General features: G+C 31.8%; 60 protein-coding genes and 1 CRISPR repeat array (1 of these 61 only partly in view). Of the genes, 45 read left to right on the plus strand and 15 right to left on the minus strand.

Annotated elements, in window-relative coordinates; all coding sequences use genetic code 11:
* Positions 1 to 161: 161 nt before the first annotated feature.
* Positions 162 to 3,414: a CRISPR direct-repeat array (repeat unit 30 nt; unit sequence ATTAAAATCTATCCAGAGTGGAATGTAAAT).
* Between the two features lie 448 nt (positions 3,415 to 3,862).
* Positions 3,863 to 5,677, plus strand: coding sequence for a cell wall-binding repeat-containing protein (locus ACLUJM_RS01420; RefSeq protein ID WP_412411978.1), 1,815 nt, complete (start codon positions 3,863 to 3,865; stop codon positions 5,675 to 5,677).
* Between the two features lie 302 nt (positions 5,678 to 5,979).
* A complete protein-coding gene (locus ACLUJM_RS01425) occupies positions 5,980 to 6,084 on the plus strand; it encodes a hypothetical protein (protein ID WP_412412072.1) in 105 nt (34 codons plus the stop codon).
* Positions 6,085 to 6,302: 218 nt separating this feature from the next.
* On the opposite strand, the gene ACLUJM_RS01430 is transcribed toward ACLUJM_RS01425, so the two are convergent.
* Both ACLUJM_RS01430 and ACLUJM_RS01435 read right to left on the minus strand, forming a co-directional pair.
* Positions 6,303 to 6,488: a hypothetical protein gene (locus ACLUJM_RS01430; protein WP_294684492.1), complete on the minus strand. Its 186-nt coding sequence runs from the start codon at positions 6,486 to 6,488 to the stop codon at positions 6,303 to 6,305.
* Between the two features lie 18 nt (positions 6,489 to 6,506).
* The gene (locus tag ACLUJM_RS01435) at positions 6,507 to 6,719 is read right to left on the minus strand and encodes a hypothetical protein (RefSeq protein ID WP_294684493.1); all 213 of its coding nucleotides are present in this window, start codon (positions 6,717 to 6,719) and stop codon (positions 6,507 to 6,509) included.
* 321 nt (positions 6,720 to 7,040) lie between these two features.
* Between ACLUJM_RS01435 and ACLUJM_RS01440 the strand changes: the two genes are divergently transcribed.
* The 3 genes from ACLUJM_RS01440 to ACLUJM_RS01450 all read left to right on the plus strand — a co-directional run bounded on the left by ACLUJM_RS01440 (position 7,041) and on the right by ACLUJM_RS01450 (position 7,834).
* A complete protein-coding gene (locus tag ACLUJM_RS01440) occupies positions 7,041 to 7,232 on the plus strand; it encodes a hypothetical protein (RefSeq protein WP_094224053.1) in 192 nt (63 codons plus the stop codon).
* A gap of 124 nt (positions 7,233 to 7,356) precedes the next feature.
* Positions 7,357 to 7,632 carry a hypothetical protein gene (locus ACLUJM_RS01445; RefSeq protein ID WP_412411981.1) on the plus strand — a complete coding sequence of 92 codons (276 nt, stop codon included), beginning with the start codon at positions 7,357 to 7,359 and terminating at the stop codon, positions 7,630 to 7,632.
* A gap of 73 nt (positions 7,633 to 7,705) precedes the next feature.
* Complete coding sequence (locus ACLUJM_RS01450) at positions 7,706 to 7,834, plus strand: hypothetical protein (protein ID WP_412411983.1); 129 nt, start codon at positions 7,706 to 7,708, stop codon at positions 7,832 to 7,834.
* Between the two features lie 107 nt (positions 7,835 to 7,941).
* On the opposite strand, the gene ACLUJM_RS01455 is transcribed toward ACLUJM_RS01450, so the two are convergent.
* The 3 genes from ACLUJM_RS01455 to ACLUJM_RS01465 all read right to left on the minus strand — a co-directional run bounded on the left by ACLUJM_RS01455 (position 7,942) and on the right by ACLUJM_RS01465 (position 9,189).
* Positions 7,942 to 8,619 (minus strand): hypothetical protein, encoded by a 678-nt coding sequence (locus tag ACLUJM_RS01455; RefSeq protein WP_412411985.1) that lies wholly within the window; start codon positions 8,617 to 8,619, stop codon positions 7,942 to 7,944.
* Positions 8,620 to 8,642: 23 nt separating this feature from the next.
* The gene (locus tag ACLUJM_RS01460) at positions 8,643 to 8,843 is read right to left on the minus strand and encodes a hypothetical protein (protein ID WP_002838993.1); all 201 of its coding nucleotides are present in this window, start codon (positions 8,841 to 8,843) and stop codon (positions 8,643 to 8,645) included.
* Positions 8,844 to 9,051: 208 nt separating this feature from the next.
* On the minus strand, positions 9,052 to 9,189 hold the full coding sequence (locus tag ACLUJM_RS01465) for a hypothetical protein (RefSeq protein ID WP_294684500.1): 138 nt from the start codon (positions 9,187 to 9,189) through the stop codon (positions 9,052 to 9,054).
* A 507-nt stretch (positions 9,190 to 9,696) separates the two neighbouring features.
* Here ACLUJM_RS01465 and yqeC point away from each other — a divergent pair.
* From yqeC to ACLUJM_RS01525, 12 genes are all read left to right on the plus strand, one after another.
* Positions 9,697 to 10,395, plus strand: a complete 699-nt coding sequence (gene yqeC, locus ACLUJM_RS01470) for a selenium cofactor biosynthesis protein YqeC (protein ID WP_412411987.1) — start codon at positions 9,697 to 9,699, stop codon at positions 10,393 to 10,395.
* 9 nt (positions 10,396 to 10,404) lie between these two features.
* Complete coding sequence (locus ACLUJM_RS01475; protein WP_412411989.1) at positions 10,405 to 10,698, plus strand: cupin domain-containing protein; 294 nt, start codon at positions 10,405 to 10,407, stop codon at positions 10,696 to 10,698.
* A gap of 188 nt (positions 10,699 to 10,886) precedes the next feature.
* A complete protein-coding gene (gene rplM / locus ACLUJM_RS01480; protein WP_002838046.1) occupies positions 10,887 to 11,318 on the plus strand; it encodes a 50S ribosomal protein L13 in 432 nt (143 codons plus the stop codon).
* A gap of 11 nt (positions 11,319 to 11,329) precedes the next feature.
* A complete protein-coding gene (gene rpsI / locus ACLUJM_RS01485) occupies positions 11,330 to 11,722 on the plus strand; it encodes a 30S ribosomal protein S9 (protein ID WP_002838975.1) in 393 nt (130 codons plus the stop codon).
* Between the two features lie 126 nt (positions 11,723 to 11,848).
* Positions 11,849 to 12,034, plus strand: a complete 186-nt coding sequence (locus tag ACLUJM_RS01490) for a type II toxin-antitoxin system HicA family toxin (RefSeq protein ID WP_412411992.1) — start codon at positions 11,849 to 11,851, stop codon at positions 12,032 to 12,034.
* 32 nt (positions 12,035 to 12,066) lie between these two features.
* Entirely contained in the window at positions 12,067 to 12,504 is a 438-nt protein-coding gene (locus ACLUJM_RS01495) for a type II toxin-antitoxin system HicB family antitoxin (RefSeq protein WP_412411994.1), read from the plus strand.
* A 120-nt stretch (positions 12,505 to 12,624) separates the two neighbouring features.
* Positions 12,625 to 13,104: a 23S rRNA (pseudouridine(1915)-N(3))-methyltransferase RlmH gene (gene rlmH, locus ACLUJM_RS01500; RefSeq protein ID WP_002838033.1), complete on the plus strand. Its 480-nt coding sequence runs from the start codon at positions 12,625 to 12,627 to the stop codon at positions 13,102 to 13,104.
* Positions 13,105 to 13,111: 7 nt separating this feature from the next.
* Positions 13,112 to 14,335, plus strand: a complete 1,224-nt coding sequence (locus ACLUJM_RS01505) for a CapA family protein (protein ID WP_412411995.1) — start codon at positions 13,112 to 13,114, stop codon at positions 14,333 to 14,335.
* 2 nt (positions 14,336 to 14,337) lie between these two features.
* Positions 14,338 to 15,420 carry a tryptophan--tRNA ligase gene (gene trpS / locus ACLUJM_RS01510; RefSeq protein WP_094206338.1) on the plus strand — a complete coding sequence of 361 codons (1,083 nt, stop codon included), beginning with the start codon at positions 14,338 to 14,340 and terminating at the stop codon, positions 15,418 to 15,420.
* A 341-nt stretch (positions 15,421 to 15,761) separates the two neighbouring features.
* On the plus strand, positions 15,762 to 16,208 hold the full coding sequence (locus tag ACLUJM_RS01515; protein WP_094206337.1) for a hypothetical protein: 447 nt from the start codon (positions 15,762 to 15,764) through the stop codon (positions 16,206 to 16,208).
* A gap of 17 nt (positions 16,209 to 16,225) precedes the next feature.
* Complete coding sequence (gene mscL / locus ACLUJM_RS01520) at positions 16,226 to 16,627, plus strand: large conductance mechanosensitive channel protein MscL (protein ID WP_094206336.1); 402 nt, start codon at positions 16,226 to 16,228, stop codon at positions 16,625 to 16,627.
* An 89-nt stretch (positions 16,628 to 16,716) separates the two neighbouring features.
* A complete protein-coding gene (locus ACLUJM_RS01525; RefSeq protein WP_278736178.1) occupies positions 16,717 to 17,904 on the plus strand; it encodes a MalY/PatB family protein in 1,188 nt (395 codons plus the stop codon).
* Between the two features lie 47 nt (positions 17,905 to 17,951).
* On the opposite strand, the gene ACLUJM_RS01530 is transcribed toward ACLUJM_RS01525, so the two are convergent.
* Positions 17,952 to 18,923: a hypothetical protein gene (locus tag ACLUJM_RS01530; RefSeq protein WP_412411997.1), complete on the minus strand. Its 972-nt coding sequence runs from the start codon at positions 18,921 to 18,923 to the stop codon at positions 17,952 to 17,954.
* A 188-nt stretch (positions 18,924 to 19,111) separates the two neighbouring features.
* On the opposite strand from ACLUJM_RS01530, the gene ACLUJM_RS01535 reads away from it, so the two are divergent.
* Positions 19,112 to 19,801 (plus strand): hypothetical protein, encoded by a 690-nt coding sequence (locus ACLUJM_RS01535; protein WP_278736177.1) that lies wholly within the window; start codon positions 19,112 to 19,114, stop codon positions 19,799 to 19,801.
* A gap of 45 nt (positions 19,802 to 19,846) precedes the next feature.
* On the opposite strand, the gene ACLUJM_RS01540 is transcribed toward ACLUJM_RS01535, so the two are convergent.
* Together ACLUJM_RS01540 and ACLUJM_RS01545 are read right to left on the minus strand one after the other, a co-directional pair.
* Positions 19,847 to 21,286 (minus strand): aminoacyl-histidine dipeptidase, encoded by a 1,440-nt coding sequence (locus ACLUJM_RS01540; protein WP_412411999.1) that lies wholly within the window; start codon positions 21,284 to 21,286, stop codon positions 19,847 to 19,849.
* A gap of 58 nt (positions 21,287 to 21,344) precedes the next feature.
* Entirely contained in the window at positions 21,345 to 22,724 is a 1,380-nt protein-coding gene (locus ACLUJM_RS01545) for a PLP-dependent aminotransferase family protein (RefSeq protein ID WP_412412000.1), read from the minus strand.
* A gap of 109 nt (positions 22,725 to 22,833) precedes the next feature.
* Between ACLUJM_RS01545 and pdxS the strand changes: the two genes are divergently transcribed.
* Positions 22,834 to 23,676 carry a pyridoxal 5'-phosphate synthase lyase subunit PdxS gene (gene pdxS, locus ACLUJM_RS01550; RefSeq protein WP_412412001.1) on the plus strand — a complete coding sequence of 281 codons (843 nt, stop codon included), beginning with the start codon at positions 22,834 to 22,836 and terminating at the stop codon, positions 23,674 to 23,676.
* Positions 23,677 to 23,731: 55 nt separating this feature from the next.
* On the opposite strand, the gene relB is transcribed toward pdxS, so the two are convergent.
* On the minus strand, positions 23,732 to 23,953 hold the full coding sequence (gene relB, locus ACLUJM_RS01555) for a type II toxin-antitoxin system RelB family antitoxin (protein ID WP_353316591.1): 222 nt from the start codon (positions 23,951 to 23,953) through the stop codon (positions 23,732 to 23,734).
* A 119-nt stretch (positions 23,954 to 24,072) separates the two neighbouring features.
* Between relB and ACLUJM_RS01560 the strand changes: the two genes are divergently transcribed.
* Genes ACLUJM_RS01560 through ACLUJM_RS01570 form a run of 3 tightly spaced genes read left to right on the plus strand, consistent with a single transcriptional unit; the run spans position 24,073 to position 27,066 of the window.
* Positions 24,073 to 25,497 carry a TldD/PmbA family protein gene (locus ACLUJM_RS01560; RefSeq protein WP_412412002.1) on the plus strand — a complete coding sequence of 475 codons (1,425 nt, stop codon included), beginning with the start codon at positions 24,073 to 24,075 and terminating at the stop codon, positions 25,495 to 25,497.
* Positions 25,497 to 26,786 (plus strand): metallopeptidase TldD-related protein, encoded by a 1,290-nt coding sequence (locus tag ACLUJM_RS01565; protein WP_412412004.1) that lies wholly within the window; start codon positions 25,497 to 25,499, stop codon positions 26,784 to 26,786. The genes ACLUJM_RS01560 and ACLUJM_RS01565 overlap by 1 nt, the downstream gene beginning before the upstream one ends.
* Positions 26,787 to 26,796: 10 nt before the next feature.
* Positions 26,797 to 27,066 (plus strand): hypothetical protein, encoded by a 270-nt coding sequence (locus ACLUJM_RS01570; protein ID WP_227904635.1) that lies wholly within the window; start codon positions 26,797 to 26,799, stop codon positions 27,064 to 27,066.
* Positions 27,067 to 27,110: 44 nt separating this feature from the next.
* Here ACLUJM_RS01570 and ACLUJM_RS01575 read toward each other — a convergent pair whose 3' ends face one another.
* Positions 27,111 to 28,511, minus strand: coding sequence for an MATE family efflux transporter (locus ACLUJM_RS01575; RefSeq protein ID WP_412412073.1), 1,401 nt, complete (start codon positions 28,509 to 28,511; stop codon positions 27,111 to 27,113).
* A 148-nt stretch (positions 28,512 to 28,659) separates the two neighbouring features.
* Here ACLUJM_RS01575 and ACLUJM_RS01580 point away from each other — a divergent pair, with 148 nt between their 5' ends.
* Both ACLUJM_RS01580 and ACLUJM_RS01585 read left to right on the plus strand, forming a co-directional pair.
* On the plus strand, positions 28,660 to 29,886 hold the full coding sequence (locus tag ACLUJM_RS01580; protein ID WP_154271475.1) for a glycosyltransferase family 4 protein: 1,227 nt from the start codon (positions 28,660 to 28,662) through the stop codon (positions 29,884 to 29,886).
* Between the two features lie 249 nt (positions 29,887 to 30,135).
* Positions 30,136 to 33,558, plus strand: a complete 3,423-nt coding sequence (locus tag ACLUJM_RS01585) for a leucine-rich repeat protein (RefSeq protein ID WP_412412005.1) — start codon at positions 30,136 to 30,138, stop codon at positions 33,556 to 33,558.
* Positions 33,559 to 33,834: 276 nt separating this feature from the next.
* On the opposite strand, the gene ACLUJM_RS01590 is transcribed toward ACLUJM_RS01585, so the two are convergent.
* The 5 genes from ACLUJM_RS01590 to udk form a co-directional block, all read right to left on the minus strand.
* Positions 33,835 to 34,734 (minus strand): diacylglycerol/lipid kinase family protein, encoded by a 900-nt coding sequence (locus ACLUJM_RS01590; RefSeq protein WP_412412006.1) that lies wholly within the window; start codon positions 34,732 to 34,734, stop codon positions 33,835 to 33,837.
* Complete coding sequence (locus ACLUJM_RS01595) at positions 34,734 to 35,417, minus strand: heparan-alpha-glucosaminide N-acetyltransferase (RefSeq protein WP_412412007.1); 684 nt, start codon at positions 35,415 to 35,417, stop codon at positions 34,734 to 34,736. The genes ACLUJM_RS01590 and ACLUJM_RS01595 overlap by 1 nt, the downstream gene beginning before the upstream one ends.
* A complete protein-coding gene (cls, locus tag ACLUJM_RS01600; RefSeq protein ID WP_412412008.1) occupies positions 35,414 to 36,937 on the minus strand; it encodes a cardiolipin synthase in 1,524 nt (507 codons plus the stop codon). Before cls ends, ACLUJM_RS01595 begins: the two co-directional genes overlap by 4 nt.
* Before the next feature lie 102 nt (positions 36,938 to 37,039).
* Positions 37,040 to 38,287 carry a tyrosine--tRNA ligase gene (gene tyrS / locus ACLUJM_RS01605; protein ID WP_304114955.1) on the minus strand — a complete coding sequence of 416 codons (1,248 nt, stop codon included), beginning with the start codon at positions 38,285 to 38,287 and terminating at the stop codon, positions 37,040 to 37,042.
* A gap of 225 nt (positions 38,288 to 38,512) precedes the next feature.
* Positions 38,513 to 39,121, minus strand: coding sequence for a uridine kinase (udk, locus tag ACLUJM_RS01610; RefSeq protein WP_412412009.1), 609 nt, complete (start codon positions 39,119 to 39,121; stop codon positions 38,513 to 38,515).
* Positions 39,122 to 39,335: 214 nt separating this feature from the next.
* Between udk and ACLUJM_RS01615 the strand changes: the two genes are divergently transcribed.
* The 21 genes from ACLUJM_RS01615 to ACLUJM_RS01715 form a co-directional block, all read left to right on the plus strand.
* Positions 39,336 to 39,743, plus strand: coding sequence for a hypothetical protein (locus ACLUJM_RS01615; RefSeq protein ID WP_316082777.1), 408 nt, complete (start codon positions 39,336 to 39,338; stop codon positions 39,741 to 39,743).
* Positions 39,744 to 39,870: 127 nt separating this feature from the next.
* Positions 39,871 to 41,964: a Tex family protein gene (locus tag ACLUJM_RS01620; protein ID WP_412412010.1), complete on the plus strand. Its 2,094-nt coding sequence runs from the start codon at positions 39,871 to 39,873 to the stop codon at positions 41,962 to 41,964.
* A gap of 262 nt (positions 41,965 to 42,226) precedes the next feature.
* Positions 42,227 to 42,760: a cysteine hydrolase family protein gene (locus ACLUJM_RS01625; RefSeq protein ID WP_412412011.1), complete on the plus strand. Its 534-nt coding sequence runs from the start codon at positions 42,227 to 42,229 to the stop codon at positions 42,758 to 42,760.
* Positions 42,761 to 42,926: 166 nt separating this feature from the next.
* The gene (locus tag ACLUJM_RS01630) at positions 42,927 to 43,106 is read left to right on the plus strand and encodes a cell wall-binding repeat-containing protein (RefSeq protein ID WP_412412074.1); all 180 of its coding nucleotides are present in this window, start codon (positions 42,927 to 42,929) and stop codon (positions 43,104 to 43,106) included.
* An 86-nt stretch (positions 43,107 to 43,192) separates the two neighbouring features.
* The gene (locus tag ACLUJM_RS01635; RefSeq protein WP_278735760.1) at positions 43,193 to 43,603 is read left to right on the plus strand and encodes a GNAT family N-acetyltransferase; all 411 of its coding nucleotides are present in this window, start codon (positions 43,193 to 43,195) and stop codon (positions 43,601 to 43,603) included.
* A 134-nt stretch (positions 43,604 to 43,737) separates the two neighbouring features.
* Positions 43,738 to 44,361: an ECF transporter S component gene (locus ACLUJM_RS01640; RefSeq protein WP_412412012.1), complete on the plus strand. Its 624-nt coding sequence runs from the start codon at positions 43,738 to 43,740 to the stop codon at positions 44,359 to 44,361.
* Positions 44,358 to 45,089, plus strand: a complete 732-nt coding sequence (locus ACLUJM_RS01645; RefSeq protein ID WP_412412013.1) for an energy-coupling factor transporter transmembrane component T family protein — start codon at positions 44,358 to 44,360, stop codon at positions 45,087 to 45,089. The genes ACLUJM_RS01640 and ACLUJM_RS01645 overlap by 4 nt, the downstream gene beginning before the upstream one ends.
* Entirely contained in the window at positions 45,089 to 45,925 is an 837-nt protein-coding gene (locus tag ACLUJM_RS01650) for an energy-coupling factor ABC transporter ATP-binding protein (RefSeq protein WP_412412015.1), read from the plus strand. The genes ACLUJM_RS01645 and ACLUJM_RS01650 overlap by 1 nt, the downstream gene beginning before the upstream one ends.
* Complete coding sequence (locus tag ACLUJM_RS01655) at positions 45,925 to 46,743, plus strand: ABC transporter ATP-binding protein (protein WP_316511128.1); 819 nt, start codon at positions 45,925 to 45,927, stop codon at positions 46,741 to 46,743. The genes ACLUJM_RS01650 and ACLUJM_RS01655 overlap by 1 nt, the downstream gene beginning before the upstream one ends.
* Positions 46,736 to 47,638, plus strand: a complete 903-nt coding sequence (locus ACLUJM_RS01660; protein ID WP_412412017.1) for a nucleoside hydrolase — start codon at positions 46,736 to 46,738, stop codon at positions 47,636 to 47,638. Before ACLUJM_RS01655 ends, ACLUJM_RS01660 begins: the two co-directional genes overlap by 8 nt.
* 177 nt (positions 47,639 to 47,815) lie before the next feature.
* The gene (locus ACLUJM_RS01665; RefSeq protein WP_412412018.1) at positions 47,816 to 48,493 is read left to right on the plus strand and encodes a YveK family protein; all 678 of its coding nucleotides are present in this window, start codon (positions 47,816 to 47,818) and stop codon (positions 48,491 to 48,493) included.
* A 1-nt stretch (position 48,494) separates the two neighbouring features.
* Positions 48,495 to 49,187, plus strand: coding sequence for a CpsD/CapB family tyrosine-protein kinase (locus ACLUJM_RS01670; protein ID WP_412412019.1), 693 nt, complete (start codon positions 48,495 to 48,497; stop codon positions 49,185 to 49,187).
* Between the two features lie 30 nt (positions 49,188 to 49,217).
* Complete coding sequence (locus ACLUJM_RS01675; protein WP_306478998.1) at positions 49,218 to 50,018, plus strand: tyrosine-protein phosphatase; 801 nt, start codon at positions 49,218 to 49,220, stop codon at positions 50,016 to 50,018.
* Positions 50,008 to 50,421, plus strand: a complete 414-nt coding sequence (locus ACLUJM_RS01680) for an SH3 domain-containing protein (protein ID WP_306478997.1) — start codon at positions 50,008 to 50,010, stop codon at positions 50,419 to 50,421. Before ACLUJM_RS01675 ends, ACLUJM_RS01680 begins: the two co-directional genes overlap by 11 nt.
* A 1-nt stretch (position 50,422) precedes the next feature.
* Positions 50,423 to 51,844, plus strand: coding sequence for an LCP family protein (locus tag ACLUJM_RS01685; RefSeq protein ID WP_306478996.1), 1,422 nt, complete (start codon positions 50,423 to 50,425; stop codon positions 51,842 to 51,844).
* 62 nt (positions 51,845 to 51,906) lie between these two features.
* A complete protein-coding gene (gene galE / locus ACLUJM_RS01690) occupies positions 51,907 to 52,923 on the plus strand; it encodes a UDP-glucose 4-epimerase GalE (RefSeq protein ID WP_306478995.1) in 1,017 nt (338 codons plus the stop codon).
* Positions 52,924 to 53,042: 119 nt separating this feature from the next.
* The gene (locus tag ACLUJM_RS01695) at positions 53,043 to 54,233 is read left to right on the plus strand and encodes a DegT/DnrJ/EryC1/StrS family aminotransferase (RefSeq protein ID WP_412412020.1); all 1,191 of its coding nucleotides are present in this window, start codon (positions 53,043 to 53,045) and stop codon (positions 54,231 to 54,233) included.
* Positions 54,234 to 54,242: 9 nt separating this feature from the next.
* Positions 54,243 to 54,836 (plus strand): sugar transferase, encoded by a 594-nt coding sequence (locus ACLUJM_RS01700; protein WP_102164166.1) that lies wholly within the window; start codon positions 54,243 to 54,245, stop codon positions 54,834 to 54,836.
* A gap of 14 nt (positions 54,837 to 54,850) precedes the next feature.
* Positions 54,851 to 56,047: an ATP-grasp domain-containing protein gene (locus ACLUJM_RS01705; RefSeq protein WP_102164167.1), complete on the plus strand. Its 1,197-nt coding sequence runs from the start codon at positions 54,851 to 54,853 to the stop codon at positions 56,045 to 56,047.
* Positions 56,037 to 57,290 (plus strand): hypothetical protein, encoded by a 1,254-nt coding sequence (locus tag ACLUJM_RS01710; RefSeq protein ID WP_306478993.1) that lies wholly within the window; start codon positions 56,037 to 56,039, stop codon positions 57,288 to 57,290. The genes ACLUJM_RS01705 and ACLUJM_RS01710 overlap by 11 nt, the downstream gene beginning before the upstream one ends.
* On the plus strand, positions 57,290 to 57,671 hold the 5' end (the start) of the coding sequence (locus ACLUJM_RS01715) for an ornithine cyclodeaminase family protein (protein ID WP_102164169.1). It continues 614 nt past the right edge of the window; the window shows 382 of its 996 coding nt (coding positions 1–382); its start codon is at positions 57,290 to 57,292; its stop codon lies off the right edge, out of view. The genes ACLUJM_RS01710 and ACLUJM_RS01715 overlap by 1 nt, the downstream gene beginning before the upstream one ends.

Here is a 57,671-nt window from a genome sequence, read left to right on the forward strand (position 1 = left end):
TATAGACAAGATACACGTAGATTGACAATGCCTAAAATAACATATTGTTTTGTATTACATTGAATTATTTTCAAAAAAATCGTAAATTTGATATACTTAAAAAAGACATAGACAGAAACACCGTCTATAAGCATTGGAAATACTGTCATAGACAGTCACCTATTAAAATCTATCCAGAGTGGAATGTAAATAATACAAGAAAAGACGAAAAACAAGAACAAGATACAATTAAAATCTATCCAGAGTGGAATGTAAATAATGCAAAATCTGATGACAGTAAATATAAAGTTATTATTAAAATCTATCCAGAGTGGAATGTAAATTATATAAGCGTAAATTGAAACTAAATGGTACAAAATTAAAATCTATCCAGAGTGGAATGTAAATACAGAAATATTAAAACAAGTATTTACTAATTTTGAAGATTAAAATCTATCCAGAGTGGAATGTAAATAATAAAGCATAAAACAAGCTATTTACACTTATTATCATTAAAATCTATCCAGAGTGGAATGTAAATTACCAATAAGTTATTGCAACAAATGTTGAGACAGGAATTAAAATCTATCCAGAGTGGAATGTAAATAGGAGACTTTGCTGGATCATTTAAATGGGGTTATGCATTAAAATCTATCCAGAGTGGAATGTAAATGCGTCTGACGATACAACCAAGTGTTTACTTACTGATATTAAAATCTATCCAGAGTGGAATGTAAATGGACAAAACTCCAATATTTTTTGTTTTCCAGTTAGATTAAAATCTATCCAGAGTGGAATGTAAATAATTATACAAATAGTAAATATTATATAAGCGAATATATTAAAATCTATCCAGAGTGGAATGTAAATATTTAGGCTGAAATCCTCAACATCGAAGTAAACAGGAATTAAAATCTATCCAGAGTGGAATGTAAATATACATTGTTGTATACCCATATTTAGCATATTTGTGAATTAAAATCTATCCAGAGTGGAATGTAAATGCAACTTCTGCATATGCTAAACATAAGTTGTTAGAATTAAAATCTATCCAGAGTGGAATGTAAATAATGATCGCCCATATCTGTAGTATCCATTCTATTTGAATTAAAATCTATCCAGAGTGGAATGTAAATCAACTCAATATCTGTTTTGTTGCTAATACTAAGAAAATTAAAATCTATCCAGAGTGGAATGTAAATGTCCATACGATTTTTGCAAGCTTGCCAGTCCCTGGAATTAAAATCTATCCAGAGTGGAATGTAAATTTCTTTTGTTCTTGTGTTGTCTTTTTTATTATTAATATTAAAATCTATCCAGAGTGGAATGTAAATTTAGACATTTTTTGAAAAGCTTTTAATTCTCTAAACATTAAAATCTATCCAGAGTGGAATGTAAATATAATTGATGCAAAAACATATGAAGAGGCACAAGAAATTAAAATCTATCCAGAGTGGAATGTAAATTATTGAAGCTTGCTACTGATATTGCTTTAACTAATATTAAAATCTATCCAGAGTGGAATGTAAATATCTGAGCAATCCATTTAAGCACATCATAAGTTTTATTAAAATCTATCCAGAGTGGAATGTAAATAACATATATCCTATGAGCCACAAGCTCACAAATGCATTAAAATCTATCCAGAGTGGAATGTAAATACTTATGCAACCGATGTGTTTGCAACACCATCTATATTAAAATCTATCCAGAGTGGAATGTAAATGCATTTAGCTCTTTTAATTCTTTTAATAAATAAATTTATTAAAATCTATCCAGAGTGGAATGTAAATTATTTTTTTAAATAATTATATTCTTTTGTATTCTTGTATTAAAATCTATCCAGAGTGGAATGTAAATTTTGATGATTATTATGTAGCAGATAGTTTTAGCTATATTAAAATCTATCCAGAGTGGAATGTAAATAAAAAAGTAGAATCGAGGGAATTATTCAAACTCTTAAATTAAAATCTATCCAGAGTGGAATGTAAATATTTGTGGAACGCTAAAGACTTTATGCCAAAGTTCAATTAAAATCTATCCAGAGTGGAATGTAAATTTACTAAAAGCTTTAGAGTGGTGGAAAAGTGCCGAATTAAAATCTATCCAGAGTGGAATGTAAATCAAGAGTAGATTTTATATCACTCGCAACAGTTTGATTAAAATCTATCCAGAGTGGAATGTAAATGTTTTTGTTACAACGTCTGTTTTATTTGCTTTTTTATTAAAATCTATCCAGAGTGGAATGTAAATGTGTCAAATCCTTGATTAAGTGGTACAACATTGTTATATTAAAATCTATCCAGAGTGGAATGTAAATTTCAATTTCAAAAATACCTCGTGTGAAAATATGTACATTAAAATCTATCCAGAGTGGAATGTAAATTGTGATATCCAAACCCCAATACACCGTCAACCTTTAATTAAAATCTATCCAGAGTGGAATGTAAATTAGTCAACAACGTGAAGAACCATTGCAATACCACTGCATTAAAATCTATCCAGAGTGGAATGTAAATTAAAAAGAACGAAGTAACATTCGTTGGGCGTGCTAAATTAAAATCTATCCAGAGTGGAATGTAAATCGTCTCTTTGAAATCTTATCATAAGCTAACTGTAAATTAAAATCTATCCAGAGTGGAATGTAAATATCATATAGAAATAACCTCATATCAAGCCTTTCACGATTAAAATCTATCCAGAGTGGAATGTAAATGAAGTGCTACAAGCAGGCGAAATCTGGGCTAATAAAATTAAAATCTATCCAGGGTGGAATGTAAATAGTTTCCATGCAAGGAAAGCACCAGCAATTCCAAGATTAAAATCTATCCAGAGTGGAATGTAAATTTAAAAGGACTGTTAGGCGCTTTCGCTCTTATCCAGATTAAAATCTATCCAGAGTGGAATGTAAATATTTAAAAATCACACATCAGACATAACTGTTGAGATTAAAATTTATCCAGAGTGGAATGTAAATTTGGAAAAGAACACAGGTTGGATTTCAGAACTTGCATTAAAATCTATCCAGAGTGGAATGTAAATCTCGTCCCTTTCATTTTTTTCTACATATTTTCTGCATTAAAATCTATCCAGAGTGGAATGTAAATTTTAGGCAAGATTGACGGAAAGAGTTATGGCTTGATTAAAATCTATCCAGAGTGGAATGTAAATGTACTTTTAAACTTTAGTGGAGGTTGGGAGGGATTGCATTAAAATCTATCCAGAGTGGAATGTAAATTTCCCAAACTTTTACATATTTGACACTCTTTTTTAATTAAAATCTATCCAGAGTGGAATTTAAATAATGAGGTAAAAAGAATTAATATTACTGGAAAGAAATTAAAATCTATCCAGAGTGGAATGTAAATTTTCATAGCGTTTGTGAATTGGTGCATTGGGTAGACATTAAAATCTACCCAGAGTGAAATGTAAAGCAATTAACTCCCAAGAATATATAAACAAGTTGAAATTAAAATCTACCATAGTGGAATATAAATGATTTCATAACAAAAACTAACCAAGTGACATTGTTATTATTAAAATTTAACCATAGTGGAATGTAAATATATCTAACTCAATGAGAGAACTTTATACAATGCAATATTAAAATTTAACCATACTGAAATGTAAATTTCCACCTCTTCAATAGAAAAGTCCTGATCGATAGATTAAAATCTACCCAGAATAAAATGCAAATGATTTATTTATTAGTGATTCATCAACTATTGCTCATTAAAATCTATCAACAGTGGAATGAAAAGAGATGCCTTAACAATTGTAAATTAAAATAAATAAGCTCAATCTAAACTCCATTTAAAATGTGTAGGATATTAATAATAAAACATGATATACTAGAATTAAATGATATTTAATGGAGGGAATTATGAACTTAAAGAAAAACTTAGTTAAATGTACAGTTGCATTATCATTAGCAACAATGCTAACGATTCCAACAAATGGACTTGCATACAAAGAAGCAAGAATAGGTGGACATGATAGATTTGATGTAGCAATCAACATATCGAAAAAGTATGAAAACTCAGATACATGCTATTTGATTAATTACCTAGCATATCCTGATGCAATAGCATCTTCAAACTATATCAAAGATAGAAATGAAAAACATATACCTATATATTACACAAAGTCAGACAAAGTAGACACAAAAACATTAAACCATTTAAAAACAAAAAAATACAAAGAAATAGTCATATTTGGTGGAGAAAATTCTGTATCAAATAAAGTAATCCAACAATTAAAAAATAATGGTTTAAATGTTAGTAGAAGTTCAGCAGGAAAAAATAGATACGATACAGTTAATGATTTACTAATAGGATCTACATACTACGAAGACGAAAATATAATATTAGTAAGTGGAGAAAACTTTGCTGATAGTTTAATCGCTACATCGTTAGCAAAAAAACTAAATTGTAAGATAATAATTACACCTTCCAATGAAATTGACAAGACAATCAAAAATGAATTCTTTAATACAAATAAAAAACAAAGAGCAAAAGTTAATAATGTATACATAGTGGGTGGAGAAAAATCAATATCAAAAAATATTGAACAACAATTCTCTGAAGTAGCGAAAGTTCATAGAATAAATGGAAGAGATAGGTATGATACATCATTACTGTTAGCAAAAGAAATTGGAAATGATAAGTATACAGTTGTAAGTGGAGAAAACTTTGCGGATAACTTAGTTGCTATTCCATACTCTTACGCACATGACAGAACTTTGGTTCTTACCAATCCAAAGTATACTTCTAATAAATTAAAGACTTTAATCAGAAATACAGATTTCATGATAGTTGGCGGAGAAAAATCTGTTCCAGATGAAATACTAGAGTTAGAAAACAAAGATTCAGTAAAACCAGATGACAAAAAAGAACAAGAAGAACCAGAAGATAAAAATAATCAAAAGGATCAGGAAAAGCCAGAAGATAAAGAAAAACAAGAAAATGAATTGATAACAATTACTACGTTTCCTTATGCAGAAATAAAATTGAAGGCAAAGTCTTTTGAAGAAGCTTTAAAGTTATCAGAAAATATAAAAACATACCCATATGAGATATCAATTCCTAATGATATACTAGAAAAACTATATAATGATGATCATGAAATTTTACGTCATAGTATTATAATACGAAATAAATCAGATTTAAATAGTTTGAAAATTATGTATTATGATGAAATAAAAATGAAAAAAGAATTAAAAACTGTTGCAAAGTCAGCTTTGAATTATGGAAAAGGAAATGACAAAAAAACTGTGGAGTATATTATAAAATGGATATGTAACAATACAACTTATGACCAAAGACATTATTCCAAAAACATTCAAGATCAAATAGACGCTATTGGACATCCTGTTTTATGGTATCAAGATAGAATAAAATCCAATAAAAAAGTGGGTAGGGGAGTTTGTGATTTATATGCTGCTTTATTTAACCAATTATGTGAGTATGCAAATATTCAAAGTGAATCTGTATTAGTAGGTATAAAAACAGAACAGTATGATCATGCTATAAATGTTGCAAAAATAAATAATCAATGGCTATATTTTGATGTTACTTTTTATGACTATGGAGATAAAAATAAAACTTTTAATAATTTAGGAAATTATCCACGCTTTTTTGCTACAAGAACTAATATGCAAAAACTTTATAAAGTAATAGAAAAGATTGATTTGAATTAAAACGAGACTGTGAAATAGTTTGTGTATAGAATCCTCCTGATATTGTAGTAATCAGGAGGATTTTAGAATACCAAGAAAAAGATCAGAAACAAGATTCAACAAAATTCATATTATATAGAGAAATAAAAGATAAAAGACTTAAAAACAGTATACAAAGCATCAGCAGAAAAACTAATACTAAGTAATCTAGATATATTTGAAGGGAAATGGCGGAAAAACATCCAATGTGTGTAAATTAGTATAGAAACAACTGGGCTGAATTAGCAACATATTTCAAATATCCAGATAGAATAAGAAAAGTAATATATACAACAAATAGCATAGAAAATTTTAATAGACAACTTAGAAAAGCAAAAAAACAAAACAATATTTCCAAGCGACTACGCCCTAAAAAAGCTTGTATCTAGCGATTGTAGATGCTTCAAGTAAGTGGACAAGTAGAATAAGAGGATGGGGGTAAATATTGTCACAACTATCAATATTTTTGAAGTCAGAATCTAAATTTTGCCATTAAAACAATAAAAGGTATATTTAAAAAAATAAAAAATATCAGCTCACAACCTATCAGGAAGAGCTAATACACAAAACTTTTCACATACCCATTAGAAAACCTGTTAATCATGAATTAAAACTCAGTACTTTTCTGGATATCGTCATCTTCTATTATTTCAAAATCATCTGGATCGTACAAGTAATCTTCATCAGTATCATCAATAATTCTTATAAATTCACCTTCATATCCTAATGCTTCGTAAATTTTGTTTTTAGTTAGAGATATACCCCAATTTTCTCTTATATATTTAGCTTTCATCATTGTCATCCTATTATATTAATTCTTATCTTTTATCCAATCATTAAAGTCGTATCCACGTACTTCTAACTCGTTTTTTATAGAGTCCAGCACAAATTCATATCCAGCAATTACACCTTCATCAAATTCGCTATTTAATTCTTTTTCATAATCTTCTTTTCGTTCAACTATATCCATTATTATTGCTTTTAGGGTTTCTTCGGACCATTTCCAATCTATTTTTGACTTCATAATTTACTCCTATTTTAGATATCTATAAATTTTGTTATTATCATTCAAACATTAATCAATATTTAGTTTTCGATTTTAAAGTCTTATTTAGGTATTTATTATAAATTATATCATTATTGTATAAAAAATACTGAAAATTTCTATACAATATAAAAGCGAAAAGGTGTTTAATAGTAATTTTACAAATCATCATCATAATATTGGATCTCTGGGAGATAAAAGATATAATATAATTATATTTCAGGTTATCGAATATTTACATAAAAGTTGGTACATGGTTTGTAAAAGAAAGTGAACATAAAAAAGAAAGGATTAATGGTTATGAAGTTTAAAACGCCAACTGTATATTATTATTGCCCAGACTATAAAAAGTATGTAAAACGTGAAGGTGGAATGTATTACTGCATAAAAGATGGTAAAGAAGTATTTAATGATTTCTATTCTAAAATTGATTTGGGGTCGATATATACCGAAGATATAACAAAGGAAGAATATTATGCTCAACTATCTTAGAGCTTTTTTTATTATGCTAAATGCGCATAAAGGACAAAAAGATAAAGGCGGACATGCTTACTTTTTACATCCATTAAGGGTTTCTAAGAAAATAAGTGATAGGCGATAAAAGATAGTTGCACTGTTGCACGATGTTTTAGAAGATTCTGACAAATATACAATTAATGATTTTGAATTTCTTGACTCTGAACAAAAAGATGCTTTGATTAAACTTACGCATCCAGAAAATGTAGCATACATGGATTATGTAAAAAATATAAAAAGTAATAGCATTGCAAGAAAAGTAAAACTAATGGATTTGGAAGATAATATGAATCTAAATAGGCTTGTTTACTTTACAGAAAAAGACTTTAAAAGAGTTGAAAAATACAAGAAAGCTAGAGATTATCTTTTATCATAAAATTAATAAAACCCCAAATATTAATAATCTAAGATGTTGAAAGTTAAAGAAATAGAATTGTTGGAGGAATAATATGCTCAACACACATGAAAATAACATTAAAGCCGAAAAAATGTTAGAAGAGTATTATAAAAAATATTTAGAAAAAAAGAAGAAAACAAAAAACAAAAAACAAAAAATCAAGCCTAAAAGGACAAAATAATTAATTTATTAAATGCAACTTCCTAACAGATGTTCTTAATAAAACACCCGTTTTTTTGAATAATCCAAAAAACGGAAAAAGACTGTGAGTTTTGGCGCTCACAGCCTTTATTTTTCGTGTTGTTTGATTATATTTTCTAATCTATTGTATTCTTTTTTGAATCTCGGGTTTGTGGATTTTGATTTCAATTTATTTAAGTTTTTTCGTGCTAACACAAAATCGTTGTCAAATATGTTTTTCATTATATACAATTGTTTGATGTTTTCGCCGTAATTTGGACTGTTTTCAAATTGTTTTAAAAGTTTTCCATGTGTTGTGAATATCTCATTAAACTTAATTTGATCGTTCAATTTGAAGTGGGCAATCATTGTGTTGAGCCAATATATCAATTGAAGGTCTTGATTTTTCAATTGGTCTTTTGCAATTGTTTCATAAGTTGACAATGTTTTATTTGGTTCATTAAGTTCCAAATATCCTGCTCCCAAATTCATTTTCATTACTGTTTGTATGTGTTTGTTTTTGATTTTGGGAATTTTAGGTTCTAATTCGTTGACGAAATCTTTGTATTTCATTTCTTCAAACAGTTTCATTGAATGTTTCAATTCGTTTGTTTTGTAGGAGTAATAAATTGTGGTGATTATTAAAATGACTGCCAAGACAACCCCACCGATTATCCAATAATATTTAAGCATAACTTTGTCGTCGATTTTGAAGACAAGGCTAATGATTAGCATGGCTATTCCGATTGCAAATGCTATGCCAAATAATTTTAGAAATTTTTTCATGTGTACCTCTGTTTTATTTTAATTTATTTGAAAATATCAAATATACTTTTTGTAGTTTTGTTATAAATCTTGTTATAAAGTGCTTTTTTGGGGTTTTTAAACCAACCAACTCCTTTTTTCCCGTAAGTTGGGTCAATTGCAGACTTTAGTTGTCTCTTGTACTTTGAAGTTGTTCTTGCTTTGAGTGATTTCTTCAAGCTTGGTGTTCTGAATCCTATTTTCATAATTGCCTTCCTTTATATATTATTTCTCTTATCTTTTGAACTATTTTTTGCATTTTTAATTTATAATTATATTACATAGTTTTAAAGTTAGTTTGTCAAGTCTATTTTCTATTTTTTAACTGCATGTAGTTGAGCGTCTGATTTTTTTATCCACTTGTTTTTTAACCATCTTTATAGTATAATCTTTATAAGTTAAAGGTAGTTAGAGCTATAATAGCTCTAACCTAATTAACAATTCAATCAAAATCAATATAGTTATTATTAACTCAATTATCGCCTTAATCAAGTTAATAATATTTTGATTATTTGATTTTGATTTTTTCGTTGTCTTTTTGTGCTTACGCATTCAACTCACCGCCTTTTAAAATATAGATTTGATGTGTGGTTGTGTGGATGCATTTCTTTAACTTATAACTTGGTAATACAATTTCGGAAATGTATTACCAAGTTTTTTTATTCTTTTTTTGCATGTGATGGTTTGTGTTATTTTTTATCCATTTGCTTTTTAACCATCTTTATAGTATAATTTATTTATGAAATCTTTAATCTTGTCCATGAGTCCACCTCCTAACTATTTTTGAATTTGTCGGGTGGCTCTGGATTATGGTTTTTTAGCTTACAATTATGTATAATTGTATTATCAATACTTTTTTTATTGTCCTTATTATGATTTTTCAGTGTTTATGCCGTTGATATGGCTTTATTTTTTTGCTTCCAAAAAGATATTCGAAGTACTTTACCTTTTACATTTAATTGATAATTGTTATTATATATCCATTATAAATCATTTATGCGGATTTTCAATTGGGTTTTGTATTTGAAAATTTTGTGAGATAATAAAAATGGTGATATTATGTTAGAGTTTATGAACTTAAATGATAAAAACATGATAGCTGTTCAAGGTGCTGGCGGGAAAACTTCGACTGTTTTTTTGCTTGCAAATGAGTTCAAATCAATGAATGAAGCATCTCTTGTGAGTACGACTACTAAAATGGGGATTGTGAGTGAGGATAAGTTTGATTATTTGTACACATTCAATGAGAAAACGAAAATTGTAGATGGCAAAATATACTTCACTTCCAAATCACGTACAGATACAAAAGAAATCGGATTTGAACCTGAATTTTTCGACAAAATTTTTCTTGATGGTTTGTTTTCCAATATAATTTTGGAAACGGATGGAGCAAAGACAAGAGCTATCAAAGCTCCTCGTGAAGATGAGCCTGTAAATCCTAAAAACATCACTCATTGTGTTGGTGTGATGGGACTTGATAGTGTGAACAAGCCTTTTGATGAAAGATTTTGCCACAGAAAAGAATATATGGAGAAAATTATTGGAAATCCCGAGATTTTGACAACAAAAAGCTACGCTGAAATCATCAATTCTAATTGTGGTCTGTTCAAAAATTCTTACGATGCGAAAAAATTTTTGATTTTGAATAAGGCAGATACAAAACTAGACATTGAAAATGCGATGGATATTATTGAGAGAATTGATGTAGATGTTAAGATTTTTGTGATGAGTTTTGGAAAAATTATAAAAATATACTAGGAGAATTTTATGAATTTACTTGAAGATTTGAATTTTGATGAGAATCATATTATTAAGGATATAATTGTTAGAAATGAAAAGTTTGACATTCACAGAATCCAATCGAAAAACGAAACATCAGGACCATATAATCAGGACTTTGACGAATTTGTTGTCATAATTAAGGGTGAGGCAATATTAAATGTCGAAGGAAAAGATGCAAGACTTAAAGAAATGGATACGTATTTTATTCCTAAAAATGTAGTTCACGAAGTAAAAAACACAAGTGATGAATGCGTGTGGCTGTGTTTTACGATAAAATAGTTGACAATTGAATCAAGAGAGTATATAATATTTTGGTATGTAAAAGGAGTCATTTCCTTTTATACAATACAGAAAGTCGCCGATGGCCGGGTGTGCGACGTGTCTAAATTCCCGGTGAGAAAACAATCGCTTTTTGGCAGCGATGTCCAAGTAGCCAAATATTGTAAATAAAGGAAAGGATGAATTGAATGAAAACTTATATACCTAAGAAAGATGACATCCAAAGAAAATGGTATGTAGTAGATGCAACAGATGTTGTTTTAGGTAGATTATCTACTGAAGTTGCTTCTATTTTAAGAGGAAAAAACAAACCAATGTTTACTCCTAATGCGGATGTTGGAGATTACGTAATTGTAATTAACGCAGAAAAAGTTAAATTAACAGGTAAGAAATTAGAACAAAAAGAATTAAGACATTACACAGGATACGCTGGTGGTCTTAAATCAATTACCTACAAAGACTTAATGCAAAAAGACCCAGAAAGAGCTGTAACTCATGCTATCGTTGGCATGCTTCCTCACAACTCTTTAGGACGTCAAATGGCTAAAAAATTAAGAGTTTACAGAGGCGCTGATCACGATCACATCGCTCAAAACCCTGAAGTTTTGGAAATTAAGTAGGAGGTAATTAAATGGCTAATAATAGATATCAAGGAACTGGTAGAAGAAAAACTTCTGTTGCTAGAGTTACTTTAGTACCAGGAAGTGGAAAATTCACAATTAACAAAAAAGATATAAGTGAATACTTTAACTTCGATACATTAAGAGTTATAGCTAAGGAAGCTTTGGAATTAACAAACAACGCTGAAAGCTATGATGTTACTGTTAATGTAAAAGGTGGCGGATACACTGGTCAAGCAGGTGCTATTAGACATGGTGTTGCTCGTGCTTTATTAGAAGTTGATCCAGACTACAGAGCTGAATTAAAAAGAGCAGGTTTCTTAACTAGAGATCCTCGTAAAAAGGAAAGAAAGAAATACGGTCTTAAAAAAGCTCGTAAATCTCCACAATTCAGTAAGAGATAGTTTTTTCGAAATTATTCCCACAGATTTTTGTCTGTGGGTTTTTTATTTGCGTAAAAAATTATTAGAAATATATTGATGCATCACGTATTAATACGTATAATAAAAGTGTCAGGAGGTAAAGTGCACATGCCGATGACTCAAAAAGAAATGGTCAAACTTCTGAAACAACATGGATTCGTTGAGGTAAAAAGTGAGGGCAAATGCTCACATATCAAAATGAAAAAGTCAGGAGTAAGATCAATTCCTGTTCCTAAAGGTGTATTGAAAAAAGGGACAGAAAGACAAATATTGAAGCAAGAGGGGCTATTATAGCCCGATACTTCAATATCTAATGGAGGTGTTTTATGTTAGTAAGTTATCCTGCATTGTTTTACAAAGAACCAGAAGGTGGATATTTTATTAATTTTCCTGATTTTGAGTATTCAGGAACGCAAGGAGAAGATATTTCAGATGCTTTGTTTATGGCTAGTGATTGGTTGGGAATTACTGTGTCAGGATATATCGAAGAAGGAATAGATCTGCCTAAAGTTAGTAACATTAATGATTTGTCACTTGAAGGAAATGATCCCTTCAGAGATGATCCTGAAATTGATTTAGAATACATTGAGAATGAATCGTTTATTTCGATGATTTTTGTAGATGTAGAAAAATATTTTGAAAACACTAAATTAGTAAAGAAAACTTTTTCCATACCAAAATGGGCGAACGATTTGGGTAACAGATTGAATTTGAATTTTTCAAAAGTTTTAACTGTTGCTATTGAAAATGAAGCTATAAAATAAATATTTTCAAAGGGCTATTCTTTATGATAGCCCTTTATTTTTTATTTGCTTAAAAAATTATTATTTTATACTCCTAATCAATATATGATATACTTATTAAGTAAAAAGGTTGTGATTATTTTGAATATCGATATTATTTCGGTGGGTAAGGTTAAGGAAAAATACATAAAACTAGGCATTGCTGAATTTTCGAAAAGATTATCTGCGCACTGCAAGCTAAACATAATTGAGGTTGATGATTTGAGTGCTGCAGAGAATTTGTCCGACAGCGAAAAGGAGATAGTGAAGGACAAGGAAGCGGAGAAAATCTTGTCGAAAATCAAGGACAATCACTACGTGATTACGCTTGAAATTTTGGGAAATCAACTTACTAGCGAAAAATTAGCCGCCAAGATTGAAAATTTAACTGTACAAGGTCATTCTAATATTTGTTTTGTTATCGGCGGATCTTTGGGACTTGGAAAAAGTGTACTTGACAGGAGTGATTATGCGCTTTCTTTTTCCAAGTTTACATTTCCACATCAACTGATGAGGTTGATTTTGTTGGAACAAATTTACCGAAGTTTCAGAATAATTAATAATTTACCATATCATAAGTGAGGATAAAATGAAGGGAAAAAAGACAACTGTTGCATTGGCTTTTCTTATAGTGATTTTAGTTGGTGTGATTGGCGTTAGATATTCAGAAATTTCTGGGAAATCTCCAATTCAAGCATCACAAAAAAGTTCTCAAGTGAAAAATGTGACAAAAGCAGAAGAAAAATCAAATAAAAAATCAGATAACGAAAAAGAGAATAAAAATCTTGAAAAGAAAGAGATAACCATAACTTGTTGGGGAGATTATATGAATCATATAACTCAAATTCGCCAAGCGAAAGCTACAAATTATGATTTTACGGATTCTTTTGCAGTTATCAAAGATATTGTGGGTAAGAGTGATTTATCCATAGTCAATTTGGAGACGACTATTGCGAAGGATGAATCAGACATGAGTGGTTATCCAGAATTTGCAACGCACGAAAATGTTGTAAAAGCTCTAAAAGATACAGGATTTGATGTGGTGAGCACTGCCAATAATCATTCTTACGATAGAAGACTAAAAGGGATTGACCACACAATTAATACAATTGAAAAATACGGTTTGAAAAGAACTGGAACGTTCAAGGAGAACGAATCGACCAATCCACTTATCATTGATGTGAAAGGGATAAAGGTTGGATTTTTTTCATATACACAAATGCTCAATGGATTTGAAAATTCTATGCTTAATTCTGGACGAGATACTGCGGTAAATTTAATAAATATGGAACAAATCCAAAAAGATGTGGATTATTTAAAGCAAAATCACGCAGATGTGATAATGTGCTACATGCATTGGGGAGAGGAATATTCTGATTATCCTAACTCTTATCAGAAAAACACGTTCAAGAAACTTTCAGATATGGGAGTTGACTTGGTGATAGGATCGCATCCGCACACAATACAAAATGCTGATGTTATTGAAAACGACGGCAAAAAATCATATTGTGTTTATTCAATGGGAAATCTAGTTTCAGATCAAAGAGAATCCTACGGACAATATTACGGTGTAGAGATTGGAGTGTACTCGGATATTAAAATTGAGAAAATTGGGGACAAGACAACTGTAAAAAGTTTCGAAAACAAGCCATACTATCTAGACAAATACACAGATAGTGTGACTACAAGATATGTCGTAGTTCCAGTTAAACAAGTCCTTAATTCAGAGATAAATTATCCAAGAAAAGACAAAATAATATCCAAATTGAACAGAGCAAATCAACATTACGAGAAAATTTTTAACAAGGAGTAAAAATGGGAAATATAATACTTACAGGTGACAGACCAACAGGAAAATTACATTTGGGTCATTACGTAGGCTCATTAAAAAACAGAGTTATCATGCAAAACAAAGGGGATTTCGACAAGATGTATGTCATGATTGCCGACGCGCAAGCTTTGACTGACAATTTTAACAATCCAGACAAAGTCCGTGACAATATCATTGAAGTTGCGCTTGATTATCTAAGTTGTGGGATTGATCCTAATAAAGTTACGATATTCGTGCAATCACACGTTGAACAACTAACAGAATTGATGTTTTATTATATGAACTTAGTTACACTTTCAAGACTCGAAAGAAATCCTACAGTTAAAGCAGAAATCAAACAAAAAGAATTTGGAGCGAGCATTCCTGTTGGATTTTTGACTTATCCAATCAGCCAAGCAGCTGATATCACGCTTTTCAATGCAAATATAGTTCCTGTTGGAGAAGACCAGCTTCCAATGTTGGAACAAACACGTGAAATTGTCAGAACATTTAACAATTATTACTCAGAAGTTTTGGTTGAACCAAAAGCTGTAATTCCTGACAATAAAATCTGTTCCAGACTTCCAGGATTAGATGGCAAAGCGAAAATGAGTAAATCATTGGGTAACTGTATTTATTTGTCGGATTCTGAAAAAGATGTCAAATCAAAAGTAATGAGTATGTTCACAGATCCTAACCACATTCAAATTACAGATCCTGGAAAAGTTGAAGGAAATACAGTGTTCACTTATTTGGACGCTTTCTGTACAGACGATGATTTCTCAGAATTTCTTCCAGATTACAAAAATTTGGACGAATTAAAAGATCATTACAGACGTGGTGGACTTGGCGATGTCAAAATCAAAAAATTCTTGAACAATATTTTGCAAAAAGAATTATCTCCAATCAGAGAAAAAAGAAAACACTACGAACAAAACATTCCAGAAATCTTCGATATGTTGTTAAAAGGATCAGAAGATGCCAGAGAAGTTGGAGCAGAAACTTTGAAGAAAGTAAAAGCTGCAATGGGAATCAACTACTTTGAAGATGTGGAATTGATTAATAAACAACAACAAAAATACAAATAAATGAGAAATCAATCACGTCAGTGGTTGATTATGGATAGCAAACCATCATATACGAATATCTAGACTTCAAAAATTGATGATTTCTAAATCTCAAAATCCTAAAATCGCAAGCACGCTGAAGCTTACGCAGTCCGATTTTGACGGATTTATTCGATTTGAAATCTTGACAATTTTTTCCGTATGATATTCTTAGCATGAAAGGTTTGCTATATTTTTTATATATGTCAATCACTTCGGTGGTTGATTTTTGCTTGATTAATAAAATATAAATTTTATTTGATTTTTCATTTGCTTAAAATTATTATTTAAGGGTATAAATAATAAAGGAAAGGAAGATTATTATGTTAAGAGCAAAAGTAGGATCTAGATTATATAATATAAACGAAGCTATTAAGCTTGGAGAAATTGCGATAGCTAGCTTGAATGAGGTGCAATCTTATTTGGGTACAGCATCAGGATGGGGAATTTTCGATATTTTCAAGGGTAAGACTATTACTACTATGATTAAAAGATCGAATTTAAAAAAGGCGAAGAATCAAGCGAAGAAGGCTGATTTGGCGATTAGAAAGTTCAATAATATTATGATTGATTTGGACAAGAAACCAAGTGTTGGTTTCAGATACAAGAACACGTTTTTCTTGGCGGATTATTTTGATAATAAGCTTTTTGACTCTGTAATTCAAATGCAAATTCTCAATAACAAGAGAAATTGCGACGCTGCTATTAAGCAATTGAAAAAAGAAGTGTATAATTTACAAAAGGAAAAAATGAATTTAATGAATGAATAGATTTTATAGGGGGTATTATGTTCAAAGAGTTTAAGAAATTCATTACTGAAGGTAATGTAATGGATTTGGCAGTTGCCGTTATCATGGGTGCTGCTGTTAAGGAAATGGTAGATGGACTTATTAATGGACTTATAGCACCTTTGATTGGGGCTGCAACTGCAGGAATTGATATGAAAGAAATGGCAGCAACTGTTGCAGGAGTTAAGTTACAATACGGTTTGTTCTTGGATGCTTTGGTTAAATTTATTATAATTGCATTCGTAGTTTTCTTGATGGTTAAAGCTATCAATAAAGGTCGCGATGCTTTGCATAAAGAACCGGAAGCTGATCCAACAACAAAAACTTGCCCATATTGCAAGAGTGAAATCGACATTACTGCTACAAGATGTCCACATTGTACATCTGAATTAACAGAATAATTTGACATAAAAGGGGATTGTATCCTCTTTTTTTGTTGTCTTGTGTTATACTGAAAAAGGAATGATTAATTTATAATAAGGAGATTATGATGAAATACGATTTTGAAACGATTAGTGACAGAAACGAAATGGGATCTAGAAAATGGGCTGTAAGAAGCGAACAATTTCCGAATATGAAAAAAGATGTAGTTCCATTTAGCGTTGCAGATATGGAATTCAAAAACGCACCAGAAATTATCGAAGGTTTGAAAAAACGCTTAGATAATTTGGTTTTGGGATATTGCTCTCCTACAGACAGATTTTACAATAGCATCATAAATTGGGACAAGAAACGCCACAATGCAGATATAAAAAAAGAATGGATTGTCGAAGTTCCAACTGTTGTAGATGGATTTTTTGCTGCAGTAAGTGCTTTCACTAAAAAAGGCGATTCTGTAATGATTATGAGACCAGTGTATGGTCCATTCAGATTTGCCATTGAATTTAATGAAAGAGTTATGACAGATGTTCCTTTGATTTCAGACCAACGCAACAATTATTCAATTGATTTTGAAAAATTTGAATCAGAATGTAAAAAGTCTGAAAACAAAATGGTTATTCTTTGTAATCCTCATAATCCGGGTGGAATTTTGTGGAGCAAGGATGATTTGGAAAAAGTAATCAAGATTGCGAATGATAATGATGTGATTGTTGTGGTTGATGAGATTTGGCAAGATATTGTTATGCCGGGAAACACTCACACATCTGTGCTTTCTTTGGATAGAAAATTAATCGAAAAAACAGTTGTGTGTCAATCTTCTACAAAAGCTTTTAACTTGGCAGGACTTTGCTGTGGATATACAATTATTTCCGATTCCGAAATGATGGCTCAATACAAGAAGACTTTGGATATTATGAGAAGCAACGCTGTCAATGTTATGGGACTTGAAGCTACACAATTGGCTTTTGACGAAGCTGAAGACTGGCTTGACGAATTAATCAATGTTATAGATACTAACCAAAAAATCGTCTACGATTTCTTCCAAGAAAAATACCCTAAAATCATAGTAAATCACCTTCAAGCAACTTATGTTATGTGGATGGATTTCAGATGTTTAGGATTGAACAGCGACGATTTGCTTAAAACATTGGGTGAAAAAGCTGATTTGGTATTCACTGACGGAAGATTTTTCGGAGAATGCGATGGATTTGTACGATTTAACGTTGCAGCTCCTACAAAAGTCGTAAAAGACGCATTAGTTAGATTGGATAATTTACTACAAGAATTATACAAATAAACACAAAAATCCCGAAACTCGTTTGAATTTCGGGATTTTTTTAATTTCTATTTTACATTCAAAAATTGTTGCATAAATTCGAAAGGACCATTATCCACTTGAACTTTTGGATTATTAATTGATGTGTCTTCTTTTGAAGTTAGTGAGATGTTAATGCTTTCTGTATCTTTTGATTTTGGAGTTGATTTTAAGCTAACATCGTATGATTTGTCCTTGAATTCAAATGTTAAATTGAACTTATCGTCTTTGTTAGTTGTCTTTAATGTGTTCATTTTTTCTTCGAATTCTTTTTTAGATTGGTCTGATTTTAAATTATTTTCAATTTCTTGGATTTTTTGTTGTTCTTGGTCTGTAAGGTCACTTCCCTTGGCAAGTTTGGCGTATTCTTTGAAGTTTTTCAATAAAGTTTTTCTTGAATATTCCATGACTTTTGCCCATTGTTCGCCAGTCAAATTCACAGAGTATTTGTGGTTGCCATCTTCTTTAACAGTTAATTCCTTGTTGTCGATTACAAAGTCTTTTGCGATTCTAACTTGGAATTTTGTATTTGATGATAAAAGTGGCATGAACACAGTGAAATCTCTTACAGTTGTCGCTTGGAAATTTTGCTCAGTTAATTTTTGCAAAATTTGTGTAACATTGAAGTACAAGTTTTTTTGAATCAAAGCTTCCTTCATTTTTGGTGGAAGATTGTTAGCAAATGCATCGTAATTCAAGTACGCTTTTCCATCTTGGATTGCAAAGTGAAGTTCACCCAAGTTGTTTCCTTGACCAGCTAATTGAGCTACATCGCTTGTAACAGTTGCCATTGCAACTCCTGTTGTTTTGTCTTGTGTTGCTTTGACTTTGATTTCTTTTAGCTTGGAAGTTTCATTCTTGAATTCATAAGATTGGTTCTTCCATTCAGTTGTTTTTCTAAAATCGTTTAATAGGCTTACTTTTTCTTTTGCTTGAGAGCAAGCGCTTAAAGTTATTACCATAAGTAGTGATAATAACACTAATGTAAATTTCTTTTTCATAAATTCCCCCTGACAATAATATTATAACAGATTTCGGCAAATGATTTTGAACAAATCACAATTGTAGACTTATTGTAACCTAATGTTGAATTTTGAAATATAAATGACAAATAAATAGTTGACAAGTAGAAATCGTTTAACTAAAATAAAATTGAAGTGATAATTATGAAAAAATATTAGAGGTTCATATGACTATAGGTAAATTAAGAAAAACAATCACACTTGTTATTATGATGTTGTTACTTTTATCGTCTTGTCAAAAAAATAAAATTAAAAACGACGAGCAAAAAGCAAATCAAAACGAGACAGTAAAAGTAGATGTTGACGAAAAGGATAAAGCTAATATAAATGAAACTGTAAAAATGTTTTTTACGCAAAAATATTACAAGTTGGAAAAAGATACAAATAAAATTAGATTGAGTGAAAGTCTTGAAAAATTTTTAGCTAAAAAACCAGATTATAAGTATTATGAATTATCCGAGTTGAAAATATTGGATACGTATGAAAGTAAAGACAAAATTTTAGTTTTAGTGAAGACATGGATTTCTACTAAGGATAAGAAATCTGGAGAAGGCGTGATAATGAGAATTTTAATATCTAAGGATAAGAATACGTATGTCGTAGAAAATGAAGTTGCTGAGGATATGATAGAATCAGAAAATTATCAAACAAAATTATCCAAAAAAGATATAAAAAATTACATTAAAAAATCATCGGTAATGAATGGAGACAATTTATCGGATTCAGAGATAGATAAGAATATAAAAGATTTTGATGTGTACGATTTTTACTCATATATTGGAATGTTTGAAGTTCAAAAAAGTAAAGAAACTAATGAAGATTTAATTTATGTTTTAGAAAATCACGAATACAAATAATTTAAAAAGGAAAGTTCATCAAAAAGAACTTTCCTTAATTTTTTGTTATTTTAATTTTTCTAATAATTTTAATGTGTAATCGTACATTCTTTGAGTAGATTCAATTCCCAAATGTTCTAATGGAGTGTGAGCACCAATGATATCTGGACCGAAACTAATCATATCGCAATCAGGAAGTACGCCTTTTAACAAACCACATTCCAAACCAGCGTGGATTGCCGTTACATTAGCTTTGTTGCCAGTCATTTCTTCGTACAATGCTGGAGCAACTTTTGCCAATTCTCCATCAGTGTTGAATTCCCAAGCTGGGTATTCTTTTTCGATAACAGTAGTTCCGTGAGTCAAATAAGCTAATGATTTGATTTTGTCGAACATATTGTGAAGTTCGCTTTCTACAGAACTTCTTACACAACAAGTAACCTTGATTTTTTCGTCGTCTGCTTCAACAATACCAACGTTAGAACTTGTTTGAACTAAACCTTCGATGTCTTGTGAAGTTGAGATAACATCGTTGATTAACAAATACAAGAATTTAACGATTGATTGTGAAGTTTCTTTTGAATAAGAAAATTCTGTTTTTTCTGTTTCTTTAATATTCAAAACCAAGTTAGGGTCAGTTTTTCTACCTTCGTGACGAACATATTCACCAATTTCGTTTAAAATATTCATCGCTTTATCCAAATCATCAACAGTGATAATAGCGTGAGCATTCTTAGCGATGGCGTTGTGTTTTGAACCACCGGAGATTTCTTGCAATCTAAAATCCATTTCCAAAGCAACTTTGTTCAAAAGTCTAGCCATAACTTTGATAGCATTTTTGTTTTGTTTTTGGATTTCAAGACCAGAGTGACCACCATTCAAACCAGAAAGAGAAATTTCGATAGCTTTTGACAAACCTTCTGATTTTTCACTTTTAAAAGTAGTGATAGCATTTGCTCCACCAGAACAGCTTACAATGAAGTCTCCTTCAGTTTCAGTGTCGATATTTAACAAGCGAGTTCCGCTTAAATGTTCAGCAGTCACACCATTTGCTCCGTCCATTCCACGTTCTTCATCAATTGTTACAAGAACTTCCAATTTTGGATGAGCAACATCATCAGAATCCAAAATAGCTAAGCAAAACGCAACAGCGATTCCGTCATCTGCGCCTAAAGTTGTGTTATTTGCATAAACATATCCGTCCTTAACGTGCATTGAAATAGGATCTTTTAAGAAATCGTGGTCTGAATCATCAGTTTTTTCGCAAACCATATCCATGTGTCCTTGCAAAATAACAGGTTCTGAATTTTCGTAACCTTCTGTAGCATCTTTTTTGATAATAACATTGTTAAGAGAATCTTGGTACACTTCCAATCCTCTTTCCTTTGCAAAGCTAACTAAAAAATCTGAAACAGCTTTTTCATTTCCTGAACCACGAGGAATATCGTTTAATTGTTTGAACCAATAAAACACTTTTTTTGGTTCTAAATCTTCATATTTTTGCATGAGTAACCTCCTATATATATTCTTACTTTATTATAACTCTTTTACATTATTTTGTAATCTAATTGACAAGATTATTTACAACATTTACGATAATATCCATACCATTAGAAATATCATCGTAGCTCATCTTCGCAAACCCAACCAAAAACACATTAGTATTCATATTTTTATCCAAATAAAAATCATCGATAGGAATCACATACACTGATTTTTCCCTCAAAGTTTTCAAAAAAACATCACTATCAATCCTCTTATCTACCTTGATTACGACAGAAGTTCCACAATCAGTTTTCTCAAAATCAATGAATTTGCAGCCGTTAATTTTTGAAAAAATAATCTCGTATTTTTTTGCGTACACCTTCTTCATCTGATTGATCTGCTTTTCAAAATCTCCACTGTCGATAAACTTGGACAACGCAGATTGAACGAAAATCGACACAGGACACCTCTCAGATTTTAATACAGAATAAAATTTATTCATCAAATTTTTAGGCAAAACCATAAAACTCACACGCATCGCAGGGGTTACTGTACGTGAAAAATTCCCGATGTAAATCACCTTATCATTCACATCCAAAGTCTTCAGTGGAGCGATAGGACGAAGCTTGTATTTGAATTCTGCATCGTAGTCATCCTCAATTATGTAGCGATTATTTTCTTCGTAAGCCCAATTCAACAGATCAATCCTTTTATTAATCGGCATAATCGCAGAAGTAGGAAACTGATGAGAAGGAGTCACACTTACAACATTTGCATCTGTTTGTTTCAGGAAATCTATGTCAATCCCATCCTCATTCACATTAATCGGCGTACTTTTGAAATTATTGTAGAAACCAATTCCGTGATACGCATATCCAGGATTTTCGAAACCAAAAACGGGATTGTTAAGAAGATTTTTAATCAAAATCAACAACTCGTTGCTGCCGGAACTCACGACGATTTGATTGGGATTCACGATAATTTCTCTGAAATCTTTCAAATAATTTGAAATAGAACATCTTAAAGAAAATAATCCCAAACCATCGACTTTTCCTAAAATAGCATCATCATCTTCATTAATTGAATCCCTGAAAGCCTTTCTGATTTGCTTGTATTTAAAGCAAGATTTATCCACACCTGAAAATGAAAAATCATACAGGTAAGAATTCTTTTCTTCAACAATCATATCCTCATCATCAAAGTTTGCATCGTTTTGCAAAATATGACCAGATTTTTCTACAAAAAAACCACTTCTCTCACTCGAACGAATGTAGCCTTCTTTTTCCAATTGATAATAGGCATTGGACACAGTGTTTATCGAAATATTCAGCTCATTAGATAATTTTCTAATAGAAGGAAGCTTGTCATTAGTCTTCAATTGTTTCGTGTTAATTTTTTCTTTTATAGAATCGTAAATTTGATTATACAAATAATCTTTGTCGTTTAAATTTATGAACATAAAATCCTCCGTTGGATTAAGTATAACATATCTGTACCCATAAAATTATTTTATTTTGCTACTATAATTAGATGCAATTTGCATGTATTATAAAGGCGAGGTGATTTTAATGGATATAAATGAAAAATTAAAGGGCGGAGTAATAATGGATGTAATCAATGCTGAACAAGCAAAGATTGCAGAAGCAGCAGGAGCAGTAAGTGTAATGGCACTTGAAAGAGTTCCTGCAGATATTAGAGCTGCTGGAGGAGTTAGCAGAATGAGCGACCCTAAAATGATTGAAGAAATCATGAAAGCTGTCAAAATTCCAGTGATGGCAAAAGTTAGAATTGGTCATTTTGTTGAAGCGCAAATTTTGGAATCTTTGGGAATTGATTACATTGACGAATCAGAAGTTTTATCTCCGGCAGATGACAAATATCATATCGACAAATCAAAATTTAACACTCCTTTTGTTTGTGGAGCGAGAAATTTATCGGAAGCTTTACGAAGAATCAAAGAGGGAGCTAAGATGATTAGAACAAAAGGTGAAGCTGGAACGGGAGATGTTGTTCAAGCTGTTACACATTTGAGACAAATCATGGGCGAAATTTCATTGGTGAAGTCTTTGAAGGAAGATGAATTATACGACAAAGCAAAAGAAATGGGAGTTTGCTTTGAATTATTGAAATACGTTCACGAAAATGGAAAATTACCTGTACTTAATTTTTCTGCAGGTGGAGTTGCAACTCCTGCTGATGCGGCGTTGATGAGACAATTGGGAGCTGAAGGTGTGTTTGTTGGTAGTGGAATTTTCAAAAGTGGAAATCCTGAAAAACGTGCCAAAGCTATCGTAAAAGCTGTAGAAAATTACAACAATCCTGATGTATTGCTTGAAGTGAGCAAAGATTTGGGAGAAGCAATGGTTGGAATTAATCCAGATGAGATAAAAGTCATCATGGCTAATAGATAAAACGAAATAAACTAAACAATGGCTACCTGAAAATTGGTAGCCATTTTTTGGTTTATTACAAGTCTAAACTTTTCCATAATTCAGAAATTGGTTTGCTATTTTTTTCATCTTTTAGATAATCTTCATAAGCTTTTTCGGCTAAGATTGTGTCGTATTCATCTTCAATTTTTTCGAATAAAGCATTTTTAAAAGCATCTTCCAAATTCATCGAATGATTTTTCGCATAATTTTTCGCGAGAATCATTTCTTCTTGAGTTAATTGAATATTAGTTTTCATTAGGTTACACTCCTTTATACATATTTTACTTCAATATCTAAATTTATGATATCATTTTCTTTAAATTCATTGTAATAGGTAGAAGTATTTACTATAATTATTAATGAAAGGGGTAGAACATGAAAAAACTAACTACATCAAAATTTTTATTAGATAATAAATCTAAATTACAAGAAATTATAAAAAATTTGGAAACTGATTTCAAATACGTTTCTATTTTGGGTTGCGATGTTGATGGGGCAAGTTATTCTGTGACTACATCAGCAATTTCATTAAATCCATCTCCTGATTACCAAAGAGGATTTGTAATCAGAGTGTACACTGATTTGGGATTTAGTGAGTATTCATTTAACGAAGTAAATGTAGATGAAGTTTGCGAAAATGTCCGCAAAATCGCACTTGAAGATCGTAAAAAAATCGTCGAAGGCTTGGACAGAGTAACTTACGACAGACTTCCAAATGATGAGGAAATTACAAAAGAAAGAATCACTGAAGTTGAAAACTTACCAGAACAAGATAATCCAGAAAAAATTATCACTACTTTGCAAAAAATTCACGACGAAGTTAAAGCGAAATACGAAAAAATCGTTCAACTTTCTTTGAGATTGAATATTACGCAAGTTAATAAAATTTTCTTATCTAAAAATAAAGATTTGTACCAATCTTACGCTTATTCAACAGGATTTGCAATGGCAGCAGCAACTGATGGAAAAAATACTAAAATAGATTTCATTTCTAGTTCTGGATTGTGTGGAAGTGAATTGATTTCTGAATTCGAAAAAGCAGCGGATGATGCTTGCAGAAGAACTGAAGAATTACTTACAGCAGACAGAGTTGTTCCTGGAGAATACGACATAATTTGCGATCCTGATTTTACAGGATTAATCGCTCACGAAGCTTTCGGTCATGGGGCTGAAATGGATATGTATGTAAAAGAACGTGCAAAAGGAAAAGAATACCAAGACAAGAGAGTTGCAAGTGACAAGATAATCATGCACGACGGTGCGACTGCCTTCGATGAAGTGTCAAGCTATTTGTTCGATGACGAAGGAAATTTGGGAAGAGATACTGTGATTATCGACAAGGGAATTTTGCGTCATGGAATGTGCGACGAATTGTCTGCGATTTTGTTGGGACAAGAATCCACAGGAAACGGCAAGAGAGAATCTTTCAAGAGAAAAGCTTACACTCGTATGACTAACACTTTCTTTGAAGAAGGAGAAGATTCCGTTGAAGATATGATTAAATCAGTTGACAAAGGATATTTGTTGGAAGGTTTCTCATCTGGAATGGAAGATCCAAAAAACTGGGGAATTCAATGCGTTGCAATGAAAGGCCGTGAAATCATAGATGGCAAATTAACTGGCAAAATCGTAAGCCCAGTTTATTTGACAGGATATGTTCCAGATTTATTGCAATCAATCACACAAGTTTCCAACGGACTTGTACTTTCTGGTGGAGGATATTGTGGAAAAGGCTGGAAAGAATGGGTTAAGACATCGACTGGTGGATCATACATTAAGGCAAAGGGGATTTTAAGTTAATGGAAAGATTAATAAATATATTAAAACAAAACGAAAAAATTACCGACTGGATAGTTGTCAACACTGTGTCCAAATCCAACGAAGTATTTTTGATAAAAGACGAAGTAGACATGAACAGAAGTTGCGTGACTAATGAAACATCTGTGAGGGTGTTCGTGGATTTTGAAGAAAACGGCGACAAATTCAAAGGTGACAGCACAGTTGTGTTGAACTTAAGTGACAGTGACGATGAAATCAAAGAAAAAATCGACAGAACTGCTTTTGCAGCGAAGTTTGTCAAGAACAAATACTACGAACTTCCAGAAAAAGAAGAAGGCTATGCTACATTAAAAGACATCAAAGTGTGCGAAGATTTGACAGATAATTTCAAAAAAGTACACGATGTTATCTACAAAGATTACGGCTACCAATCAAAAGTAAATTCCTGCGAAATTTTCGCCTACGAAAACCACAAGCATGTGGTTACATCAAAGGGCGTGGATGTAGAATATCCATCTAACAAGTTTACGTTTGAAATCGTAACTGATTGCAACGTTGGTGATGAACCTGTTGAAATATTCAACGGATATGATTTGACAAGTATTGATTATTCCAAAATCGAAGAAATCGTCGACAAACAACTTTTGGAAACTGAAAAAAGATCCAGCGCCGTTAGAAATGAAAAAATGGAAAATATGAGAGTTATTTTATCAAACGAAGCTGTTGAAGAATTCTTGTATTACTATTACGACCAAGCGAGAGATGCCATGATTTATCAACAAATCAGCTCTGCTAAATTAGGCGAGAGATTTTTCGGAGATAATCCAAAAGTAAACTTCAACATGAAAATCAATCCAACATTGGAGACATCAATCAACAAAAGACCTGTCGATTCAGAAGGTAAAAAACTTGTAGAATATGATTTGTACAAAAATGGCGTCGTAGAAAACTTGGTTACTAACGCAAAGTATAGTTATTATTTGAACGTAAAAAATATGGGACAATCACCAGTTTTCGAAGTGAGTGGTGGAGATATTTCTGTCGAAGAATTGAAATCACAAGATTACATTGAAGTGTTGGCGTTCTCGTCATTCTTGATGGATAGTGCTACGGGAGATTTCGGTGGAGAATTCAGACTTGCAAGACTTGTAAAAGATGGCGTGGAATCATTCATAACAGGTGGTTCAATTTCATTAAATGTAAAAGAAGTTCAAGATTCTATGATTTTCTCAAAAGAATTGAAATCTCGCAAAAACAGCTTAGCACCAGCAGTTATTGCGTTTGATAATGTGACTATTGCAGGAAAATAAGGAGGTAAAATTGAAACAAAAAGATAGATTTGGAGTGTTGGAATTATATGCGTATTGTATTGGATATGTTTTGTTGATTACAATCTACAGATTTTTCAGGACAAATGAGTTTGATGCTGTAGGATTTTTGAAAATAGCAGCTACAATTTTTGTAGTAGCATCGGCTACGTTTGCAATTTTCAATAAAGGATCATTCAAGAAAACATCTTCTGATTACAAACTACCCATGATAATGATAACGGCTGTAGTGTCTATTCTAGTTTCGGTATTTATATTCTAAAAAATAAAGGTTTGAACATTGGAAATCCAATATTCAAACCTTTTTTAAATTCCGAGAACAAATTCGTGGTCGTTGTGAATTGTTTTAACCAAAAATCCTGATTTAACCAAGAAATAAGTCGTAGTTAATGTGGATAAAACATCCGACACTGGCATCGCTGCCCACACGCCTGTAAGTCCGAAAAGTTTTGGGAAAATCAACATCAACGGCAACAAATAAATAAGTTGTCTTGTCATTGTCAATATGAAACCAATTTTTGGTTTGCCGATTGCTTGGAATAATGACGATCCAATTATGGTATATCCAAGCATGAAAATCATCGAATTGTATATTCTAAGTCCAGGAATTGCGATGTCCTTGATGACTGCATAATCTTCTGGTCTTGAAATAAAAATCTTCACCAATAAATCTGGTCTAAGCATAGTGAATGCCCAGTTCAAAACCATGTACACAGTTCCAGCTACAATAGCAATTCTCAAAGTGTGTTGAACACGTCTGTATTTGTGCGCTCCGAAATTAAATCCTAAAATTGGTTGGATACCTTGGTTGATACCAAAAATCGGCATGAATGCAATTTGTGAAACACTGTAGATAACACTCATTGATGATGTAGCCAAGTCGCCACCGTAAATTTTAAGGAAATTGTTGAAAATAATATTAATACCACTAGCTACAAGTTGCATTGCGAATGGAGCAGAGCCCAGTGCAAAAATTTGCTTACAATAGTGCAAATCAAGCTTGAAAGTTTCCTTTTTAAGTCTCAACAGTGCACGATCTGAAAGGAAATATCTAACAACCCAAATACAAGACAAAATTTGGCCTATAATAGTCGCCCAAGCAGCGCCTTGTACTCCCATTTTCATAGGGAAAATGAACACATAATCCAAAATAATATTTGTGAATGCACCGATAAACATCGTTACCATCGCAGCTCTAGGATTGCCTTCTCCACGAATGAAATTGTTCATCGCAAAACCAACCATTTGAAAAGGCGCACCATACAAAATAATTTTTCCATAATCGTAAGCGTAAGGCATCAAAGTGTCACTTGCGCCGAAAATCTTCAAAAACCATTTTAAATTTAAAAGAAAAATCCCTGATATCAAAACCCCAAAAATAATAGATAAAACCATAGACGTGCCGAGGATTATTTCTGATTCTGTTTTCTTGCCTTCACCGAATTTAATTGAAGAAAGGGAATTGCCACCCACACCAATCAACATTCCGAATGCCATCAGAAATAAAAAAATCGGGAAAATCAAATAAACGCCACCAATTGACATTTGATTTACACCGGCACCTAGGAAGATTCTATCTATAACATTATACAAAGCTTGAACCAACATTCCTATAGTAGCTGGAACTGAAAACTTCCAGATTAATTTCGGAATGGATTCATTGCCGAGAAGATTTGATCGTTGTTCGTTTAAATTTTCTATAATAATCGCCCCCTAATCAAAATAATACAAGCTATTATACATTAAACAACAAACATAATCAATGATTTATAAAAACTTTCAATAAATAACTAAAGCAATTAAAATCTTATTATGATAATATAGAAGTAAGAATAATAATAAAAAGGATGATAACATGAAAATACTACACGTAATCGCACAACTTCCGAAGCAAACAGGAAGCGGCGTTTATTTTACAAACGTAATTCAATTTATGCAACAAAATCATGAAAATGCTGCTATATTTGGAATACAAGATAATATCCAATTAAATTTGGATGAAACAATCAAAAAATATCCAGTGGAATTTAAAAGCGAAAAGTTGAACTTCCCAATAGTTGGAATGAGCGATGAAATGCCTTACGATTCCACAAAATACAGCGATATGACACACGATATGATTGAAGATTGGACAAATGAATTCACAAAACAATTGAAAAAAGCAAAGAAAGAATTCCAACCAGACGTAGTCGTATCTCATCATTGTTGGATGCTAAGCAGTCTCGTGTTAGATATTTTCGATGAAACTCCTGTTTTATTACTAAATCATGGAACCGACATCAGACAAACAAACCTCAACCCAGAATTGTTTATGACATGTGTGAATAATCTGAACCGCGCACAAAAAGTCCTAGCATTAAGCAAAAAAGACGTAGAACCAATCTCCGATATATTTGAAATCGACAAAGAAAAAATCGTTGTAACGGGTGGAGGCTATAACAGCGACATATTTTACAGAAGAAAAGAAGACCCACAAAACGACAGAATAAGGCTTTTGTTTGCAGGGAAATTATCACACGCAAAAGGAGTGTACGAACTTTGCAAAGCTTTCAAAAAATTAGAAGAAAAATACGATAATTTGGAACTCACATTAGTGGGAGATGTAGATATAGAAACAAAAGTTGAGTTGTGGGACAACACAGGAAATTCACTCCACTTTGATTTGCACAACACATCTTGTCAGAAAAAACTCTCTAACAAAATGAGAGAATCTGACATCTACATTTTGCCAAGCTATTATGAAGGATTGGGACTTATCGCAATTGAAGCATTGGGTTGTGGAATGAGAGTCGTAGTCACAGAAATAGAAGGACTCATAGAAACATTAGGCGATGAAATAAATAAAAGTAGCGCAATTGAATTTGTCGAAATGCCACGACTCAAATCAATCGATGAACCTTATGATTCAGAAATCGAACCATTTGTTGATAGATTAGCAAAAGGAATTGAACAACAAATAATCAGAATACAAAACAAAGAACCAATACCAGAAAAAATTCACGAATTAGTATTAAAACATTCTTGGGATCACATAATGCTTGAAATTGAGAATGAGTTAATGGAGATTGCAAATTTACAATAGAATATAAAATTTACTGAATGCAGCTTTTAATTTATTAAGAGCTGTTTTTGTGTATATAAGATTGCTAAAAGTAACGTATAAAATTTTAGCTAGCTCAATATTATGTGTTTGAAGATATTGATAAGCACGAAACTTTTTTTAAAATTAATTTGATAACAAATATCATTGAAAAGAAATTGAGATTATAGTAAAATAAAAAAGTTCTTTAGATGATAAAGAATATCATTATTAATTTAATAGGAGGTTCGTATGAACAAAAAGAAGATTATTTTTTCTTTGGTTTTTGTATTTGCTTTGATTTTTGGATTAAATATTAATTCCAATGCAGCTGATGACAAATATACAGCGGATGATTTTGAAATTGTGGGAGATACTGTATACGGTTTTTCGAAAAGCGGTGTGCAAAAGCTAAAAAGAAATCGAAATGTTGTGCTACCAACAAAAAGTAAAGAAAATGTAGCTTTGAAAAAAATAGCAAGTTTTGCTTTTGTCTACAATAAGAGTAGTGCGATAGATGAGTATACTCAAAGAGAAGGCGAAAATGGAGAGGTTAACAACTTAGATGTTGATGGAAACGAAATTAAAAAGCTTGGAGAAGATTTCAAGCAATTAGACATAGAATCTGTAGAGATTCCTGAAGGATATACTTATATTGGGCAAGATGCTTTTGAAGAAAATAGTAATATTAAAAGCGTTAATTTACCAAAGACCATCACTAAAATTAGTGATTATGCATTTGCACATCTAAGTTTAAAGACTATAAAATTACCGGATAATTTGGAATTTTTGGGAGAACAAGTATTTTTTGATAACCAAATAGAAGGCAAACTTATTTTACCTAAAAATTTAACAAATTTAGGAGAAAGATCTTTTAAATCTAATCAAATTACAGAATTAGAATTTAATTGTGAAAAATTGAAAATTATAAAAGAACAAGCTTTTCAAGATAATAAAATTAAGCAAGTGAAACTTCCAGATAGTGTGAAAAAAATTGAGATTGATGCATTTAGTGGAAATTCTGGCGATGAAAACTACGCGATGAAAGTTGTGCTTTTCTCAAATGGAAATGTGGACAACAAGGATTCTTCTTCTATTGTAAACCCGACAGAAGAAGATAAGACAACTTCAGTAGATGTGGATAGTTCAAAATGGGATGAAAAAGATTTTGTATTTGATAAGGGTAAAGTTCTAGGATTTTCTGGTATCGGAAAATTAAAAGTTCGTGAAAACAAAAATCTTGTAATTCCTGAAAAGAATGGGAAATATGTTGTTGATGAAATTGGAGATGATGCTTTTCGAAATGTGGATTTTGAAAATAGTAGTTTGAATAAGTACGATTTACAAAGCATTAAACTTCCGAAAACTGTGAAAAAAATCGGGAAATTTGCATTCCAGTCTAATTATTTGACAGAATTTGAAGCACCTGAGGCTCTAAAAATAATTGGAGATGGAGCATTCATGAATAACAAGATAGAAATGCTTGAATTAGGCGAAAATACTGAAATAATTGGAAGTAGTGCGTTTCATATTAATAAATTATTTGCAATAGTGATTTATCCAAATGTTAGGGAAATTGGGATTTCAGCTTTTAGAAATAACGATGCACAAAATGTAATGTTTATGGGCGATAAAGTTGAAAAAATAGGAGAAATGGCTTTTTGTAATAACAAAATATCTGAGTTGGATTTGAGCTTATTAACAAAATTAAAAGAAATATCTGTTCAAACTTTTTACAAAAATAGCATTACAAAGGTTACAATGCCCGAAAATTTGGAAAGTGTAAAAGAAGAAGCATTCAGATATAATAATTTAAAAGAGATTGATTTTTCAAATAATATTAAAGAAATAAGATTTAATGCATTTGATGATAACAAAGTTGAGGATAATTACAAAAAAGTTTTAGTTAGAATTAAAGGAAAAACGATAGCTGATGGAAATAATTTTGTTGTTAATCCTGAAGAAACTACGAAAAACAAAGATGATTTGAAAAAAGTTTTGGATGAATTAAATAAGTTAGATTTAACAGAACTCAGAGATGATACTCAAAAGCAATTTGAAGATATGAAGGCTGAAGGTGAAAAGCTTTTAAGAAAAGACAAATTATCTGAGGGTGCGAAGTTAAAATACATCCATGATACTCAATTTTTTGTAAGTCGATATAAGTTAGACTCATTAATTAAAAAAGGAGAATTAACGATTAAAAATCATCCAGAAAATTCTGGGATTTTGAAAGATAAACTTGAATACGCAAAAAAATCTTATAATAATTCCGCCGTTGTGGATAATAAATTAACTCGTTTAACAAAAGAATTACAAAATCTTATTAATATTGTTGAAAACAAAGGAAACATGGAAAATTCAATTATGAAACAAGGTCATTTTGAACTTAAAACGCCACTTCCGATTCCATCCTATCATATTGGAATGAATGTGTATTTTGACAAAAACGGCAAAATCTTGTATGTGTTAGACATGTCTTACACTATTGGAAAAGGACAAAAAGACGAATACGGAAATGAGATTTTGAATGTTGATGAAGATAATGAAGGTTATCATATGTTGGCTTTGGAGACTTTGGATGATTATGAAGGGCTAAATTATTCAGATGTTTTGAAATCAAATGTAGATAGTCTTGGAAAAATCAGAAAAGTTGATGATAGAGCAAAATACCATAGGGAAGGAATTTTCAATGCAATAAAAGATGCTTGCAAAGATTTTGAAAAGGAAAATCCAACAAAACCAGGTGATAACCCAGGGAAAACACCAAATCAACCTGGTACAGTAACACCAACACCAAGCACACCAGCTGAACAACAAAAAACTACAACAAGAGTTGCAGGTTCTGACAGAATTCAAACATCAGTAGAAGTATCCAAGAAATACTACGAATCTGCTGAAACAGTAATCATAGCAAACTACGAACAATTCGCAGACAGCTTATCAGCATCAGCATTATCGAAAGCATTAAAAGCACCAATCTTGTTAGTTAAAAAAGATCAATTAGATTCAGTAGTAGCACAAGAAATCAAGAGATTAGAAGCTAAAAATGTAATCGTAATAGGTGGAGAAAAATCAGTAGATAAAACAAAAGACAGCCTATCACAATACAACGTTAGAACAATAGCAGGAGCTAATCGTTATGAAACAAGTGCAAAGATTGCACAAGAAGTAATCAAGCTAACAGGAACTAAAAAAGCTGTAATAGCAAGCGGAGAAGTATTCGCAGACGCATTAACAGTAGCGCCACTAGCAAACAAAAACAACATGCCAATACTACTTGTACAACCAAATAACATACCAAAAGCAACACAAGAAGTATTGAAACAAATTGAAGAAGTAATAATTGTAGGTGGAGAAAAGACAATCTCCAAAGAAGTAGAAAACAAACTACCAAACCCTACAAGAATAGCAGGAGCAAACCGTTACGAAACAGCAAAGAAAATCTATGAATACGGCTTCAAAGACAGAAAAGAAGTTAACATCGCAAACGGAACAAACTTTGCAGACAGCTTAGTAATAGGCTCCATTGATTGTCCAATATTATTAGCAGAAGCAAATGAAATTCCAGAAGCTACAAAACAAGCTTTCGAAGAATCAAAATTTGAAAAAGTTAATGTATTTGGTGGAGAAAACTCAGTAAACGAATCAATAGTAAAAGAATTGATTAAATAAACCAAAGGCAGCACGTAAAAAAATAATGTGCTGCCTTTAATTTCCCCTAAAAAACAAAAAAATATAATCTCTACTAATTTGAACATAATTAGTACACATTCATAGTCTATTATATAAGTATAAACAAAGTAAGTTTAATCTCAAGAAACAATCTCCTCCCTTAATATTGTTTTAACCTTAGATTAAACTGGAGACCACTCAGATGGTCTCTTTTTTATATTAAAATTTTAACCTAAAAAAAGCTAACTCGTTTGAGTTAGCTTTTCTTCTATACTTTTATTGTTCTAATGGTTTTGATAAGAATTTGAATCTTTTTTCTACGACTTTGATGTTTGATGGTGTTTTTTGGTACAATTCGCCATCTGTATCTGCGACTAATCCTTCAGGTGAGATGAACTTTATTTCTTTTGCTTTGAATGTTTTGACGCCTTCGTTTTGTTCGTTGAAATCAAAGCTGCTTGATTGTCCGAACATTGCTTTGAATGCTCCGATGTTTGATTGCTCAACAACAAACACATTCAACACTCCATCGCTTGGGCTGATGTCAGAGATTGGAACTTCAACTCCTCCTGAGTATAATCCATTAGCGACAAATACCATAACGGCATTTCCTTTTATCGTTTCACCGTCGAGTTCCATTTCATAATCAAATGAATTGTCTTGTGTTAATGTTTCAAAAACTTTTGGAATATATGTCAACACGCCGAATGTTGATTTGTCAGCTTCTTGCATTTTTTGTGCGTTTTCGGATGCCATTCCTACTGTCCAGAAATTCAGAGCGATTTTGTCGTCATTTAAAATGCAGTCGTATTCTTTGACTTCTGCATCTAACAAATTCTCACTTGCTTGAAGTGGATTTGCTCCGATGTTGACAGTTCTTGAGAAATCATTAAACGATCCTCCTGGAATAATTCCTATAACAGGATTCATATCGTAATCATATAATCCGTTGATGACTTCGTTTATTGTTCCGTCGCCTCCAACTACGATTACCAAATCAAAATCTTTTAATTCTTCACATTTTTTGTAGAAATCACCTTGTTCTTCGCTTTGGAAAAATACTGTTTCATTTGATAATTTTAATATATTAGGACTACATTTGCCTAATACTTCAAATATGTCTTGTTGTCCTGAATTATCGTGATACATAACGATAGATTTTTTGAATTTATTCATTAAATTCCTCCTAAAAATTTTACGATTTGTACAATTATCATTATTATAGGTTGGTGAATTAAATAAATCATCAAACTTTTTTTGCCCATTTTTGATAATACATTCTCTCTTACATTTAATTTTATATCTAAAAAGTCTCCTGCGCAATATCCAACTAGATACATAAAATACCAAGGTAGTAATGGGAAATAGTCGCCGCTGTAAAACTTATTGTTGTAGAATCCTATAAAACTAAATAAATTGGTACTTATATCTATTGGATGAGCGCTTATTTTGTAAGTTAGAATGAACATTACAAAAGATAGGGCACACAATATTTTTTTGTTAAGGGTTAATTTGTCGACAAAAATCGTGAAGAATGATGCCAAGCACAACAGATGAATTATTCCGAAAACTATGAAAAATTCATTTGCGAAGAAATATGTCACCACACTCAAAATCATAGCCACGATAAAAAGCGTGATGGTGTGTTTCTTGTGGTTGTGAGATAAATTGAAGCAATAGCCCGATATCAAAATGAAGCTTATGCAGATGAATCTCTCCCAAATCATGCCTGGCGTGTTTTCAAACCATTCAATTTTGAAATTTTCCATGTAGACCAAATCGAATAGAAAATGGTAGACTACCATGTTGACAATTGAAAATCCCCTTAACGTATCGATCAAATTATTTCTTTTCATCATATCATTGGTGAGAATACTTTCAGAATTACGGATAGTATTTTTCTAAATACGCTTTGGTTTTCCAATTGTCTTGAAAATATTTCTTGTGATTGCGATTGCATTTCCAAGAAATCTTCCTTTAGGTCATCGACTATGTGTGAATCGTAGTACATCGCTCCGTTTTCAAAATGTAGATACAAGGATCTAAAATCCAAATTAATTGAGCCGATTACACAGTGTTTGTCATCTGAGACACAACTTTTTGCGTGCAAAAATCCTGGAGTATATTCGAAAATCCTAACACCCGCTTCTAAAAGAGTTTTGTAGTAAGTTCTTGTAACCATGTAGACCAATTTCTTATCTGGTATTCCCGGAGTTATGATTCTAACATCGACACCACTTAAAGCCGCATCTCTTAGGGAATCGATCATGTCATCTGATGGAATCAAATACGGAGTTGTAATGTAGAAATATTTTCTGGAACGAGACACCAATTGCATGTACGCACCTTTTCCAACAGGAACATCGTCTAATGGAGAATCCGTATAAGGTTGGCAGTAGCCTTCGTTTTCAGAAACATCACGAACAGTTTTTTCGAAATAATATTTGTAGTCAAGCTCGTTATCGTCGTACAATTCCCAAATTGACAAAAACATTATTGTAAATGACCACACACCATCACCTGTAACTCTGATTCCTGTGTCCTTCCAATATCCGAATCTTTGGATTTTGTTCATGTATTCATCTGCCAGATTAAACCCGCCAGTGTAAGCGACTTTTCCGTCGATAACAACGATTTTTCTGTGGTCTCTATTGTTGTGGCGGGGCATAGGTAGAACTTTGATTTTATTAAAAACTTGAACCTTGATGCCTTTTTCTTCTAGTTTTTTGTAATATCTACGAGAAAGTTTCGTCATGCAGCCGAAATCGTCGTACAAAATCCTGACGTCGACTCCTTCTTTTACTTTTTGTTCCAAAACTTCCAGAATATTATTGAACATATAACCTTCTTCGATAATGAAAAACTCCAAGAAAATATAATCTCTTGCGTTTTTTAAATCTTTCATCAAATATTCAAAGAAAACCTCGCCGTTTTTTAAATATTTCGAACTTGTTTTAGAAAATACAGGAGCGTGAGCTGTTGTGTTTATGTAAGTTGCGATTGACTTGGAGTCGCCCTCCAGTTCGTCAATTACATTACCATTCGACAAAATATGGTTGTTAAACGAAGAACTTATTGTATCCATTCGTCTTTGTTGTGCACGAACGAATCTGTTTCTTCTGAAAAACAAATAGAACACCGCTCCAAACAACGGGAATATCCATATAGGGATGAGCCATCCTAGTTTGAAACTCGGGTTTACATCGGTGTTGACCACCATTATAGTAAAAGCGAAGGATATTATAATATTTAATGTGTAGACATACACAAAATTTCTTTGAAAACTTAAAATCAAATAAACTAATAGTGAAATTTGAATAATAAATACAATTGCCAAAAGCATTATTCTACTAGTTAAAAATTTGAATAATTTTTTCATTTTAACCTCCACAAATATTTTTAAATTTACTTAATTATAACACAAAACCCCGGCAAACTTTGAAAATCGATTCAAAATCGCCAGGGTTTATTTCTTAAAATATTATACCAATTTTACTCTGTGATATACTTTTTTACCTTTTTTTATAATAAGTTCATCGTCGTTAAAATCGTGAATTGTTACAATTCTTTTTGGATCAGCTTCCTTGTTGTCGTTAACAGAAATTCCGTTTTGAGTTACAAGTCTACGCGCTTCACTGTTTGATTGAGTAAGTCCTGTCATCGTCAACAAATTCAACAAACCAATTCCGTTTTCAAAATCTAAAGCCTTCATTTCAGTTGTTGGCATATTTTCATCTACAGCGTTTGAATTGAACAACGCGTTTGCTGTTTGACGTGCTTCTTCTGCTTTTTCTTCTCCGTGAACTAATTTGCACACTTCAAACGCCAATACTTCCTTAGCTTTGTTGATGTCACTTCCTTCTAAGCTTCCGAGTCTCTTACATTCTTCAGTTGGCAAGAATGTCAACATCAACAAGAATTTTTCGACATCTCTGTCGTCGACATTTCTCATGTATTGGAATAAATCGTAAGGAGTTGTTTTGTTTTCGTCCAACCACACAGCGCCTTTTTGTGATTTACCCATTTTCACACCGTCAGCAGTAGTTAAAAGCTTGAAAGTCATAGCATAAACTTTGTCGTTTTCCAATTTTCTAACCAAATCGTATCCGCCCAAAATATTAGACCATTGATCAGAGCCGCCCATTTGTAATTTACAACCGTATTTTCTGTACAATACCAAATAATCGTATGATTGCATCAACATATAACTAAACTCGAAAAATGTTAGACCTTTTTTCATTCTGTTCTTGTAACTTTCCAAAGTCAACATTTGATTTACAGAAAAATGAACGCCGATTTCTCTCATGAAATCCAAGAAATTCAAATTCAATAACCAATCCTTGTTGTTTTCAATGTATGCCTTGTCTTCACCAAAATCGATAAATCTTGTCATTTGAGAATAAAATCTTCTGGCGTTTTCGTCGATAACTTCCTTAGTCATAATACTTCTCATATCGTTACGACCAGAAGGATCACCAATCATTGTAGTTCCGCCACCTAAAAGGCAAATAGGAATATGACCGTGAGCTTGCATTCTCATCATAACCATAAGTTGAATAAAATGGCCAATGGTCAAACTATCTGCAGTCGCATCAAATCCAATGTAAAATGGAACTCTTTCTTTTCCGAGTAAATCTCTCAATTCATCTTCGTATGTAGCTTGTTCAAAATATCCACGCGCTACCAATTCGTCATACACATTTTCATGTTCAAATTCGTAATTAATCATAAACTCCTCCTATAAAATAAAAAAACTCTTGACACGAAAGGGCGAATCTACGCGGTACCACCTTTCTTATCAAAAGCTTATGTTCCATGCAAAGTATGAAACTACCTTGAAAACTCATGTGTTGTAATTCCCGAATAATCGGTACTGGTCACAATCATAATTTTCTATTGAGTTATTAAAATTTTATACTAGAAACTAATTCTAGTCAATAGCAAAATGGTTTTTTTATAATTTCGTAGCCAAATGATTGATAAGAACATCGATAGCAACCTTGTTCTTGCCACCCTTTGGCACAATCAAATCGGCAAATTTCTTACTAGGTTCCACAAAAAGCTCATGCATTGGCTTAACAGTTTCCATATATTGAGTCAAAATCGATTCAATAGTTCTGTTTCTTTCGACCAAATCTCTTGTAATTCTTCTTTTGAGTCTGACATCTCCATCGCAGTCTACGAAGACTTTCATATCCATTAAATTGCGAAGTTCTTCATTCTCCAAAACCAGAATTCCTTCTACAATCACAATTGGCTTTGGACTTTTCTTCAAAGTATCAGAGCTTCTAGTGTGAATTGTAAAATCGTAAGTTGGAATGTCGATTTCTTCATTATTTAGAATTTTTTTAACATGCTCAATCAACAAATCCGTTTCAAAAGCTTGGGGATGATCGTAATTCAAACTAGCACGTTCATCCATAGTCAAATTGTCATGAGCAAAGTAATAATTATCGTGTTCAATAATTTCTATTTTATCTTCAAAATGTTTTTTCAAAGTCTTCACGATTTCAGTCTTACCTGAAGCACTTCCACCTGCGACTCCCACAATATACGGTTTCATAATAGCCTCCTAGTTATTAGTTAATTTTAATATAAATTTTACAATTTTTCAAGGTTGTAAATTAGGATAACCTTTTAATAATTTGTAGAATAAAATTATAAATTGTGCTACAATGATATTGAAATGTTTTATTTTGTAAATTTTATTACGAACTTTACAAAAAATTCAAGCAAATCACAATTACGGAAAATGTTTTAACAAAAGGAGATTTGAAATGTCAAAAAACACAAAACTTATTATTTACTCGTTGATTTACATATTGTTCATGATAATCATCAGATACACATTGTCTCATGCGCATGGATTTTTGATTGACCATTGCTTGATGATATTCTTGGCTATCGCAGTAGTCCTTGGATATTTTCATGGATTTATTTTCAAATTCAATTTTACGATTGTTTTCGTAGCGATATTTATGATGCTTTTCATCGGACAAATGACACCTCCATCAAGAGGATTTATCGAATACTCATTTATCGACTTTTATTACGTGTCGGCTTCGACGATTTTTATGTTAGTAGCAGACATTGCAGGATCCATCAGAAAAACTCACTTGATTCAAAAAGAAATTTTCTTGGAACAATTAGAAAAAGAAAAAAATGCCAAATTATTTAAATCGTAATCAATTAAACCATCAAGTGTTTTGCTTGATGGTTTTTGAAATTTTGGTGCAAATTGCTTTAATCTGGAAAAATAAATAAAATAATGTTAAAATATAGATTATAGTTTATTAAAAGAGAAGGAAGAGAATGAATATACTACAAAAATTATCAGAAGAATTAGACATAAAATATGATAACGTTGTTAAGACAGTTGAATTATTAGATGAGGGAAATACAATTCCATTTATCGCCAGATACAGAAAAGAAATCACTGGGAATTTGACTGACGAAACGTTGAGACAATTAAACGATAGGCTTACATATTTGAGAAACTTGCAAGAAAGAAAAGACGACATCACACGTCTTATCGATGAGCAAGGAAAACTCACTGAAGATTTGAAAAAACAAATCGACGAAGCGACTATTTTGACAGAATTAGAAGATATTTATCTTCCATTTAAGCCTAAGAAGAGAACTCGTGGATCAATCGCAGTTGAATTGGGATTACAACCTGTGGCTGATATGATAATGGAGAAAACTCACTCTTTATCTGAGATTGAGAAAAAAGCCTCAGAATTTGTCAACGGAGAAGAAATCAAAACAGTTGATGATGCTATTAGTAAAAGTTTGGACATCATAGCAGAATTCGTATCAGAACAAAAAATATTCAGAGATATAGTTCGTAATTCGTTCATAACTGATGGAATTATGAAAACTGAAGAAAAAAACGAAGACGAATCCGGCACATACAAGATGTACTACGATTATTCAGAAAAAGTTAAAGATGTCAAAGCACACAGAGTTCTTGCGGTATTTAGAGGAGAAAAAGAAGGGTTCTTGAAAGTTTCGTTCATTTTAAATGACGATTACAATATTTTCAAAATTATGAGAAAAATCGCAAGAGCAAATGATTTTGAAAGCTATGATTTGATTGAAAAAGCAGTAAAAGATAGCTACAAGAGATTGATCGTTCCATCAATTGAAACAGAAGTACGTCAAAGTATGAAAGAAATGGCAGACGATGAATCAATCGGAGTATTCAAAAGCAATTTGAAACCATACTTGATGCAACCACCAATCAAAGAAACTGCAATTATTGGACTAGACCCGGGATTTAGAACTGGTTGCAAAGTTGCTGTAATTTCTGAATACGGAGATTTCTTGGACAGTGCTGTAATTTATGTAACTGATGCAAGAAAACAAATCCAAAGAGCAGACGAAACTTTGAAGGATTTTATCGACAAATACAACGTAAAGCTAATCGCAATCGGTAACGGAACAGCTTCTCGTGAAACAGAAAAATACGTATCTGATTTGTTATCGCAAATCGACGATGAGATCTTTTATGCAATCGTAAACGAAGCGGGAGCAAGTATTTACTCTGCATCAAAGCTTGCAATCGAAGAATTTCCTGATTTAGATGTAACAATAAGAGGTGCTATTTCGATTGCACGTCGTATTCAAGACCCACTTGCAGAATTGGTCAAAATCTCTCCACAATCAATCGGAGTTGGACAATATCAACACGATGTCAACCAAAAGAAATTGAAATCATCACTCGAAGAAGTAGTGGAAGATTGCGTTAACACAGTTGGTGTCAACATCAACACAGCAAGCTCTGCGCTTTTGAATTACGTATCTGGAATTACGAAAACAACTGCGAAAAACATCGTGGATTACAAAATAGAAAACGGACCATTCACTAATCGTCAAGAAATCTTGAAAGTAAAAGGAATTGGACCAAAAGCATTCGTACAATGTGCAGGATTTTTGAGAATTCCTGAAAGCGAAGAAATATTAGATAACACAGAAGTTCACCCAGAAAGTTACGAAATCGCAAAACAAATTATGAAATACGATTTGAACGATATAGATGTGAAAAAACTGTCCGAAGAACTAGAAGTAGGAGAACCTACTTTGCGTGATATAATCGAAGAACTTAAAAAACCGGGCAGAGATCCACGTGACGAAATGCCAAAACCAGTTCTAAGACAAGATGTATTGTCAATCGATGATTTGGAAGAAGGAATGATAGTCACAGGAACGGTTAGAAATGTCGTGGACTTCGGAGCATTCATAGACATCGGAATAAAAGAAGACGGACTTTGCCATATTTCTAAGATGAGCAATTCTTACATCAAAAACCCAAGAGAAGTGTGCGAAGTAAGTGACACCGTAAAAGTAAAAATAATTGGAATTGACAAAGAAAGAGGATTAGTTTCTCTGTCAATGAAGTTGTAAATTTTTCAATACAAAACTCTTAGTTAGTATAAAAACTAATTAAGAGTTTTTCTTGTTATTGGCGATGAATTATACTAAAATAAAGTATATAAAACATTTTTAGAATAACAGAATAATCTCAAATAAAATAAATTGTTTTAAAATGATTGTTGGGTTATAATTGTATCGGTATAAAATTAACTACAAAAATAAAATCATAAGGCTAACTATATGAAGTCAACAACAAAACGAGTAAAAAAGTTAATTATACAAGGAGAATACTATGAAAGCATTAATTGTCTTAGATGCACAAAAAGGACTCTTAAATAAAAAAGATTTTTCGAACACTTTAAAAAATATTAACATGTTAATAAATGATTTTAAGAGTAAAGGCGATATCGTACTCTTAACACAACATTTTTCGGACGATAGTGATAGTCCGTTTTATAAAGGCTCCAGCTGTGTAGAATTGTTAGATGAATTAAAAAAATCAGCTGATTATGTGATAGCAAAATCATCATGCAATCCATTTCATAATACAAATCTTCAAGAACTATTAAGAGAAAACAAAGTATCAACAGTATATATTTGTGGTTTTAACACGGAATATTGCTGCTTGTTTAGTAGTATTTTATCCTCTGATAGAGGTTATGAAACTGTATTTGTAGAGGATGCTTGTGGAACTTTTGGTGATGAGGAAATATATGAAATGCCAGGACTAGATGTTAATGATTTTATTGGTTCTATTCTTAATTGGTCAGGAGAAGTAGAGGTGATATACACAGAAGAATATTTCAATGGCGTAGGCGATGAATAAAATCACACTTAATAATAATCATCAAATAATTATAAATAGTTCTAAAATATTATTTTTACGACATGGTTGTTAAAAAAGACTACGAAACGGATAATATTTATCTTAGAAGAACCACAATTGATAAACATGTATTCATACCTGAGATAGGAGAAAATATTATTAATTTATTAAAAATGGATATAATTACGTTAATGCTTTGGTTTCTGGACCTATAACTCAAATAAAAAATACTACAATAATATTACTTGAAAAAGATAAGATTCCATCATCTGTTCAAAAATATTTGAATGATTCTAAAATCAAAGAAATTCAAATAATCGGAGGGGCAGAAAGTATATCAAAATAACCAACCAAGAGATATTGGCATGAAAGCTGATATCTCTTTTTTTGTAAAATTTAGAAAAATAATGGATAATTTTTATGAGGTGAGTTATGAATACAAAATACGTTTTAAAAAATGCAGCGGTTAGTCCAGATGATTACAACGAATTGCGTGAAAAATCTGGTATAGGAAATAAAAAATCGAAAGAAAATGCGGAAACTGCAATAGAAAATTCTCTTTTTATTACATCGATTTATGATGGGGACAAGTTAATTGCGATGGCAAGGGTTGTAGGAGATGGGGCAATTAGTCTTGTGGTTACTGATGTGATGGTGGATTCAGAATATCAGAAAAATGGTTTGGGAAGAGTTTTAATGAATGAGATTAACAAATACTTGGACGAAAATTATGATGAGGATAGCTATATTATTTTGTTGGCGAACACTCCTTACGATGCATTTTACGAAAAATTTCATTTCAAACAATTTCCTAACAAGAAGGGTATGCTAAGAGTTTTGTAAATTTTGAATTAAATATTTTAGTAACAGAAAATTTTTGTTCGTAGTTTTAACGAAAAGTGATTTATTAATTGGCCAAATTATGATAAAATTTATTCAACGCGAAAATTTTTTCGTAAAATTTATAGGAGGAATTTATGAAATCTAAATCTAAGATGAGCTATAACTTGTCGGTAATTTTACTAATTCCACTTGGTATAGCTATCAATTTTGTTGGTGCAAATTTGACTGCAGCATTAAAATTACCGGTTTATTTGGATGTTATAGGAACTGTGTTCACAGGTGTATTGTGCGGACCATGGATTGGTTTTCTTACAGGTGTTGTCACAAACATCGTGACATCTGTTACTAATCCTACACAACTACCATATATGATTGTAAGTGGTGCGATTGGTTTGGTTGCAGGGATTTGTGGAAAGAAGGCAATGTTCAAGACTCCAGCGAGAACATTTGTAGTAGCAGTTATTATTTGGCTTGTGGCTTTGATTACATCTGCACCAATTACTGTTTTGGTCTTCGGTGGTGTTACTGGGGCGAGTGGTTCAAGTGCAATCACGACGTTTTTGGTTGCAACAGGAAAAGGATTATGGGAATCTGTTATAGGTTCAACTGTGTTTACAGAAACTTTGGATAAGTTTTTGACTTCGTTTGCAGTTTATTTCCTTATAAAATCCATCCCTAACAGACATTTGTTGAGATATCCTAATGGAATTAAATACATAAAAGAAAAGAAGAACAAATACGTGAGAGGTGCAAAATGATATCTAAAATTTTCCCAACAACAAAACTTTTTATGGTTATAGTTACAGTTATTATTTCGTTGGTTTTGCCATGGCAATTCGCATACCTTTTTGTACTTCCATTAAGCTTGGTATTAGCTTTGTTGGATAATAAATTCAAACAATACGTGAAAAAATTGTGGATAGTTTTGTTATTAGTATTATTAATAATGTTTTTGTTCCAATTATTCTTGGACAAATCAACAGAACACGTGTATTTGAATTTAGGATTTATGAGAGTGACACTTAACGGAATATTAAATGGGTTGGAACAAACAAAATTCATTCTAACGCTTATAACTTTGTTTTTGTTATTCTTCGAAACAACGGACATTGAAGATTTGATGATAGCTCTTCAACAAAAAAGAGTAAGTCACGTTACAAGTTACGTAATTATGGCGACAATGACTATGATTCCAGAAATGATTAAGAAAAGTTCCAAAATCATAAAAGCACAACAAGCACGTGGGATTGAAACAACAGGCTCCATCAAAAACAGAGCGAAGGCGTTCTTCCCGTCACTTGGGCCTTTGATTATATCCTCACTTTCAGAAATTGATGAAAAGACAATTACACTTGAAGCACGTGGATTTGCATCTGAAAATGAAAAAACATGTCTCAAAGAAATCAAGAAAACAACTACGGACAGAATTATTTTTTACGTTTTCATTGCATTGGTTGTGTTGGCATTAGTGTGGAGGTTTAAATAATGATAGAACTTAAAAATGTTTCGTTCAAATATGAACTTCAAGAAGAAAAAACGATAAAAAACTTGGATTTGTACGTTAAGCAAGGAGAATTTGTTGGGATTATTGGGAAAAATGGTTCCGGCAAGACGACTTTGTGCAATATCATTAGAGGGATAATTCCAGACTTCGTTCAAGGTACAATCACAGGAAGTATTTCTATCGACAATAAAAACATCAACCATATCGAACGAGGAGAAATGGCGGAATTAGTTGGATTTGTATTCCAAAATCCATTCAGCCAAATCTCTGGAATAAAGAAAACTGTATTCGAAGAAATCGCCTACGGACTAGAAAACTTGGGGGTTCCAAGAGAAGAGATCAGACAAAGAGTAACCGAGGTCATTAAATTACTTAAAATAGAAGATTTGCAAGACAAAAATCCTAACGAACTATCAGGTGGTCAATCGCAAAGAGTTGCGATAGCTTCAATCATCGTAATGAATCCAAAAGTATTGATATTTGATGAGCCAACAAGTCAGCTTGACCCACTGGGAACTGAAGAAATCTTCGATATTTTGAAACTTTTAAAATCACAAAACAAAACAATAATACTGGTAGAACACAAAATTGATTTGATAGCAGAATACGCCGATAGAGTTGTGGTAATGGACGATGGAGAAATCATCTTCAATGGTGAAACTCACGAAGTTTTATCAAACGACAAAATCGAACAGCACAATGTATCTATGCCTATAGTTTCAAAACTTGCATACAAATTAAATGAAGAAAAGCCAAGATTTTTCAAAAACATCCCTATAACTTTAGATGAATGCAAGAAAGAATTGGAGGAAAACTAATGAGCAAATTAGAATTTAAAAATGTAAGCTTTACTTATCCTAATGGATTCAAAGCGATTAATGATTTGAATTTGGTCGTAAATTCTTCAGAAAAAGTTGCAATCGTGGGACAAAATGGAGCCGGAAAATCGACTTGTGCAAAACTGATGAACGGACTATTGAGACCAAGCTCTGGGGAGATTTTGTTAGATGGAAACAACACAAAAGATATGACCACAGCACAAATATCCAGAAAAGTAGGCTACGTATTCCAAAATCCAAACGATCAAATCTTCAACTCCACAGTTTACGATGAAGTCGCTTTTTCGTTGAGAGCATTAAAAGTCGACGAAGATGAAATGGACAAACGTGTCAGACAAGCTTGTGAAATCTGTGAACTTTCAGAATATTTGGACGACCATCCTTATGATTTGCCATTTAGTACGAGAAAATTCATCACGATAGCAATTACAATCGCAAATGACTGCGACATTTTCATATTTGACGAACCGACAGCAGGACAAGACGCATATTCTATGAGTTGCTTGAAAAGAGTAATCGATCATTTGCACGATTTGAACAAAACAATCATAACGATAACTCACGATATGGAATTTGTCGTTGAAAACTTCGACAGAGTTGTCGTGATGTCCAACAAAGAAATCATTAAAGATGCTGATAAAAAGGAAGTTTTTGATGAAGATGAAATCCTACAAAAAGCATACATCCAACCACCTGTGGTAAAAAGACTTTGCAACTCAATTAATTTGAACGAAAAATTATTGTCGGTGGATGATTTTGTAGATTACATCAAAAATTTTGGAGGTGCTAATGATTAATTGTATATTGGATTTTGATCCGGGAGTTGATGATGCAGCAGCTTTATTTGCAATTAAAAAAGCAAAAAATTTAAATTTGTTGGCACTTTCTTCAGTAAACGGGAACGTATCAATCGAACACACAACAAGAAACATGCAATGCTTGGCAAAACTTTTGGACATAAATGTTCCTATGGGAAAAGGACAAGAAGTACCACTTGTAAGAGAGCCTTTCTTTGCAACGGTTCATGGAAATGATGGAATTGCAGGATTCAGAGATATGATTGAATCAGAAGATGTGAATGAACTTACAAGCGAAAATTCCGTTACAATGATGCACGAAATCATTCAAAAATCGACTGAAAAAATCACGATAATTGCAGTTGGACCACTTACAAACATCGCGCTATTGCTTCGAACTTTTCCGGAAGACAAGGGAAAAATCGAACAAATCAGCATCATGGGTGGCTCCATTACCAGAGGTAACGTCACAAGTCTCAGTGAATTTAATTTTTTTGTCGATCCAGAAGCAGCGAAAATCGTATTTGAAAGCGGAGTTAAAATCATAATGGCAGGACTAAACGTAACACAAAAAGCCAGCATAACTGACGAGCAAATTCAGTTCTTGGACACAATTGAAACCAAAAGAACAAAATTTGCACACAGAATTTTAAAATACTACGCATCAAATGATGCAGGAATTCACGATCCTTGTTCAGTAATCGTATTGGATAGTCCAGAAGTTTTTGAAACAGAAGACATGTATATTAAAATCGATGTGCAAAACGATGAAACACGTGGAATGAGCTACAGGGATTTAATCAAAGAAGAAAATGGTGAATTCAACTGCAAAGTTATCACTAAAATAAACAGAGAAAAATTTAGAGAAATATTAATGCAAGCTCTAACAGATTAAAATTACTCCGAGAAATATCTCGGAGTTTTTTGCTTGATTATTAAAAAAGTTTTTCTGACAAATGTTTGCTTTTAAAAAAAGTAAAATCTGTGTTTTGTTGTTTACAAAAAAAATCATATGATATAAAATTATATAGATGTTAATAAAATTATTACAAATAAATCTTCGGAGGAATTTATGGAAGAGATTAGTTTACTAGAACTTATAGAAGGAATAAAAAGAAGAATAAAGTGGATTATTTTATTCATGATTCTCGGAGGGCTTTTAGCTTTTGGTGTTAGCAAATTTTTGATAAGGCCACAATACGAAGCTTCTACAACTATGATAATAGGAAAACCAAAAGATTATGACAAAACAGAAAATATACAGTACGATCAAGTAATGCTAAATCAAAAACTAGTATCTACATACAGCGAAATAATCAAATCAAGGGGTATTGCAGAACAAGTAATCAAAAACCTACAACTTGATTTTGACCTTGAAAAGTATCAAAAGAAGGTAGAAGTAGAACCAGTAAAAGACACAGAATTAATTTCTGTTAAAGTAAGAGACAACATTCCTCAAAGAGCGATGGATATAGCAAATGAAACAGCGGAAATTTTCCAAAAAGATATCAAAACGATAATGCATGTAGATAATGTAAACATATTAGATGAAGCAATGATTCCTGACAAACCATCTGCTCCTAAAATTATGCGAAACACAGCATTAGGAGCTTTATTAGGATTATTCATTTCATCATTTATTGCAGTATTCATAGAAATTAATGACACCAGGATAAAATCTGCAGAAGAATTACAAGAAAAATTCAACATACCAGTACTTGGTGTAATACCAGAAATTAAGGAGAAATAGTATGGCGAAAAAACACGCTTATTATAGCAATACATCTATGATTGACGAAGCAATCAGAACGTTAAGAACAAACTTGTCATTTTCATCAATAGATAAACAATTAAAAAAAATAGTAATAACATCTTCACATCCTAGTGAAGGAAAGTCGACAATCGCATTAAAATTAGCAAGATCAATGTCGAAAAACCACCAAAAAGTATTGTTGATTGATTGCGACCTTAGAAACCCATCAATTGGGAAAATAATGGAAACTCAATTTAATTTGGGTTTAACCAATCTTTTAGTAAAAGGATTAGACTTTGATCAAGTGAAAATGAAAGATAGCGAAGAAAGTGAGCTAGACATATTACTAACAGGACCGACGCCTCCAAATCCATCAGAATTACTTGGATCTGAAAGAATGAAAAGATTACTTGAAAAGCTAGAAACAATATACGATGTCATCATATTAGACACACCTCCAGCAGGAATACTTACAGATGCACAAGTGTTATCAACGATGGCAGATGGAGTTTTACTTGTAGTAGCACAAGGTGAAACAAAATACGAAGAAATTGACGTAACTCTTCAAAACCTTAAACATGTAGGAGCCAACGTGTTAGGAACAGTGTTGAATAAAGTAGAAGTTAAAAGCAAACACAAGTACGGATATGGATACGGCTACGGATACAAATATGGAAGCAGCCAATCCTAATATATAATATAGAAAAAATTGGAGAATATTATGATAGATATTCACACACATGTATTGTTCGGATTAGACGATGGAGCTCAAACTCTTGATGAATCCATAGCAATCATTCAAAAATATATAGAAAATGGATACAAAGGTATAGTAGCTACACCTCATCATTATAATGGTAAGTACTTACCATCTAAAAAAGAAATCATTGAAAGTAGGCAATCTATATTAAATGAGCTTAAAAATCGAAGCATAGATTTTGAAATATATCTTGGCAATGAAATATTTCTTGATGAAAACACAATACATGAATTGGAAAATCAAGAAGTATTCACATTAGCGGATTCAAAGTATGTTTTAATAGAATTTCCATTCTTGGGAAAAGTTAACTATGCTCCTTCTCTCATATATCAAATTCAATTATCAGGATACATACCTGTACTTGCGCATGTCGAACGATACCAGGTTACAAAAGAAGAATTTGATTTTATTGAAAAAATTTACAAAGCAGGAGCATTATTCCAGATAAATTTGAGTTCGTTAAAAAACGAAACCAGCCAAGAATATGAAATGGCTAATAAATTGCTTGACAAAGATATGGTTCAGTTGGTAGGCACAGATACCCACTCTCCAGAAAGAAGAAACCCAGATGTTAAGAAAGAATTAGACTATTTAAGAAACAAAATGGGTGAAAATTGGTACAATGAAGTTGTAATAGAAAATCCACAAAAGATAATACACGATGAATTTATTAGAAGAACTGAACTAGTTGATGAAATTCCTAAAATAAAAAAAGAATCATTCTGGAAAAAAATATTAAGAAGGAATAAAAATGAAAAATAGAATAAAATTTTTGATCATTCTTATGAGCCTAGTTGTAGTTACAACTGGCTGCTACGAACAGGAAACTTACGTTTCTGTGAGAACCCAAAAATCCAAAGATAAAAAAGAGGCTGAGAAAACAGAAAAAGAAGTAGCAGAAAGAATCGAAAAAAATAACGAAGATAACAAAGAAAATACAGAAAAAATACCAGCTAAGAAAATAGCAACAGTGAATGTGGAATCATTGAACATGAGAGAACAAGCTGGAACTGATCAAAGACTATTGGCATCTATTCCTCAAAACACAGAATTAGAAGTATTAGAAGAAAAAGATGTTGAAGGTGTCAAGTGGACAAAAGTAAAATACAATGATATTGAAGGATTTGTCCTATCAGAATACATCAATGTAAAAACAGGGGAATAGCATGAAAAACAAAGTATTAGCATCAGTGTTAGGCATAATTTCGTTAATAGCAGCAGCGTTTTTTTCTTACAACTTATTATCAAACAAATTATTGCCTAGTAAGTATCAAATAATTATAATAGCCGGGTTTGTGTTATTAACATTGTTAGTAGTACTACTAGTATCTAGGAAAAGTATAGTTGCCAAAACTATTGGAATAATACTTTTTTCAATAATCGTCGCTACAACAATTACAGGAACTTTTTATATAAACAAATCAATGAAAGCACTTGAAAAAGTTTCTAATACTGAAAGTATCAAACAAACCAAAGTAAAACTATCATTAGTAAAGTTAAAATCATCCAATCTAGAAGAGTTGAGTAAAAAAGATGATTTGGTAACACAAGTATATGAAAAAGAAAACAAAACAGATATCAATACATTTGTTGATGAAATAAAAGGGAAAATTAATAAAAATCTTAAAACAACAGATGTTGATTCATATATGTTAGCAGCAAAAAATCTCATAACAAAAAAAACGGATTTTATCGTTTTAAATGAGGCATATAGATCAGTAATTAAAGACTTCATACCAGAATTTGATGAATTAACAGAAGTAGTAGGGGATAAAGAATTTACTAGAATTAACAAGCTTTCAAATCAAGCTGAAGACAAAAATTCGTTTAACCTATATATTTCCGGGATAGATACATATGGTCCTATTGAAACAGTATCAAGATCAGATGTTAATTTAATAGTTTCAGTAAATCAAAAAACAAGGGAAATTTTGATAACAACTATTCCTAGAGATACTTATGTTCCAATAGCTGGTGGAGGAAACAATCAAAAAGATAAATTAACACATGCTGGAATCTATGGTATTGATTCGTCAATCAAAACATTAGAAAACTTCTTAGATACAAAACTTGATTATTACGCAAAAGTTAACTTCAATACATTAATAGAAGTAGTTGATGTGTTAGGCGGTGTTGACGTTGACAACGTGCAAACATTTAGTGCGGGTGGATATAACTTTCCAAAAGGAAAAGTTCACTTAGATGGAAAAAAAGCATTAGTATTCTCCAGAGAAAGATACCACTTAGCTGATGGTGACCATGATAGAGGAAGAAATCAAGAAAGAGTATTGAAAGCTATAATAGAAAAAGCTTCCAGACCAGAAAGTTTGCTCAAAACATCACCTATACTATCAATAGCTGAAAAATCAGCACAAACAAACATGTCTAAAGATTTTATGGTTCAAATGATAAACAAAGAAATTGATGCGCCTAAAGGATATGAAATAGAATCACAAGATTTAAAAGGTACAGGCAAAATGGGACTTCCATCCTATGCCATGCCTGGATACAGACTATATATGATGGTAGCAGATGATAGTAGTTTGAAAGAAGTAAAAGATAAGATAGAAAATACATTAAAAAATTAAGTCGGGATGGACTAGGTTAAGTCAATTTATTAATAATTATAGCATTTTATTGGGGAGAGAAAATGAGAGTATTATTAACAGGTGGTGCTGGATACATTGGTTCGCACACAGCTGTAGAACTATTAAATAGCAATCATGAAGTTATAATAGCTGATAATTTCGCTAATTCAAAGCCGGAAGTATTAAACAGGATAAGAAAAATAACTGGTAAAGATTTTAAATCCTATGATGTAGATGTTAAAGATAAAAATAAGTTATTAGTAATTTTTAAGGAAAATAAAATTGATGCTGTAATACATTTTGCAGGTTTTAAAGCTGTTGGAGAATCTGTCTCATCTCCATTAAAATACTATAGAAACAACATCGATACAATATTGACTGTACTTGAGTGTATGGAAGAATATGCAGTAAATAAGATTGTTTTTTCTTCATCAGCAACTGTTTATGGCGAAGAAAACAAATCTCCAAATGACGAGTCAATGAACAAAGGAACGTGTTCAAACCCTTATGGTTGGACCAAATTCATTATAGAACAAATAATAGAAGACACGGTACACTCCAATAAAAACTTATCGGGTGTAATACTCCGATACTTTAATCCAATTGGAGCACATGAAAGTGGTCTTATAGGAGAAGATCCTACAGGAATTCCTAATAATCTAATGCCTTATATAACACAGGTTGCAATTGGAAAAAGGGATAAACTTACAATATTTGGGGACGATTATAACACTCCAGATGGAACATGCCTAAGAGATTATATTCATGTGGTCGATTTGGCAATTGGCCATGTAAAAGCATTAGATTTTGGTTGCAGCAAAGGGATTAATATTATAAATTTAGGTACAGGAACCCCTTGTAGTGTACTTCAATTGGTTAGTTCTTTCGAAAAAGCAAATAATATTAAAATAAAAAAAGAAATAGGACCAAGAAGACCTGGAGATCTAGACGAAGTTTGGGCAAATGCTGATAAAGCCGCGAAATTGATAAATTGGAGAGCTACTAGAAGTTTAGAAGATATGTGTAAAGATTCATGGAATTGGCAGAAAAATAATCCAAAAGGGTACAATAATTATTAGAAATAGTTAGGCATTTAAGTTTATAATATTACAAATGGCAGAATTATGAGACACGATATTTTAAATTAATAAATTTCAATTAAAAAGAATATAGAAATAGAATAATAATAAGGAGAAAAATGAAAATTCAATTTTCACCACCTGATATAAGTAATGAAGAAATTAATGAAGTGATAGATGCTTTGAAATCAGGTTGGATTACAACAGGACCAAAAACAAAAAAATTAGAAAAAAAAGTTGCAAGTTATTGTGAAGCGGATGGGGCAGTTTGTTTAAATTCGCAAACCGCATGTGCGGAATTAACTTTGAGATTACTAGGTATTGGTGAAGGCGATGTAGTTATTGTTCCAGCATATACATATACTGCTACAGCGTCAGTAGTATGTCACGTAGGTGCTAAGTTAGTTCTTGTTGACTCATATCCAAATAAAATAGAAATGGATTATGATAAATTAGAGAACGCTATAACAGAGAAAACAAAAGCGATAATACCAGTAGATGTTGCTGGAATACCATGTGATTATGACAGAATTCATCAAATAGTGGAGAAAAAGAGAACTATTTTTAAACCTAGCAATAAGATACAAGAAGCGATAGGAAGAGTCGTAATATGCGAAGATGCTGCACATGCATTTGGAGCAAGTTATAAAGGAAATAAGATAGGAAGTGTTTCTGATTTTACATGTTTTAGCTTTCATGCAGTTAAAAATTTTACTACAGCTGAAGGTGGAGCAGTGACTTGGAAATCAATAGCTGGAATTAGTGATGAGGACATTTATAAAAAATATCAATTATTTTCATTACATGGACAATCAAAAGATGCGTTGTCTAAAATGCAAGTTGGTGCCTGGGAGTATGACGTAATAGGACCATGGTATAAGTGTAATATGACAGATGTTCTAGCATCATTAGGAATTGCTCAAATGAAGAGATATCCTGACATGTTGTTAAAAAGGAAAAAACTAATACAGCTTTATAATGAACAATTAGAACAAAGCGGAATTTACTACTTAAATCATTATTGTGATAATTATAATTCATCAGGTCATCTATATATAACAAGATTGACGGAAGCTGATGAAAATAAGAGAAATATAATTATTAAAAAAATGGGAGAACAAGGCATTGCATGTAATGTTCATTATAAACCATTACCGATGTTAACAGCATACAAAAACTTAGGTTTTAAAATATCAGATTATAAGAATGCTTATGATTTTTATAAAAACGAGATAACATTACCTTTGCATACTCTTCTTTCTGAAGAAGACGTTGAATATATTACAAGTAAATTAAGAAAATTGTTGTAGGGGGAAATCTTGTTTTATCAAAAAATTTTAAAAAGAGTTATTGATTTTTTTGTATCTTTAATTATATCACCGATAGTATTAATTATATGTATCATTTTTGGGTTACTTATATATATTGAAGATAAAGGGGATATCTTTTATATATCGGAACGAAGAGGAATAAACGGATCGGTGTTTAAAATGTACAAATTGAGATCAATGAAATTGAATTCACCTGATCTGAGAAATCCTGATGGGTCAACCTATAACAGCAATAAAGATGAAAGATTAACGAAAACAGGTAAATTAATAAGAAAATTATCAATAGATGAGTTGCCTCAAATTTTTAACGTCTTAAAGGGTGAAATGTCTTTCATAGGTCCAAGACCAAGTTTGGTTAGTATGAGATATGATGAATTAGATGAATATAGAAAAAAAAGATTAAATGTTTTACCTGGAATAACAGGGTACAGTCAAGCGTATTATAGAAATACAATATCGCAATCGGAAAAAATAATTAAAGATTGCTGGTATGTAGATAATATTTCACTGAGTACCGATTTAAAAATTTTAATAAAAACAATTAAAATAGTTCTGTTCAAAACAGGTATATACAATAGTTAGAGGTTTACTATAGTATGAAAAAAAAGAGAGTATTAGTGTTGGGAGCCTCCATTTTACAAAAACCTTTAATAGACAAGGTTATTGAAGATGGATATTATTTAGGAATTGTTGATTATAATGAAAATGCAGTCTGTGTTAAACAAGCGGACGAGTTTTTTTGTGTTAGCACGACGGATGAAAAAGGTGTATATGAAATTGCGAAAAAATTTAAGGCTGATGCAATTGTAACAACCGCTACAGATATGCCAGTCAGATCAATAGCTTATTCATCTGAAAAGCTAGGTTTAACTTCAATAAGTTATGAGTCCTCTCTTAAGGCTACCGATAAGGCACTTATGATTCAGTCTTTTGAAAAAGACGGCGTACCACATCCGTGGTACTTTATTTTAGAAAAAGAAAATAATTATGATTATAATCAATATTCTATAAAGTTTCCATGTGTTATTAAGCCAACGGATAGCTCTGGGAGTAGAGGAGTAAAGCTAGTAGAATCAATAGACCAACTAAACGATGCTATTATATACAGTAAAGGTTTTAGTAGAAACGGATCAGTAATTATTGAAGAGTATTTAGTAGGACAAGAAATCAGTATAGAAGTTATGTGTATTGATGGAGTTTCAAATATATTAGCAGTTACAAAAAAAGAGACAACAGGTAGTCCATATTTTGTTGAACTTGGACATAGCCAACCAGCAAATATTGAACAAAAATTAATGAATGAATTAAGACACTTAGTAAGTTCTACATGTGAGTCTATAGGTGTAAAAAACGGGCCTGCTCACATAGAGGTCATGATTACTAAAGAAGGACCTAAAGTTATAGAAATGGGAGCTAGGATGGGAGGAGATTTCATCACGAGCAATTTAGTACCATTAAGCACAGGAATAGATATGATAGAATTAATGCTTAAAATATCACTGAATGAAAAAGTAGTTTTACCAAGTAAAAACCAAAAGGGCTCTGCTATTCGTTATTTTAATATAAATCCAGGGAAAATAAAAAGTGTTCTAAGATTAAACGATGCGAAAAATCTTCCGGGAATAATAGAAATTGAAATATGTGTAAAGGAAGGGGACAATATTTCAGAAATAAAAAATAGTAGGGACAGAATTGGCCATGTAATAGCAGAGGGAGATAACGAAATTGAAGCTATTGAAAACGCGGAAAGAGCAATTAAGATGATTAAAATAGAGGTTGAAAATGAACAATAAAACTATACTTTTTTTAGGTGCTTCTAATTATTTTCTTGATGCAGCGAGATACGTAAAAGAAAAAGGATATAAATTAATAGCTGTAGATAATCAAGAATTGCCAAAAGCTGTAGTAAAATCAATCGCAGATGAATCTTATTCAATTAGCACAATAGATATTGAAAAAGTATACGAACTGTGCATTAATAAGAAGGTAGATGGCATATATGCTGGAGCAAGTGAAGTGAATATACCAATAGCAATTGAATTGTGTGAAAGATTAGGTTTGCCATACTACACAAACAGAAAACAGTGGGAAATGTCTACAAATAAAAGAATATTCAAAGATAAATGTATAGAACACGGAATTGACGTAACAGAGACATTTGATATCGGGGATGATAAGCTAGATGATATGAAGTACTATCCTTTAGTTACTAAGCCAGTGGATAACAACGGATCAACTGGAATAAGTATTTGTAAAAATAAAGAACAACTAAAGGCAGGTATCGATAAGGCGCTACATAATTCGAAATCAAAGAATATCTTAATTGAAAGATATATTCCATCAGATAGCGTAATCATACAATATACAATTCAAGACGGAATAGTAAAATATTGTGGCATGAGTGATAAAAAATCAAAAAAAATAGAAGAAAACGCAGCGCCTGTTATGGCACTACAAGTATTTCCTTCCATCCATGAGGCAGAATATTTAGAGAGCACAAATGCGAAAGCTATAAAAATGATAAAAGATCAGGAAATCGAATATGGTGCTATATGGATTGAATCTTTTTATTATGAAAATAAATTTATTTTCAATGAGATAGGATTCAGATATGGAGGTTCATTGACTTACTATCCAGTAGAGTATTTTTATGGTATAAATCAGATGAAGATACTTATTAATCATTCGTTATATGGAAATGGACTATATAAGAATTTTGATGATATTACTGAAGTAAATCACGATAAGAACAAATTATATTCAATTTTACCTATACAAATTAAACCTTGTACTATAAAACAAATAAGAGGCATAGATAGATTGCGACAAATACAAGGAGTTCATGAATTTGTTCAATCACACTCAATAGGAGATACTATACCAGCTTCAGGGACTACACTACAGGTGTTTGGATATTTGCATGTTACGGGCAATACGATTGAGGAAATTAATGATACATTTAAAAAGTCGAAAGATGTACTAGATGTAAGTGACGAAAATGACGAAAATATGTTGTTTACAATTTGGGAGATATAATGAAAGACAAATTCCTATATATATCATCTGAAGATATATATTCATTGATAAACGAAAATTATGATTATATATTATCAACAGTTCAAGAAGCGTTATTGTTAACTCAATCTGACACTGTAATACAACATGATAAAACATCGCTAATAATAGATGAAAGAACTCAGAACAGAATTAACTGCCTTCCTGCTACTATTTTAGATAAAAACATTTCAGGGATAAAATGGATATCAGTTTTTCCATCTAATAAGAAAAAAGAAATAGATAATGTTGAAGGATTTACTTTGTTGTCTGAAACAGAAACGGGAAAGCTCAAAGCAATATTAAATTCATCATTAGCAACTAGTCTAAGGACTGCAGCTGTTGGAGCAATTGCTGCTAAGT

This window comes from Finegoldia sp., assembly GCF_046991905.1.
Classification (GTDB): domain Bacteria; phylum Bacillota; class Clostridia; order Tissierellales; family Peptoniphilaceae; genus Finegoldia.

What these genes read in the sequence shown, in the direction of transcription:
- ACLUJM_RS01420 (WP_412411978.1), top strand. Translation starts at nt 3,863, where the DNA reads ATGAACTTAAAGAAAAACTTAGTTAAATGTACAGTTGCATTATCATTA.
- ACLUJM_RS01430 (WP_294684492.1), bottom strand. Translation starts at nt 6,488, where the DNA reads ATGAAAGCTAAATATATAAGAGAAAATTGGGGTATATCTCTAACTAAA.
- ACLUJM_RS01435 (WP_294684493.1), bottom strand. Translation starts at nt 6,719, where the DNA reads ATGAAGTCAAAAATAGATTGGAAATGGTCCGAAGAAACCCTAAAAGCA.
- ACLUJM_RS01440 (WP_094224053.1), top strand. Translation starts at nt 7,041, where the DNA reads ATGAAGTTTAAAACGCCAACTGTATATTATTATTGCCCAGACTATAAA.
- ACLUJM_RS01450 (WP_412411983.1), top strand. Translation starts at nt 7,706, where the DNA reads ATGCTCAACACACATGAAAATAACATTAAAGCCGAAAAAATGTTAGAA.
- ACLUJM_RS01455 (WP_412411985.1), bottom strand. Translation starts at nt 8,619, where the DNA reads ATGAAAAAATTTCTAAAATTATTTGGCATAGCATTTGCAATCGGAATA.
- ACLUJM_RS01460 (WP_002838993.1), bottom strand. Translation starts at nt 8,843, where the DNA reads ATGAAAATAGGATTCAGAACACCAAGCTTGAAGAAATCACTCAAAGCA.
- ACLUJM_RS01465 (WP_294684500.1), bottom strand. Translation starts at nt 9,189, where the DNA reads ATGCGTAAGCACAAAAAGACAACGAAAAAATCAAAATCAAATAATCAA.
- yqeC (WP_412411987.1), top strand. Translation starts at nt 9,697, where the DNA reads ATGTTAGAGTTTATGAACTTAAATGATAAAAACATGATAGCTGTTCAA.
- ACLUJM_RS01475 (WP_412411989.1), top strand. Translation starts at nt 10,405, where the DNA reads ATGAATTTACTTGAAGATTTGAATTTTGATGAGAATCATATTATTAAG.
- rplM (WP_002838046.1), top strand. Translation starts at nt 10,887, where the DNA reads ATGAAAACTTATATACCTAAGAAAGATGACATCCAAAGAAAATGGTAT.
- rpsI (WP_002838975.1), top strand. Translation starts at nt 11,330, where the DNA reads ATGGCTAATAATAGATATCAAGGAACTGGTAGAAGAAAAACTTCTGTT.
- ACLUJM_RS01490 (WP_412411992.1), top strand. Translation starts at nt 11,849, where the DNA reads ATGCCGATGACTCAAAAAGAAATGGTCAAACTTCTGAAACAACATGGA.
- ACLUJM_RS01495 (WP_412411994.1), top strand. Translation starts at nt 12,067, where the DNA reads ATGTTAGTAAGTTATCCTGCATTGTTTTACAAAGAACCAGAAGGTGGA.
- ACLUJM_RS01505 (WP_412411995.1), top strand. Translation starts at nt 13,112, where the DNA reads ATGAAGGGAAAAAAGACAACTGTTGCATTGGCTTTTCTTATAGTGATT.
- trpS (WP_094206338.1), top strand. Translation starts at nt 14,338, where the DNA reads ATGGGAAATATAATACTTACAGGTGACAGACCAACAGGAAAATTACAT.
- ACLUJM_RS01515 (WP_094206337.1), top strand. Translation starts at nt 15,762, where the DNA reads ATGTTAAGAGCAAAAGTAGGATCTAGATTATATAATATAAACGAAGCT.
- mscL (WP_094206336.1), top strand. Translation starts at nt 16,226, where the DNA reads ATGTTCAAAGAGTTTAAGAAATTCATTACTGAAGGTAATGTAATGGAT.
- ACLUJM_RS01525 (WP_278736178.1), top strand. Translation starts at nt 16,717, where the DNA reads ATGAAATACGATTTTGAAACGATTAGTGACAGAAACGAAATGGGATCT.
- ACLUJM_RS01530 (WP_412411997.1), bottom strand. Translation starts at nt 18,923, where the DNA reads ATGAAAAAGAAATTTACATTAGTGTTATTATCACTACTTATGGTAATA.
- ACLUJM_RS01535 (WP_278736177.1), top strand. Translation starts at nt 19,112, where the DNA reads ATGACTATAGGTAAATTAAGAAAAACAATCACACTTGTTATTATGATG.
- ACLUJM_RS01540 (WP_412411999.1), bottom strand. Translation starts at nt 21,286, where the DNA reads ATGCAAAAATATGAAGATTTAGAACCAAAAAAAGTGTTTTATTGGTTC.
- ACLUJM_RS01545 (WP_412412000.1), bottom strand. Translation starts at nt 22,724, where the DNA reads ATGTTCATAAATTTAAACGACAAAGATTATTTGTATAATCAAATTTAC.
- pdxS (WP_412412001.1), top strand. Translation starts at nt 22,834, where the DNA reads ATGGATATAAATGAAAAATTAAAGGGCGGAGTAATAATGGATGTAATC.
- relB (WP_353316591.1), bottom strand. Translation starts at nt 23,953, where the DNA reads ATGAAAACTAATATTCAATTAACTCAAGAAGAAATGATTCTCGCGAAA.
- ACLUJM_RS01560 (WP_412412002.1), top strand. Translation starts at nt 24,073, where the DNA reads ATGAAAAAACTAACTACATCAAAATTTTTATTAGATAATAAATCTAAA.
- ACLUJM_RS01565 (WP_412412004.1), top strand. Translation starts at nt 25,497, where the DNA reads ATGGAAAGATTAATAAATATATTAAAACAAAACGAAAAAATTACCGAC.
- ACLUJM_RS01580 (WP_154271475.1), top strand. Translation starts at nt 28,660, where the DNA reads ATGAAAATACTACACGTAATCGCACAACTTCCGAAGCAAACAGGAAGC.
- ACLUJM_RS01585 (WP_412412005.1), top strand. Translation starts at nt 30,136, where the DNA reads ATGAACAAAAAGAAGATTATTTTTTCTTTGGTTTTTGTATTTGCTTTG.
- ACLUJM_RS01590 (WP_412412006.1), bottom strand. Translation starts at nt 34,734, where the DNA reads ATGAATAAATTCAAAAAATCTATCGTTATGTATCACGATAATTCAGGA.
- ACLUJM_RS01595 (WP_412412007.1), bottom strand. Translation starts at nt 35,417, where the DNA reads ATGATGAAAAGAAATAATTTGATCGATACGTTAAGGGGATTTTCAATT.
- cls (WP_412412008.1), bottom strand. Translation starts at nt 36,937, where the DNA reads ATGAAAAAATTATTCAAATTTTTAACTAGTAGAATAATGCTTTTGGCA.
- tyrS (WP_304114955.1), bottom strand. Translation starts at nt 38,287, where the DNA reads ATGATTAATTACGAATTTGAACATGAAAATGTGTATGACGAATTGGTA.
- udk (WP_412412009.1), bottom strand. Translation starts at nt 39,121, where the DNA reads ATGAAACCGTATATTGTGGGAGTCGCAGGTGGAAGTGCTTCAGGTAAG.
- ACLUJM_RS01615 (WP_316082777.1), top strand. Translation starts at nt 39,336, where the DNA reads ATGTCAAAAAACACAAAACTTATTATTTACTCGTTGATTTACATATTG.
- ACLUJM_RS01620 (WP_412412010.1), top strand. Translation starts at nt 39,871, where the DNA reads ATGAATATACTACAAAAATTATCAGAAGAATTAGACATAAAATATGAT.
- ACLUJM_RS01625 (WP_412412011.1), top strand. Translation starts at nt 42,227, where the DNA reads ATGAAAGCATTAATTGTCTTAGATGCACAAAAAGGACTCTTAAATAAA.
- ACLUJM_RS01635 (WP_278735760.1), top strand. Translation starts at nt 43,193, where the DNA reads ATGAATACAAAATACGTTTTAAAAAATGCAGCGGTTAGTCCAGATGAT.
- ACLUJM_RS01640 (WP_412412012.1), top strand. Translation starts at nt 43,738, where the DNA reads ATGAAATCTAAATCTAAGATGAGCTATAACTTGTCGGTAATTTTACTA.
- ACLUJM_RS01645 (WP_412412013.1), top strand. Translation starts at nt 44,358, where the DNA reads ATGATATCTAAAATTTTCCCAACAACAAAACTTTTTATGGTTATAGTT.
- ACLUJM_RS01650 (WP_412412015.1), top strand. Translation starts at nt 45,089, where the DNA reads ATGATAGAACTTAAAAATGTTTCGTTCAAATATGAACTTCAAGAAGAA.
- ACLUJM_RS01655 (WP_316511128.1), top strand. Translation starts at nt 45,925, where the DNA reads ATGAGCAAATTAGAATTTAAAAATGTAAGCTTTACTTATCCTAATGGA.
- ACLUJM_RS01660 (WP_412412017.1), top strand. Translation starts at nt 46,736, where the DNA reads ATGATTAATTGTATATTGGATTTTGATCCGGGAGTTGATGATGCAGCA.
- ACLUJM_RS01665 (WP_412412018.1), top strand. Translation starts at nt 47,816, where the DNA reads ATGGAAGAGATTAGTTTACTAGAACTTATAGAAGGAATAAAAAGAAGA.
- ACLUJM_RS01670 (WP_412412019.1), top strand. Translation starts at nt 48,495, where the DNA reads ATGGCGAAAAAACACGCTTATTATAGCAATACATCTATGATTGACGAA.
- ACLUJM_RS01675 (WP_306478998.1), top strand. Translation starts at nt 49,218, where the DNA reads ATGATAGATATTCACACACATGTATTGTTCGGATTAGACGATGGAGCT.
- ACLUJM_RS01680 (WP_306478997.1), top strand. Translation starts at nt 50,008, where the DNA reads ATGAAAAATAGAATAAAATTTTTGATCATTCTTATGAGCCTAGTTGTA.
- ACLUJM_RS01685 (WP_306478996.1), top strand. Translation starts at nt 50,423, where the DNA reads ATGAAAAACAAAGTATTAGCATCAGTGTTAGGCATAATTTCGTTAATA.
- galE (WP_306478995.1), top strand. Translation starts at nt 51,907, where the DNA reads ATGAGAGTATTATTAACAGGTGGTGCTGGATACATTGGTTCGCACACA.
- ACLUJM_RS01695 (WP_412412020.1), top strand. Translation starts at nt 53,043, where the DNA reads ATGAAAATTCAATTTTCACCACCTGATATAAGTAATGAAGAAATTAAT.
- ACLUJM_RS01705 (WP_102164167.1), top strand. Translation starts at nt 54,851, where the DNA reads ATGAAAAAAAAGAGAGTATTAGTGTTGGGAGCCTCCATTTTACAAAAA.
- ACLUJM_RS01710 (WP_306478993.1), top strand. Translation starts at nt 56,037, where the DNA reads ATGAACAATAAAACTATACTTTTTTTAGGTGCTTCTAATTATTTTCTT.